This window comes from Shouchella shacheensis (genome assembly GCF_001484965.1).
GTDB lineage: Bacteria > Bacillota > Bacilli > Bacillales > Bacillaceae_D > Shouchella > Shouchella shacheensis.
In genome coordinates, this window is the sequence record NZ_KQ947397.1 from 1 (window position 1) to 55,971 (window position 55,971).

Annotated in this window: 62 protein-coding genes (1 of these 62 only partly in view); 40 read left to right on the forward strand and 22 right to left on the reverse strand. The window is 45.2% G+C overall.

Going from position 1 to position 55,971, the window contains the following annotated elements:
- Positions 1 to 195 precede the first annotated feature (195 nt).
- Complete coding sequence (locus AVZ68_RS04830; protein ID WP_059103408.1) at positions 196 to 690, reverse strand: hypothetical protein; 495 nt, start codon at positions 688 to 690, stop codon at positions 196 to 198.
- A 379-nt stretch (positions 691 to 1,069) separates the two neighbouring features.
- Here AVZ68_RS04830 and AVZ68_RS04835 point away from each other — a divergent pair, with 379 nt between their 5' ends.
- Positions 1,070 to 2,269 carry an MFS transporter gene (locus tag AVZ68_RS04835; protein WP_059103409.1) on the forward strand — a complete coding sequence of 400 codons (1,200 nt, stop codon included), beginning with the start codon at positions 1,070 to 1,072 and terminating at the stop codon, positions 2,267 to 2,269.
- A 160-nt stretch (positions 2,270 to 2,429) separates the two neighbouring features.
- Entirely contained in the window at positions 2,430 to 2,801 is a 372-nt protein-coding gene (locus tag AVZ68_RS04840) for a hypothetical protein (RefSeq protein ID WP_059103410.1), read from the forward strand.
- Positions 2,802 to 3,159: 358 nt separating this feature from the next.
- On the opposite strand, the gene AVZ68_RS20825 is transcribed toward AVZ68_RS04840, so the two are convergent.
- From AVZ68_RS20825 to AVZ68_RS20465, 3 genes are all read right to left on the reverse strand, one after another.
- Positions 3,160 to 3,357, reverse strand: a complete 198-nt coding sequence (locus tag AVZ68_RS20825; RefSeq protein ID WP_059103411.1) for a YvrJ family protein — start codon at positions 3,355 to 3,357, stop codon at positions 3,160 to 3,162.
- A gap of 103 nt (positions 3,358 to 3,460) precedes the next feature.
- Positions 3,461 to 3,685 (reverse strand): DUF2922 domain-containing protein, encoded by a 225-nt coding sequence (locus AVZ68_RS04850; protein ID WP_059103412.1) that lies wholly within the window; start codon positions 3,683 to 3,685, stop codon positions 3,461 to 3,463.
- A gap of 38 nt (positions 3,686 to 3,723) precedes the next feature.
- Positions 3,724 to 3,939: a DUF1659 domain-containing protein gene (locus AVZ68_RS20465; RefSeq protein ID WP_059103413.1), complete on the reverse strand. Its 216-nt coding sequence runs from the start codon at positions 3,937 to 3,939 to the stop codon at positions 3,724 to 3,726.
- Positions 3,940 to 5,542: 1,603 nt separating this feature from the next.
- Here AVZ68_RS20465 and AVZ68_RS04860 point away from each other — a divergent pair.
- Positions 5,543 to 6,085, forward strand: a complete 543-nt coding sequence (locus tag AVZ68_RS04860; RefSeq protein ID WP_059103414.1) for a tubby C-terminal domain-like protein — start codon at positions 5,543 to 5,545, stop codon at positions 6,083 to 6,085.
- A 511-nt stretch (positions 6,086 to 6,596) separates the two neighbouring features.
- On the opposite strand, the gene AVZ68_RS04865 is transcribed toward AVZ68_RS04860, so the two are convergent.
- From AVZ68_RS04865 to AVZ68_RS04895, 7 genes are all read right to left on the reverse strand, one after another.
- Positions 6,597 to 7,226: a BRO-N domain-containing protein gene (locus tag AVZ68_RS04865; RefSeq protein ID WP_059103415.1), complete on the reverse strand. Its 630-nt coding sequence runs from the start codon at positions 7,224 to 7,226 to the stop codon at positions 6,597 to 6,599.
- 22 nt (positions 7,227 to 7,248) lie between these two features.
- Positions 7,249 to 7,545, reverse strand: coding sequence for a hypothetical protein (locus AVZ68_RS20470; RefSeq protein WP_059103416.1), 297 nt, complete (start codon positions 7,543 to 7,545; stop codon positions 7,249 to 7,251).
- Positions 7,508 to 7,828 carry a hypothetical protein gene (locus AVZ68_RS04875; RefSeq protein WP_059103417.1) on the reverse strand — a complete coding sequence of 107 codons (321 nt, stop codon included), beginning with the start codon at positions 7,826 to 7,828 and terminating at the stop codon, positions 7,508 to 7,510. Before AVZ68_RS04875 ends, AVZ68_RS20470 begins: the two co-directional genes overlap by 38 nt.
- Positions 7,825 to 8,511, reverse strand: coding sequence for an N-acetylmuramoyl-L-alanine amidase family protein (locus AVZ68_RS04880; RefSeq protein WP_059103418.1), 687 nt, complete (start codon positions 8,509 to 8,511; stop codon positions 7,825 to 7,827). Before AVZ68_RS04880 ends, AVZ68_RS04875 begins: the two co-directional genes overlap by 4 nt.
- Positions 8,512 to 8,535: 24 nt before the next feature.
- Positions 8,536 to 9,345, reverse strand: a complete 810-nt coding sequence (locus AVZ68_RS04885) for an ATP-binding protein (RefSeq protein ID WP_245628057.1) — start codon at positions 9,343 to 9,345, stop codon at positions 8,536 to 8,538.
- Positions 9,299 to 10,228: a DnaD domain protein gene (locus AVZ68_RS04890; protein ID WP_059103419.1), complete on the reverse strand. Its 930-nt coding sequence runs from the start codon at positions 10,226 to 10,228 to the stop codon at positions 9,299 to 9,301. The genes AVZ68_RS04885 and AVZ68_RS04890 overlap by 47 nt, the downstream gene beginning before the upstream one ends.
- A 93-nt stretch (positions 10,229 to 10,321) precedes the next feature.
- Positions 10,322 to 10,585 (reverse strand): helix-turn-helix domain-containing protein, encoded by a 264-nt coding sequence (locus tag AVZ68_RS04895; RefSeq protein ID WP_059103420.1) that lies wholly within the window; start codon positions 10,583 to 10,585, stop codon positions 10,322 to 10,324.
- A gap of 497 nt (positions 10,586 to 11,082) precedes the next feature.
- Between AVZ68_RS04895 and AVZ68_RS20130 the strand changes: the two genes are divergently transcribed.
- From AVZ68_RS20130 to AVZ68_RS04925, 4 genes are all read left to right on the forward strand, one after another.
- A complete protein-coding gene (locus AVZ68_RS20130; protein ID WP_157404581.1) occupies positions 11,083 to 11,220 on the forward strand; it encodes a hypothetical protein in 138 nt (45 codons plus the stop codon).
- 840 nt (positions 11,221 to 12,060) lie between these two features.
- Positions 12,061 to 12,261, forward strand: a complete 201-nt coding sequence (locus AVZ68_RS04905) for a hypothetical protein (RefSeq protein WP_059103422.1) — start codon at positions 12,061 to 12,063, stop codon at positions 12,259 to 12,261.
- 1,121 nt (positions 12,262 to 13,382) lie between these two features.
- Positions 13,383 to 13,685 carry a hypothetical protein gene (locus AVZ68_RS04920; protein ID WP_059103425.1) on the forward strand — a complete coding sequence of 101 codons (303 nt, stop codon included), beginning with the start codon at positions 13,383 to 13,385 and terminating at the stop codon, positions 13,683 to 13,685.
- Positions 13,686 to 13,739: 54 nt separating this feature from the next.
- Positions 13,740 to 14,012, forward strand: a complete 273-nt coding sequence (locus AVZ68_RS04925; protein WP_059103426.1) for a hypothetical protein — start codon at positions 13,740 to 13,742, stop codon at positions 14,010 to 14,012.
- 444 nt (positions 14,013 to 14,456) lie between these two features.
- Here the strand turns inward: AVZ68_RS04925 and AVZ68_RS04935 are convergent, their stop codons facing one another.
- Positions 14,457 to 14,891, reverse strand: coding sequence for a hypothetical protein (locus tag AVZ68_RS04935; protein WP_059103428.1), 435 nt, complete (start codon positions 14,889 to 14,891; stop codon positions 14,457 to 14,459).
- 1,240 nt (positions 14,892 to 16,131) lie between these two features.
- Between AVZ68_RS04935 and AVZ68_RS04940 the strand changes: the two genes are divergently transcribed.
- Positions 16,132 to 16,602 carry a CBO0543 family protein gene (locus AVZ68_RS04940; protein WP_059103429.1) on the forward strand — a complete coding sequence of 157 codons (471 nt, stop codon included), beginning with the start codon at positions 16,132 to 16,134 and terminating at the stop codon, positions 16,600 to 16,602.
- A gap of 12 nt (positions 16,603 to 16,614) precedes the next feature.
- Positions 16,615 to 17,160, forward strand: a complete 546-nt coding sequence (locus AVZ68_RS04945) for a CBO0543 family protein (protein ID WP_059103430.1) — start codon at positions 16,615 to 16,617, stop codon at positions 17,158 to 17,160.
- Positions 17,161 to 17,489: 329 nt separating this feature from the next.
- On the opposite strand, the gene AVZ68_RS04955 is transcribed toward AVZ68_RS04945, so the two are convergent.
- Positions 17,490 to 17,768 carry a hypothetical protein gene (locus AVZ68_RS04955; RefSeq protein ID WP_059103432.1) on the reverse strand — a complete coding sequence of 93 codons (279 nt, stop codon included), beginning with the start codon at positions 17,766 to 17,768 and terminating at the stop codon, positions 17,490 to 17,492.
- Positions 17,769 to 17,995: 227 nt separating this feature from the next.
- Between AVZ68_RS04955 and AVZ68_RS04960 the strand changes: the two genes are divergently transcribed.
- From AVZ68_RS04960 to AVZ68_RS04975, 4 genes are all read left to right on the forward strand, one after another.
- On the forward strand, positions 17,996 to 18,292 hold the full coding sequence (locus AVZ68_RS04960; RefSeq protein WP_059103433.1) for a hypothetical protein: 297 nt from the start codon (positions 17,996 to 17,998) through the stop codon (positions 18,290 to 18,292).
- 425 nt (positions 18,293 to 18,717) lie between these two features.
- Positions 18,718 to 19,560: a TraB/GumN family protein gene (locus tag AVZ68_RS04965; RefSeq protein WP_059103434.1), complete on the forward strand. Its 843-nt coding sequence runs from the start codon at positions 18,718 to 18,720 to the stop codon at positions 19,558 to 19,560.
- 289 nt (positions 19,561 to 19,849) lie between these two features.
- A complete protein-coding gene (locus tag AVZ68_RS04970; RefSeq protein WP_059103435.1) occupies positions 19,850 to 20,371 on the forward strand; it encodes a DinB family protein in 522 nt (173 codons plus the stop codon).
- Positions 20,372 to 20,610: 239 nt separating this feature from the next.
- On the forward strand, positions 20,611 to 21,795 hold the full coding sequence (locus AVZ68_RS04975; protein WP_059103436.1) for an alpha/beta hydrolase family protein: 1,185 nt from the start codon (positions 20,611 to 20,613) through the stop codon (positions 21,793 to 21,795).
- 196 nt (positions 21,796 to 21,991) lie between these two features.
- Here the strand turns inward: AVZ68_RS04975 and AVZ68_RS04980 are convergent, their stop codons facing one another.
- On the reverse strand, positions 21,992 to 23,209 hold the full coding sequence (locus AVZ68_RS04980; protein ID WP_059103437.1) for an MFS transporter: 1,218 nt from the start codon (positions 23,207 to 23,209) through the stop codon (positions 21,992 to 21,994).
- 156 nt (positions 23,210 to 23,365) lie between these two features.
- Between AVZ68_RS04980 and AVZ68_RS04985 the strand changes: the two genes are divergently transcribed.
- Positions 23,366 to 24,115, forward strand: coding sequence for a MerR family transcriptional regulator (locus tag AVZ68_RS04985; protein WP_059103438.1), 750 nt, complete (start codon positions 23,366 to 23,368; stop codon positions 24,113 to 24,115).
- A 583-nt stretch (positions 24,116 to 24,698) separates the two neighbouring features.
- On the forward strand, positions 24,699 to 24,929 hold the full coding sequence (locus tag AVZ68_RS04990; protein ID WP_218970832.1) for a hypothetical protein: 231 nt from the start codon (positions 24,699 to 24,701) through the stop codon (positions 24,927 to 24,929).
- Positions 24,930 to 26,851: 1,922 nt separating this feature from the next.
- On the opposite strand, the gene lexA is transcribed toward AVZ68_RS04990, so the two are convergent.
- Positions 26,852 to 27,478, reverse strand: coding sequence for a transcriptional repressor LexA (gene lexA, locus AVZ68_RS05000; protein ID WP_059103441.1), 627 nt, complete (start codon positions 27,476 to 27,478; stop codon positions 26,852 to 26,854).
- A 149-nt stretch (positions 27,479 to 27,627) separates the two neighbouring features.
- On the opposite strand from lexA, the gene AVZ68_RS05005 reads away from it, so the two are divergent.
- The 6 genes from AVZ68_RS05005 (at position 27,628) to AVZ68_RS05030 (ending at position 32,161) form a co-directional block, all read left to right on the forward strand.
- Complete coding sequence (locus AVZ68_RS05005) at positions 27,628 to 27,816, forward strand: hypothetical protein (RefSeq protein WP_059103442.1); 189 nt, start codon at positions 27,628 to 27,630, stop codon at positions 27,814 to 27,816.
- Between the two features lie 36 nt (positions 27,817 to 27,852).
- Positions 27,853 to 28,503 carry a YneB family resolvase-like protein gene (locus tag AVZ68_RS05010; RefSeq protein ID WP_059103443.1) on the forward strand — a complete coding sequence of 217 codons (651 nt, stop codon included), beginning with the start codon at positions 27,853 to 27,855 and terminating at the stop codon, positions 28,501 to 28,503.
- 73 nt (positions 28,504 to 28,576) lie between these two features.
- Positions 28,577 to 28,819 (forward strand): DUF896 domain-containing protein, encoded by a 243-nt coding sequence (locus AVZ68_RS05015; RefSeq protein WP_059103444.1) that lies wholly within the window; start codon positions 28,577 to 28,579, stop codon positions 28,817 to 28,819.
- Between the two features lie 346 nt (positions 28,820 to 29,165).
- Positions 29,166 to 31,163, forward strand: coding sequence for a transketolase (tkt, locus tag AVZ68_RS05020; protein WP_059103445.1), 1,998 nt, complete (start codon positions 29,166 to 29,168; stop codon positions 31,161 to 31,163).
- A gap of 226 nt (positions 31,164 to 31,389) precedes the next feature.
- Complete coding sequence (sirA, locus tag AVZ68_RS05025; RefSeq protein WP_059103446.1) at positions 31,390 to 31,827, forward strand: sporulation inhibitor of replication protein SirA; 438 nt, start codon at positions 31,390 to 31,392, stop codon at positions 31,825 to 31,827.
- A gap of 112 nt (positions 31,828 to 31,939) precedes the next feature.
- A complete protein-coding gene (locus tag AVZ68_RS05030) occupies positions 31,940 to 32,161 on the forward strand; it encodes a YneF family protein (protein WP_059103447.1) in 222 nt (73 codons plus the stop codon).
- A 260-nt stretch (positions 32,162 to 32,421) separates the two neighbouring features.
- Here the strand turns inward: AVZ68_RS05030 and AVZ68_RS05035 are convergent, their stop codons facing one another.
- Positions 32,422 to 32,856: a DUF2621 family protein gene (locus AVZ68_RS05035; RefSeq protein ID WP_157404582.1), complete on the reverse strand. Its 435-nt coding sequence runs from the start codon at positions 32,854 to 32,856 to the stop codon at positions 32,422 to 32,424.
- A gap of 216 nt (positions 32,857 to 33,072) precedes the next feature.
- Here AVZ68_RS05035 and ykzS point away from each other — a divergent pair, with 216 nt between their 5' ends.
- Complete coding sequence (gene ykzS / locus AVZ68_RS05040) at positions 33,073 to 33,267, forward strand: protein YkzS (protein WP_059103448.1); 195 nt, start codon at positions 33,073 to 33,075, stop codon at positions 33,265 to 33,267.
- A 51-nt stretch (positions 33,268 to 33,318) separates the two neighbouring features.
- On the opposite strand, the gene AVZ68_RS19700 is transcribed toward ykzS, so the two are convergent.
- On the reverse strand, positions 33,319 to 33,399 hold the full coding sequence (locus tag AVZ68_RS19700; RefSeq protein WP_157404585.1) for a YjcZ family sporulation protein: 81 nt from the start codon (positions 33,397 to 33,399) through the stop codon (positions 33,319 to 33,321).
- An 82-nt stretch (positions 33,400 to 33,481) separates the two neighbouring features.
- Complete coding sequence (locus tag AVZ68_RS05045) at positions 33,482 to 33,619, reverse strand: small acid-soluble spore protein P (RefSeq protein WP_059103449.1); 138 nt, start codon at positions 33,617 to 33,619, stop codon at positions 33,482 to 33,484.
- Between the two features lie 259 nt (positions 33,620 to 33,878).
- On the opposite strand from AVZ68_RS05045, the gene acnA reads away from it, so the two are divergent.
- Entirely contained in the window at positions 33,879 to 36,602 is a 2,724-nt protein-coding gene (gene acnA / locus AVZ68_RS05050; protein WP_059103450.1) for an aconitate hydratase AcnA, read from the forward strand.
- 381 nt (positions 36,603 to 36,983) lie between these two features.
- A complete protein-coding gene (locus AVZ68_RS05055; protein ID WP_059103451.1) occupies positions 36,984 to 40,325 on the forward strand; it encodes an efflux RND transporter permease subunit in 3,342 nt (1,113 codons plus the stop codon).
- Between the two features lie 86 nt (positions 40,326 to 40,411).
- Here AVZ68_RS05055 and AVZ68_RS20830 read toward each other — a convergent pair whose 3' ends face one another.
- Positions 40,412 to 40,540 (reverse strand): hypothetical protein, encoded by a 129-nt coding sequence (locus AVZ68_RS20830; protein ID WP_281176581.1) that lies wholly within the window; start codon positions 40,538 to 40,540, stop codon positions 40,412 to 40,414.
- Positions 40,541 to 40,686: 146 nt separating this feature from the next.
- Between AVZ68_RS20830 and AVZ68_RS05060 the strand changes: the two genes are divergently transcribed.
- The 5 genes from AVZ68_RS05060 (at position 40,687) to AVZ68_RS05075 (ending at position 46,019) form a co-directional block, all read left to right on the forward strand.
- Positions 40,687 to 41,388: a DUF421 domain-containing protein gene (locus AVZ68_RS05060; RefSeq protein WP_059103452.1), complete on the forward strand. Its 702-nt coding sequence runs from the start codon at positions 40,687 to 40,689 to the stop codon at positions 41,386 to 41,388.
- 59 nt (positions 41,389 to 41,447) lie between these two features.
- Positions 41,448 to 41,576, forward strand: a complete 129-nt coding sequence (locus AVZ68_RS19705; RefSeq protein WP_082676313.1) for an FbpB family small basic protein — start codon at positions 41,448 to 41,450, stop codon at positions 41,574 to 41,576.
- 88 nt (positions 41,577 to 41,664) lie between these two features.
- Positions 41,665 to 41,802, forward strand: coding sequence for an acid-soluble spore protein N (locus AVZ68_RS05065; RefSeq protein WP_059103453.1), 138 nt, complete (start codon positions 41,665 to 41,667; stop codon positions 41,800 to 41,802).
- Positions 41,803 to 42,084: 282 nt separating this feature from the next.
- On the forward strand, positions 42,085 to 43,713 hold the full coding sequence (locus tag AVZ68_RS05070; protein ID WP_059103454.1) for a CopD family protein: 1,629 nt from the start codon (positions 42,085 to 42,087) through the stop codon (positions 43,711 to 43,713).
- Positions 43,714 to 43,733: 20 nt separating this feature from the next.
- The gene (locus AVZ68_RS05075; RefSeq protein WP_059103455.1) at positions 43,734 to 46,019 is read left to right on the forward strand and encodes an AAA family ATPase; all 2,286 of its coding nucleotides are present in this window, start codon (positions 43,734 to 43,736) and stop codon (positions 46,017 to 46,019) included.
- Between the two features lie 151 nt (positions 46,020 to 46,170).
- Here AVZ68_RS05075 and AVZ68_RS05080 read toward each other — a convergent pair whose 3' ends face one another.
- Positions 46,171 to 46,419, reverse strand: a complete 249-nt coding sequence (locus AVZ68_RS05080) for a hypothetical protein (RefSeq protein WP_059103456.1) — start codon at positions 46,417 to 46,419, stop codon at positions 46,171 to 46,173.
- Positions 46,420 to 46,636: 217 nt separating this feature from the next.
- Between AVZ68_RS05080 and AVZ68_RS05085 the strand changes: the two genes are divergently transcribed.
- The 8 genes from AVZ68_RS05085 (at position 46,637) to AVZ68_RS05120 (ending at position 52,711) form a co-directional block, all read left to right on the forward strand.
- Positions 46,637 to 47,071, forward strand: a complete 435-nt coding sequence (locus AVZ68_RS05085; RefSeq protein WP_082676314.1) for an acyl-CoA thioesterase — start codon at positions 46,637 to 46,639, stop codon at positions 47,069 to 47,071.
- Positions 47,071 to 47,418, forward strand: coding sequence for a hypothetical protein (locus AVZ68_RS05090; RefSeq protein WP_059103457.1), 348 nt, complete (start codon positions 47,071 to 47,073; stop codon positions 47,416 to 47,418). Before AVZ68_RS05085 ends, AVZ68_RS05090 begins: the two co-directional genes overlap by 1 nt.
- Positions 47,415 to 48,245: an NAD(+) synthase gene (nadE, locus tag AVZ68_RS05095; protein WP_059103458.1), complete on the forward strand. Its 831-nt coding sequence runs from the start codon at positions 47,415 to 47,417 to the stop codon at positions 48,243 to 48,245. The genes AVZ68_RS05090 and nadE overlap by 4 nt, the downstream gene beginning before the upstream one ends.
- Positions 48,246 to 48,322: 77 nt before the next feature.
- Positions 48,323 to 48,820, forward strand: coding sequence for a DUF4352 domain-containing protein (locus AVZ68_RS05100; RefSeq protein WP_059103459.1), 498 nt, complete (start codon positions 48,323 to 48,325; stop codon positions 48,818 to 48,820).
- A gap of 195 nt (positions 48,821 to 49,015) precedes the next feature.
- Positions 49,016 to 49,945: a homoserine O-acetyltransferase MetA gene (metA, locus tag AVZ68_RS05105; RefSeq protein WP_059103460.1), complete on the forward strand. Its 930-nt coding sequence runs from the start codon at positions 49,016 to 49,018 to the stop codon at positions 49,943 to 49,945.
- A gap of 239 nt (positions 49,946 to 50,184) precedes the next feature.
- Entirely contained in the window at positions 50,185 to 51,024 is an 840-nt protein-coding gene (locus AVZ68_RS05110; RefSeq protein ID WP_059103461.1) for an alpha/beta fold hydrolase, read from the forward strand.
- Between the two features lie 87 nt (positions 51,025 to 51,111).
- A complete protein-coding gene (locus tag AVZ68_RS05115) occupies positions 51,112 to 52,332 on the forward strand; it encodes an EAL-associated domain-containing protein (RefSeq protein WP_367576327.1) in 1,221 nt (406 codons plus the stop codon).
- Positions 52,333 to 52,396: 64 nt separating this feature from the next.
- On the forward strand, positions 52,397 to 52,711 hold the full coding sequence (locus AVZ68_RS05120) for an iron-sulfur cluster biosynthesis family protein (RefSeq protein ID WP_082676316.1): 315 nt from the start codon (positions 52,397 to 52,399) through the stop codon (positions 52,709 to 52,711).
- Positions 52,712 to 52,813: 102 nt separating this feature from the next.
- On the opposite strand, the gene AVZ68_RS05125 is transcribed toward AVZ68_RS05120, so the two are convergent.
- On the reverse strand, positions 52,814 to 53,143 hold the full coding sequence (locus AVZ68_RS05125) for a YppG family protein (RefSeq protein WP_059103462.1): 330 nt from the start codon (positions 53,141 to 53,143) through the stop codon (positions 52,814 to 52,816).
- A 12-nt stretch (positions 53,144 to 53,155) separates the two neighbouring features.
- Positions 53,156 to 53,575, reverse strand: a complete 420-nt coding sequence (locus tag AVZ68_RS05130) for an Hsp20/alpha crystallin family protein (protein WP_059103463.1) — start codon at positions 53,573 to 53,575, stop codon at positions 53,156 to 53,158.
- A gap of 81 nt (positions 53,576 to 53,656) precedes the next feature.
- Here AVZ68_RS05130 and AVZ68_RS05135 point away from each other — a divergent pair, with 81 nt between their 5' ends.
- The 3 genes from AVZ68_RS05135 to AVZ68_RS05145 form a co-directional block, all read left to right on the forward strand.
- Positions 53,657 to 54,595 carry a dipeptidase gene (locus AVZ68_RS05135; protein ID WP_059103464.1) on the forward strand — a complete coding sequence of 313 codons (939 nt, stop codon included), beginning with the start codon at positions 53,657 to 53,659 and terminating at the stop codon, positions 54,593 to 54,595.
- Between the two features lie 60 nt (positions 54,596 to 54,655).
- Positions 54,656 to 55,375 (forward strand): SurA N-terminal domain-containing protein, encoded by a 720-nt coding sequence (locus tag AVZ68_RS05140; RefSeq protein WP_059103465.1) that lies wholly within the window; start codon positions 54,656 to 54,658, stop codon positions 55,373 to 55,375.
- A gap of 357 nt (positions 55,376 to 55,732) precedes the next feature.
- On the forward strand, positions 55,733 to 55,971 hold the start of the coding sequence (locus AVZ68_RS05145; protein WP_059103466.1) for a chemotaxis protein CheV. It continues 667 nt past the right edge of the window; the window shows 239 of its 906 coding nt (coding positions 1–239); it begins with the start codon at positions 55,733 to 55,735; its stop codon lies beyond the right edge, outside the window.

Genomic DNA, 55,971 nt, shown 5'->3' on the forward strand with positions numbered 1-55,971 from the left:
TTAATGAAGGAAACAGTCGTTTTCGTGCTTCTATAAGAGTTCATAGACTTATCGTATCATTTTATTGAATGAATTGAAACAGATATTTTCAGATACGGAGTGTATGAACGCCATACACTCCGTATCTGGCCTCACTCTCATCCCACACCTAAAGGAATGGGCTTTCCCGTTCGGATAAGTCTGTAATAGTCGTCCTCATGAGAGGGGGCGAAACGCTGCATCGATGTCATCGACAACCAGTCGATCTGCCTCGACCACGGCCTCTTCATCGGTCATGTACTCCTCAATATCATACTCTACATAAACTTTATCCCCTCCATGCATATCTTCCACCGATACCGATTCTTCTTCTATATTGACAATATCTAACGCCTCAGCCCGTTCGACGTGAAGGGTATACAACGCGTCATTCACTGCATCAGCTCCTTGTTCTTCAATCATATAGGTTGCTCGTGCTTCTGAAATATTCAAGGTGATACGATCCTCATCAGCCCCCAAAAAGTACGTCAGGATGGGGTCTTCCAATGGAATCGCCTCGTCATTTCTGTCCTCTCCGTCAGAGGAACTGCCCTCTGTTTCATCAGGCGGAGCTATGTCTGGAGCCTCTGGCGTCCCACAAGCAACTGTACCCAGAAGCAATGGGCAAACGGACATTAGCAACAGACGGTGGCGGGAACGTTTCTGTGGCATGTGAAGCCTCCTTTAAGGTTTGGTGGTTTTCGGGTAAACCCTTGTGTCAATGTAAGCGCTATTGGTTATTTTTATTTTAAGGGAGATTCTGCTAGTTTTCATGTCTTATGCTCAAGTATCAGATTGAGATGATGAAGTTCTAAACGGTGACGGAGGCAATGAGGATAATGGAGAGGTACAGTTAGGAAGCGCTTCTTTGTTTTAGGACATAGACCAGACTCATCAGGAGGATTTATCTCCATGCCCCATCCCCATAATCTCCTTTGTTGCCAAAAGTACTACTTTAATTTTATCCGAAAATCACCTAGACATCGACCCATCAAAGGAGTAACATAGCCATTCGTGATTAAAAAAGCTAAGGGAAAGGGGCGTGCCTACAATGCGCTTAAACTTCTCAAGAAACATGATCCTAACCGTATTTATGCTTGGAACATTTGCCATTGGGATGACAGAATACGTCGTGACAGGTTTACTGACACAGTTTGCTGCAGATTTAAACGTGGATGTGGCAACGACAGGATTGTTACTAAGTGTCTACGCCATTAGCGTAGCCATCTTTGGGCCACTCCTTCGTATGATAACGATCAAGTTTTCACCCAAGCCACTTCTCCTAGCGCTTATGGGTGTATTTATCATCAGCAATGTCATTGCTGCAACCGCACCAAACTTTGAGGTCTTACTACTATCCCGATTATTATCAGCAGCCATGCATGCACCATTTTTCGGTCTCTGTATGTCCTTGGCCGTTTACATTTCTGCACCTGAAAAGCGTACGGGTGCGATTGCTGCCGTTCAAGGTGGTCTCACGATCGCCGTCATGATAGGTGTTCCTTTCGGATCATTTCTGGGTGGAGCGCTTGACTGGAGGCTCGTCTTCTGGTTGATAGCTATCCTCGGGGTTTTGACGTTCATTGGCCTTTCGTTCGTTACCCCGAATGCCAAGCCAACGGAAGCTCCGCAATTGAAAAAAGAACTTGTTGGGGTCTTTAAAAATAAAAATGTCCTCATGGTGATGGCGGTGATTGTGTTTGGTTTTTCTGGGGTTTTCACCGCATATACGTTCAAAGAACCGATGCTTCGGGAATTTGCTGGTTTTGAGGTCATTGGCGTCACTGCCGGGTTATTTTTCTTCGGACTTGGTGGTGTCGTTGGAAACCTTGCTTCCGGCAAAATTCAACCGCTTCGCCTAACAGAATGGCTTATGGCATCCTTAGGCATGTTTGCCGTCGTACTTGCGCTGTTTACGTTCTTACTCCCATTCGCTCCCATGGCATTCGTGATGTGCTTCTTGTTTGGCGCAGGGACGTTTGGTGTCGTACCCATCTTGAATTCCAAGATTATTATAGGTGCGTCCGAAGCACCTTTCTTATCAGGCACTATTGCAGCCTCCGTCTTTAACTTGGCCAATGCCATCGGTGCAACTCTGGGAACCACTTTACTAAACGCCGGGTTGACGTATACCATGATCACCTTTGTAGCCGCAGGTATGATAATGTTTGGGATGTTCCTCACGGTTGTCACTCATAGCGTTGAAGACAAATCGTTATTTCAGGACACAGGAGATGCCGGGCCTTCTTGAGGCTCGGTTTTTATTTTCCTATGTCTTAGTGATCTCTTGGTTTAAGTTGTTCCTCTTTTAACCGCCACCTCGATGGGTTTCACATAGCGAAACAAATCCGGTGTTTTTTGAAACTCCTTCTACAATCATCTAAGGTGACCATGAAAAGAGAGGTGATGATTTGGCTGCTCTTATTGGAGCGTTCGCTGGAGGTTATGCCCGCAATGTGATCCCGTTTTGGCAACTATTTTTGTACTTCGCTATTTTTCTGGCCATCACCGTTTCGTTTCTTAAAATCATAGGAAAGAAATGGAGACAGGCAAAGGGGATCGACGAAGAAGCACTGAAGCCAAACATACGGGCAGAGCGCTTCTTGTTCAATTCCATCCTTGGTGCTACTCTTATTTTGTTTATAGTTGCCCTTGTTGTCAATCTACTGGCTGCTTCTTTTAACTGGGCGTGGATGGGGGTTCATTTGTTTGTGGTTTTCGTTGCCTTTGTCACGCGTGGCATCCATCTTAGGCGACTCTATCAACAGCAGGATGGCCGCTGACCTCTCAATTTGGACGTCAAAGATCCCTTAGCGGCTCACTAAGGGATGGGGGACAATACAGATCCTATTTATTTCACAATCTCTAACGAGTAAACCCGACTAACCGCAACATTCTGTAACTCAACTTACGGATCCCTATGAAACCTCGGTATAAGCCGATTTTACTATCTGAAAAATTCATGGGACCTGCGGTTAACATCGGTAAAATAAATGGATATCCCTGTGACTTGTTGGTTGTAGGGGACTTTAAGGATTGTCGCATATCCTGTCGGAAAGATCGCTCTTCTTGTCGGAGTGAAGCTCTATTTTGCCGAGATAGCTGCACTTTTTATATGCGGCTGAACCTCTCACCCCACCGCTAAGATTCCCGCTCCCCCTTCCCTAACACCTGCATTACTTGCCGCTGGGTGACTTCATTCTGCTTGGAAATCACGACGGTCAGGCCGGAGATGGAGCGCTGCAAATCTTTAATCACGGGTTCCAGTCGGACGAGCAAGTACGATGCGACAGCGATGGGAAAGCCTACGTTGGAAATCAGTTTGATCCATTCTTCCATGTTCATCACCTTTTCTTTGTGAAATTTTTAGAGGAGGAGGCGGATGGATGACTCATGCCCGCCTCCGGTTGGTGCGAGGAAACGTGCGGGGATAGTGCTAGGCCTAGGCGTCGAGTGTGATGGTTTCCACTTCGCGCGAGACGATGCGTGCGTCCATTTTGCTTTGGATGATCGCGGCGGTGCCGCTAAAGATGCGGTTGGCGATGAGCGTGTCCATGGCTTCGGCGATCTCTGCGCTCGTCAGTTCTGGCTTTGGGGACGGGATGCGGATGGTGACGATGGCGTTGTCTTCGTTGCGAAAGCGCAGTTCGAGTGTTTGCTCTTGCATAAAGGCTCCTCCTTTCTGCAGGGGTCATGACAATGGGGTTAGGCCATCAGGTAGCTGTTTTCGGAGAGGGTGACATCGGTGACGGGCAGGGAGCAAAGCGAGCGGAAGACGTCGGCAACGGCGAGGAGCTGTTCGAGGTCGGCGTCGGACTGGACAGCATAGCTGGAACGTCTCACAATCGGGTTGTCCTGTTCGTCAAAGCCTGCTTGCATCACGAGGCCAAGTCGAGTGGAAATCGGAAGTTTGCTTGTCATGGTCGTGCCTCCTTTCTGTAAAGGTAGGTAAGAAGGGGTGGCGCGAGCGCATTCACGGCCGGTGATGGGCGCTCGCTGCCTATGAAGTTGAAAAAAGCCCGTGGGTCCCCCACCGGCTATCTTTAGTATACCGCCGGGGGAAGAGAAAAGCAAGTTATTTCTCAATATTCCCAAAAAATATTTTACTATTCTTCTGAGCAGTGTACTGGATCTCATCAAAATTGGCGCACGCAATCACTTGCGCTCGATCGTGTGCGCTGACCATGCCTTCCTGAGCCAGAAGCACGTTCATTTCGCAAGCGGCCATGCTTTTATAGGAAACAAGACCTGGACGCTTCGGCAGCCGTTCCCCGTAGACCGAGCGCGGTGCGGGAGAGGGACGCGCTCCTCTCGTCGCTTCACATCCCTATTGAGAGGAAGAATGTTCACTCCTCTCAATAGGGATGGGTAATGGCGGTGCTGCTGATTTCGCTTCCTTATTGGGGCCTGGACTGATCCCGGCAATGTCTATAATCTTGGTTCCATTGTAAGCGCCGCATGAAATTAAACTAATTTCATGCGGTTTATTTCATTACTATAGAGTTATCTCCCAGCCCCTATGAGATTTATAATTTAAACAGACAATCAAGTAAAGGAACAGTGGAGCTGTGAGAAAAAAGCCACTCCAATAACGGATTATCATCAGATCGTCTTGATTTTTCGATCGCAGTGGCAATAAGTGTTGCGCCCATAAATATAATTAACACGATATAAAGAACAATGAGTCCAGGGCTATGCTTTGTTTTTTTTGACAAATGATTTAACCTCCAAGTTGATCAAACTTTCCTAAAGGAAATGTTAACACTTGTACTCATACAATTCTACTTATCTGTGAACACAATAATGAAAGCTTACGCAGGATGAGTTGAGCAGATGTCCTTCATCTAACAATGGGCAGCGTGTCTTAAAAAATCTACTTGCTTGATTCTAAATTAATAGGATACTTTCTAGCTGACTTAACTGCGCTAAAAATTGAGTAAACGTAAATCAGTGGCATTAAAACAATACCGATAACTATAGAGGCTAAAGCCCAAGAGACAATATAAATAGCGATGTGTACAAAACCTGCTAACCATTCCCTAACATAAATTTGTCCTAAACCTGATATTATTCAAGCAATATCATTAATGTAGGATGTAGCAAGAACACTTTAATACTATTTAAATATTGTAAGAGAGAAGACCTGTACTTCTTTTATTTAAAAAGATTTGTACCATCCTTTGACGTAGATATTTTGTACATGTGATAATATTGACGTGTTATTTTTATATTATACTATTGCCTCAATCCATGGATTCTTTGAATTCTATGCACTATCATCAGTTATCTCACTAGGTCTTACTGTAATTTTGTTGGTTATGCAATCAATAAGATACAGACAGATCGAGAAGATATTAAGTAATATTCCGCAAGCATTTAAAGAATTTATTTTAAAAAGAAGTCCTAAGATAATTATATTTCTCCTTATTGGAGCCATTCTTGAAGTTTACGTCTCTAACAGACTTTTTCTTTTGCTGGTAAACTAGAATTATGAATGAAGCATTTTACTCGGGAGGTATACCTAGTGGTTAAATACGATTTTAAAGAACACATGAGTGATTTTAAAGAGAACGAATTAACTGTTAACGATGAAAACGGTTTAGAGGCAATGAAATTGTCGCTATTCTATAAGAGTAAACTTGAGGAAATAGGGACTCGTTACTTTGGCGTCTTGACACGAGGATTAAGTAGAAAATTTAATATAAAAGCTGAAACGCCAGATGTCGAGTTCCTTTTTTGCCAACAACCTATAAGAAAAAACCTAGTTCACACAAAATGGGACATTTATAAAGACCAAAAACAAATTGGTGTCCTTTCGACTGTCATGGAGATTAAAAACCAAATCAAAATGCATGTAATCTTGTCAGATGAGGAACAAATGACATTTCAAAAAGCACGCTATTCTAAAGAAACAACCGGATGGGTTGATGGTCAGAATGTGTTCCGTGCAAATTCAAGTTTGTTTAATCTGGCTCAGGAGCATACAGTTGAACTGCAGCCAGATCAAGACCCGGTCTTTGCAATTGGGGCATTTCACGTATTGCAAACGTTCCTTTCCACTCGATAATAGTAAAATCCTGCAGATGAGCATAACATGCACGTTTGCGGGATTATTGACTACAGAGTTATGCAAAGTTTTGCGCATAAAGTAGGTGGTCGTTTAGAAACTGCCCTCTCCGAGCACGACTAAACCAAGCACCGGGAGCGCAAGCCCTGCTGCAAGCAAAGCTATAGTCTAGAATACGTGCTGGGTGAAGGGCACTCCAGACAGGAGCGAGGTCGGCGTCGGACTGGACAGCATAGCTGGAACGTCTCACAATCGGGTTGTCCTATTCTTCAAAGCCCGCTTGCATCACGAGGCCAAGTCGAGTGGAAATCGGAAGTTTGTTTGCTATAGTGGAGCCTCCTTTCTATAAAATTGGGTAAGAGGGGTGGCGCGAGCGCATTCACGGCCGGTGATGGGCGCTCGCTGCCTATGAAGTTGAAAAAAGCCCGTGGGTCCCCCACCGGCTATCTTTAGTATACCGCCGGGAAAGATAAAAGCAAGTTATTTCTCAATATTACCAAATGATAATTTACTATTCTTCTAAGCCCTCGAATTGTTCCCGGAAAAAGGCCCAGCCGTCCGGTGTCCAGTCGATCACGTAGACAGTCTCTTGTTCGGCGTCGGAATCGAAAAGGGCGATGGCTTCTACGGACGTGTACTGGATCTCATCAAAATTGGCGCACGCAATGACTTGCGCTCGATCGTGTGCGTTGACCATGCCTTCCTGAGCCAGAAGCACGTTCATTTCGCAAGCGGCCATGCTTTTATAGGAAACAGGACTTGGACGCATCGGCAGTCGTTCCCCGTAGACCGAGCGCGGGGCGGGAGAGGGACTCGCTCCTTTCGTCGCTTCAGCTTCACATCCCTGAACCGTGAACGACGTCACCGTAGCCGTCAGAAAGTCGCTAAACGCCTCAGCCAGTGCTTTCTCCGCCCGAAAAAGGAGCTTGTACGCACCGGCGGCATTCACAATATGGACGCGCTCGCCTCCGTAGTCATATGCGGCTTTCTGCATAAGGTCGAGCCGGCGCAGCGCGCTACGCACATGAATGATTTGCAGGGCGTCACAAAGATCTTTCGCAACAAACCAGACGTCACTGCCACACCGGACAACGCGAATCTCCATGTCCTCATAGTTTACGGATACCTCTATTGCTCGCATGGCTGTTCCCCCTCCATTTTGATTAAAAATGAAATTCACGGTCAATCGTTTCGTCGTCGCCGAGTTCTTCCTCGCCGAACGTAATCCCTTCCTCGACACGCTCCCGCTTTCGCATGTGTTTCGCAAATAAATCGAGCTGTAGGGACTCCATCGACACACGCACGGTTTCATCTGGACGAAAGCGTCGGAGGGTGATGAGGTTGTCGTTGTTGAGTTCAATGTCCGACAGCACAATTTGAACCGATTGGTACCACTGTTCTTTGCGCGTTTTGTTGAGGATCTCAATTTTCTTGATGCTGGCATGCAGGGTGGATTCCATAAATATCCTCCTCTCGTTGGCAGCAAGAACCGGCTTTCCTTGCTCGATAGACAGCGACTCGCAGGCCATCGACCCGTTCCATGCCTTCTTGTAAATGGACGGTGGCATCCCTCATCGCTTCGTGGAGGTAGCCGCGCCACTGGTCCAGCCCCGCCTCGTCGAGTTCGTCGATGGAGCGATGGATGAGCTCAGCCATGCGCAGATCGAGGGAGGCGAGATACAGATGATCCACAAGCTCAATGAATTCTTCCTGGACAGCGTCGCAAGTGGCCGTTGTCATCATCCCCTCGTCACCTCAATCCTTTTCGCCGTGCCGAGATGGGCCTCGACGTTTTTTAACACATTGGCTCCTTGCTTGAAGGCTCCAACTTGCGTGCCGTCAATGCGTAGCCGGTAAAGACTGGAGGGGGAGGAGGTCTGGGTTTTTGGCTTCAGCTTGAAATGCGCGATGAGTCCGTCGACGTGCCCCTGGGAAATGGCGTTGATCGTGCTTGTTGATTTCAAGAGACGAGCGTCCTGGGCGTGGTCGATAAACAGGTTTTCCGTGAGAACCGCCGACATCTTCGTTTCTCGGAGCACCGCGAAATTGGCGGTTTTTCGGCCGCGGTCGCGGACGTTTGCAAGCTGCCCGACAATTCCCCGATGCATCGCGGACTGAAAGCGAATCGTGGCTTGCGGCGTGACGGGGTGAATGAACGTCTCAACGCCTGTCCCCCCGCCAGCATTGACGTGAATAGACACAAAGACATTCGCGCCCCAGCTATTGGCGATCCGGGCCCGCTCGGAGAGGGCGACGAAGATGTCTGTGCTTCGCGTCATGCGCGTGTCGCATTCATAGTTGGTGAGTCGTTTCTCCACTTCTTTGGCGATGGCAAGGACAAGGTCTTTTTCCCTCAGTCCGTGGCCAACTGCTCCTGGATCTCTTCCGCCATGGCCGGCGTCAAGAATGATTTTCGGTCGTGTCATGGTCATTCGCTCCTTTTTTAAAAGTTAAAGTAAGTGGCGTATACGGCGGTCCGTGCCTGTCACTTTTAGCGACTTCGTGTTGTACATCAGTCGGGAAAAGTTGCGTTCGCCGACTCTCATGCGCAAGCTCCCCCCGTCAAGGTTGGTGGTGTAAATCGTAGGCTTGCCAATGCGCATGTCGATGATTTGAAAGATGACCGACGTGGCCCAGCTTCCACCCTCGCTGCCTCTGTGCTCCGCGCCTAAGTCGTCAAGCGCTAAGATTTCGGTTTGGATGAGCGCCTCTAACACCTCGTCCTCGGAGGCGTCCGCGTCTTTTTTGTAGGTCGCTTTCAATTTCGTTAAGAGGGCGGGCACAGAGACGAAAATGCCCGAGTGCCCCGCCGAGATCAGCTGGTGAAGAACAGAAAGAGCCAGATGAGATTTCCCCAAGCCGTACGAGCCCGAAAGAAGGAGGTTCTGAGGCTTGTCCTTGGTGAAATTGTTGGCATAGTCCATCGCGACAAGCTTGGCTTCCTGCTGCGATTGGTTCTCGGGAACATAGGTGTCAAAGGTGGCCGTTGTCTGACTCTCATTCAGTGTGCTGTGATGCTGGAACCATTCCTCCTGCTTCAGCTGAATGCGCCGCGTGCGTCTCCCTTTGATTTGGGCGGCGATAGCAAGATCCTCGCATTTGCAGCCGTAGGGGAGGTCTTTTTCCATGCCTTTGTCTCTGCCGCCAATAATTTTCGTACGCCGGATCGTAACGGTCTCGAGGCAACCGTCACACGTGTAGCGCGAGACGATGCTAGAATCCGAGTTTTGAGTCTGGAATAAGAAAAGCAGTTCCTGCAATGTGTTCACCTCCTTTCAGGCGCGGTCTGGAAAAGGAACCCCTGGCAGGATCAAGGGCGTGGACATCCGCCAACTGCCGTGCCCCTTTCTCGCGCCAGTCCCACAGCAAGGAGGACGCATAGCGCCAGCGAGGGGCGCCGTTTTCCACACTGCGGTGAATGGCTTCCATGACGACTTCTTTCGGCGAATCAAACGCCCGGCCGCTGCACCACTCCTCAATGGCTCGCTGCGAGCGAGAGGAGAGCGGTTCGAAAGCTTGTTCCTCACAATAGCGTAGCACCTCACTTACACCAGCGGCGGCTGCTTTTGTAGGGTTTGGTGTTGTATGGTTTTGTTTAACTAATGGTTGCACACCCTGGTGCAGATCCTGTTTCACATCCTGTTGCATACCTTGTTCCTTACCTTGTTGCGTATCCTGTTGCACATCTATGTACGCAACCTCTTGTGAATCCTCAAGCGAAAAGTCATTCAGTTCTTCGTGCGAGCGATCTGACAGTGGCTGGTGTGATGATCGGTCTAGGTGAGGGGTATCTGGTCGTTCAATCGGCTTATGTGGTGGATACTCTAAGGAGTGATCTTGATATGACTTCGCGGACTCGTAAGCAACAAGCAAGGATTGCATTTGGTAAACGGCCGCTTTGCCTGGGCGATGGGCAACTTCGATATACCCTTTATGGATTAACTCTTTACGAGCTCTGAATAGCTGACTTTTTGAAAGGCCCGTCTTCCCCAATAGGATGGAGGAGGATACGGTAAATGAGGGTTTCCAACCTGTTCGGTTACACACGTTCATTAACGAATGCCAGAGCGCAGTCGCGCCGGTGCTGCACGGATTGGTTTCTTGCCAAATGTAGTAAGCATTTATCTCAGCAATATAGTTCATAATGATCCTCCCTTACCTGTGTAGAAAGCGTTTTCATTAAATGGATAATTGAACGGCGGCGAGCGAGTCCTTCGAGCCATGGCGAAAAGGCCTCTAGTTCTTCATTCGGGGCGGGCGCTTCCCACCTCTTCTCGGTACGCCATCAATGTCATCGGGTCGGGGGTCGGGCCACAAGTTGCGACAGTTTCCGCCTACGACTTTCGTAATCGATCGCTGCGTCTGAAGAGACGGACGTTTCTTGCCGTTTTCAACTTTGGAGTAAAACCCTTGGGACAAATTTGCTTCAAGCGCCACGTCAATTTGCTTCTTGTTCTTAGCCTCGCGAAGTTCAATTAACAGTACGTTTTTCCCGGACATATCATCCCGACCTTTCCCATTATTTAATTTTAAAGGTGATTCTTAAAACCTATTTTACAGTTAGAATATAGGCTTGGCAAGTAGTATTTTAAATATTCCCAATAAAAGTTCAATATTCCCAATAGAGCCTGAGACGATCGAAAAGAGAGGGGGCTCTTTCCTCTTTTATCGCACGGGGAGGCGGGTGATTTTAGGGCTTGGGGCGGATTTTCGATAGGTTGGAGGTTGGGAAATATGGAGTGTACGTTTTTGAGACCATTAGTCAGTAAAAAGAGGCGAGCGTCTACCAATGGGTAGTGCTTGCCTTTTTCCTTTTATCAACATGTGGATGGATTTCATGCTCAGTCATGGCGGTGGGGGGATGGAGTGATACGCAAGCGATGTTGCCGGATGCAAATGCCGAGGCAGCGAACAGAAGCTGGGGAAAAGCTCCTCTTTTATGTTTATAAGATTAAAAAAGCAGGTATAGTCCTACAACTTTTGAAAGAGGTCATTTCATGTTTACCGAGCCGTCTCCCGTGATGAAGTACGTGAAGGTCGTTGCCATTGTGGTCTCAGTAATCACCTTGATACTTTCGATTACTGCAGCTGTTTCCCCTATGTTTCTGGCGGGATCGTTGCTGTTTGTCTACTAACGGTGATCGTGACTAGGATGTCACTACAGGTAAGAAATAGGTGAGTAATCGGGATTAAGGATGCGTAATTTTATGGGTTATGTCCTCAAAAACTCAAAGGAACCCCAAAAGCAGCCACCACAATCATAGGGTAAACAGCCGCTGCGATCCTTGCGAAAACCGGATAATGAAAGTCATCGGCATGATGGTGTGTTGTCACGTATGGAGGCCACAAAACCAGTGCACCAAGCACCGATACAAACACATTTAAAAGCACCAATCCAGTACTGAAAAGAACGATCCCCGAACCGATCAACCCATAATAGCTAGGGCTATGAAAAGGAACCTTCTTTGCTATCCACTCACGTTTGTTGGAAATGGGGACCACATCCTTTAAGTAGTCTGTTCAAGGCGATTGCCTTTAAACAAAAAATACAAAATCAGGGTAATAAAACTTAGCTTTTAATCTTGCTCAGGAGCATACAATTGAAATTCAGCCAGATCAAGACCCGGTCTTTGCGATTGGAGCGTTCCATGTGCTGCAAACGTTTCTTTCCAGATGATGGCAGAAAAATCCCGACAATAAGCATAAAATTCACGTTTGCGGGATCTTATAAGGATTGCTCCCACGTTTAATGGGGTTATTTTTCTCTCAACAAAACGGAAAAAGCTCCGGCAGAGAACGTGAGAGCAATGATCTTGCGTGCATCTTCTAGTTGTTTTTTTAAGGCCTGGCCTTCTTTTATAGATAGACTTTAAAAAAGAAAGTGAATCAAATGGAAATTACCGTGTACACTCAAACGGGTTGCGGCTTTTGTAAGTTTTTTAAAATCTGGCTCAGAAACAACAGGAGGTTATCCAATGAAAAAAAAAGAAAAGAAGTCCTTAAAAATATTATTATTGAATGGTCTAGTTTTACTAACCGGTATACTATTTTTAGTTACTCTAGTTTATAACCTACTAATGGAAGGATTCAACTGGGCTCTAACTATATTTATGGGTTTAGTTTTTATATGGGTTAGTTTTTGGCGCTTAATAAGAAAGAGAAAAGAAGCCCAATAATTTGATCCCTTAGACAATAAGAATAAACATTGATCTTCTCCCTGCCCAATGGATTGGAGTTCCTCTTAGAAACTTAGAAAAAGAGCATAATGAAAAATAACTCTAAATTTAAGGAGAGATATTATGCGTTTCCCCACATTTCTTTTATACTCAATAATTATCTTTACTGGCCTCTATTTTTTATTTAATTACATAATCAGGTATGAAATCAGTTTAGCATTAGTAATTATCGTTTTTATAGGAACGTTGATTTTATATCCAGTGATACATTCAAAAACCTGGCGGAAACAACAATGTTTCTCCTAAGACTTAACGCCCCAATCCTTGCTCCCGACCCTGCGTCCGCTAACACTGGTGCGTTTCTTTCTTCATCCTAACCGCCGCAACAACCCCCATGCGTACCCGATGCCACTGAAAAAGCCTTGAGAAAGAAGAACGGATACAAAAAACAAACGGGAGCCCGTTCTTCTTTTTGATATACTAGAAAGAACAAAGCATGGTTTAACGTCAACAGTAGCTTCAACTTTCAAAAAACATTTATCTGAAATGATTGTTTTGTTTTGACGCTCTTTAATCGTGTCAATTGTCTGATCCAATTCAGCAAAGCGGTTTTTATACGTCTTTGATCGCTCCCGTTCTGCCACCACTCGTTGGTGACGCGCTCATAGCGTTCACCCAGATCCGCATGAACTTGCCTTTTGAAACACCTATTCTAGCAAGTTTCACTAATAACCCTTAGGGTATCATACGAACAACAGCTTTTATCAAAAAGCCAGAAAGTCGGTGAGAGCAATGCCTAGGCGAAGCTGTAATCACTGTGGTGAAAACATTCATTTTATGACATTCTTTGCACGCTTGCATTGGTGGAGCCCTGTGAAGTGCAATCACTGTGGGCATCTCCATGCGATTTGGCGAAAGGGTCTTTGGGTACAAATCCCAACTTTTCTGGCTTGGATTTTGTCACTGCAACTCCTTACCAGGTGGGAAACAGACTTCCCTTGGGAAATTGTCGGGTTCGTGCTGGTTATTCCCACATTGGTCGTAATAGCAGTATTCTACCGGGTCGAGCCGGAATATGATGGACGAAAGAGGTCTAATCTTGCTGAGGGGAGAGGGTGAACATGTCAGACGATACGCTGGGCGTGTTAATTGGAGGAGCTTTGGTGCTTTTCGTGTACGGTGGGCTACACTGGTTTCTTAAAGGGAAGTACGGGAGGGCTGGTTTTCACCCGGACTGGATCACACCCGTCGCTCTCGTGGTCCTTCCGTTTGTTCTGGCGTTCTTTGCCGGTGCGATTCTTGAAAATCCTATGCTTATGATGCTTCCCATTCTTCTTAGTTTTGGGGTCGTGCCTCTGTGTGCGTTTTTAACTCTGGCAAAATGGATCGTTTTGGCTTTGAGAAAGAAAAACGCAGATGCATAAGGAGGCAAAGGGTTGTGTGAAAAGTCAGCTAAATTGTAAGGGGGGTTGATTGAGATGATCACTGCTGTTGCCTTTGTTCTTTTGATTGCCAGTTGGGGGTTGCTTATCTTTAGCATCATTAACCAAGATTCAACATCCGCGTTTAAAGTTAGTGGGATAGCCTTGCTGTCTTCTACCGTTTATTTTGGAGGCGGGATGTTGTATGCCGCGTATAATGGAAGTCAAGGGACAGCTTATGGGGTCGTAATTTTGTCTTTTGTGATCATTCTTAATGGATTCATTTTGCTTATCGTTGCTTCTATTCTTAAAGCGAAGAGTGGAATGTAACCAATTGTTCTGGAGTTTTTTTAATTCATTATGCGATTCTGAGCACTTAGACTGATAAAGGGATGTTAAGAGAAACGTCATTTTCTTTGCGACGGCTTGCACTGAACACTCCGGTCAGAAGTCTGGAACAGCCCCCTTAAGTGTTCGGAAGCTATGAAAATTTTATCATACTTTTTTACTGGAGGTCGTTTGCTTGAACCTTGATAAAATTGGAGGGATCTATTATGAGGATTTTTCTCAATCCAGTTTTGCCTATAATTGCTGTAGCACTATTTTTGATCGCTCTTGTGACGAACTCCATTCCTTTTTTAACTGCTGCGGTCATCTTAATGGTTGTGCTTTTAACACGTAACGTTAGAGACAGACTAAGAAAAGGAGAAGTGTTTAGAGCTATATTGTCAGTGATTATAGTCGTAGTAGCAGTGGTTGCTGTGTTTCCATTGATCAATCGTTAGTCAAGGCCAGCAAGAAGTCAATAGAATCGATAAGTTTATTTTGGCCGTTCACTTCATAATATTTACCACCCATCCCTATTTCACTTTCAGCAATGAAAAAAACTTGGCGAGTCTGCGAATCCTTTCTAAAGACGACTACACTATATATCCAATCAATAGGTGGATCAGATACATGTTTCAAGTTCATATCTGAAGAAGCATCAAGGAAATGATCAATTTCGTTTTGTTCATCTAATATTACACTTTCCTCATTGACTTGATTTCCGCTATGCTCATAAATGATAAGTTCACTGATTTCTCCGAACTCATGATTCAGATCTGAAATTGCCTCTTCAAAAGTCGTGGACTTCATGGAGTTAATGGTAAGAAATATACCAACTCCAATAATAATGACCGAGATTAAAATTATCATCCACTTTTTCATAAATGGGCTGTGCCCCCTTCATGGTATATTCTTTCATCAGTAAATTTAGGATATTCTTATGCTAACATTGATTTCCAAGCCAAAAAAGAGTGTGACAAAAAGGGGGATAGGGAAATAAGCCATGGCTGCTTAAAGGCTAAAAATCCTGTCCCTCGTCGAAACAAAACAAAATTTAATACTAACGGTTAGGTTAGACCGTGCATCCTGTACATCCTGGACGCGTTCCTTTTCGAAGGGGAGAGGGTACCGATGGATCAGTCGTTCGGAGATCCCCATGAGCAGATTTTGTACGCCGTTTTGGAGTGCGTGCGGAAGCGGATTGTGAATAAGGATTAATGGTTGTTTTAGAGGAAAACTAGGTTTCACAGGTGATTCGGCAAGATTGATGGTCACATACCATTGATTGCTTTTTATACAACAACAGTTGTTTTAATAAGATACTAGTTGAGGTTATTGAAGTTATTGATTGATAAATCTGCGCACAAGGGAGTAAATAATAATGTGGAGAAAAACATATGATTATATAATTCTAGTGTCAGCAGTAATTATATTAATTGCACAAATCTCATCAGGTGACAGTAAGTGGTGGATAATAAGTCTAACAACAATCATAATCACTGTGACTATCTTCCGAATGATGTTAAAGAAAAATAAAACCGGAGCCACTTAGCTTGGGTTTTATCAGTAACTGCAGCAGTGCTTAAAAGGGGATATGCTTCTCTTGACTTAATCGTAGGAACCTTTTTCTTTCTAATAGGGGGTGCTGAACTCGCGTTTGGCCTTTCATACTTGCAAAACATGCCAACCAGTTAAATGAAGGAGCGTCCAAACAGGTAAGAAATCTCTCGTGGATCTTGGTCCCGGTTTTAGCAGTCCCTTTTTTCGGCTACGCTTTTTCCATTACCCATTCGGGTATTCACGTAGGACCTACCATTGCTATCATCGTCATTGTTGCAAGCTGGCTGTTCACGTTAAAAAAAGTGAGATCCGTCTTGCATTGAACTGTGCGACAGACCCTTCGGTGCCATTGTGCCGAAGGGTCTTTACGTGTGGTGATCACCCCTCCAAATCCAGCCACCCCGTATAATCCAAGCACAGAAGTACAAACTACTCCTAAAATCTTTGCACCTGCGTGTTTGGGCACAAGATAGAACAATGGGTGTCACATACAAGGTGACGAGATAGGGCTTCTATCGCCGGCATGCCCCACACTTTCTTGAGTGAAAGAAGGGAACATTCGATGCTCACTGCAACCGCCACGTTTATGATCAGCTGGACGGCTTTTTTGTTCGTCGCTGCTAAGGAGAAGTTTCCCCTGTATGTGCTCACGGGCTACGTAGGGATCATTTTTGCGCTGATTACGGATCTATTGATGTTTGTTTACCCTTTATGGGACTATCCAGGAACAAAGGCGGAAACCTTTAGCATTCAACTAATGAACGCGTTTGGGGTCTATTTTATCGTGATTTATTTCTTTCTCCAGTCATTGCCTAAAAGACGAACGATACGGTCGGTGGCCCTCCATATTTTTTGTTGGACGCTATTCGCTATTACCCTTGAACTATTTTATTTGTATATTGGCTTCATTGAACATGGTTTATGGTGGAACTTAGGCTTCTCCTATGCCGCTGATTGGATGTTGTTCCTGGTTTTCTACTTCCATCACAAGTGGGCATCGGTTCATTCATTACTATATGGGAAACATCCTTAGGAGCGTACACAGATGCAACCTACTTGGCAAGACGTTACCCGGTTCACACAGCAATTTAGAGATGCAAAAATGGAGTATTGGTTAAATGAGAATGTATGTAGCTTTAGTTGGTGGCTTCTTTTAGGTACAACGATTGGTAGTGTTGTTGTGTGGTTGATCATTTTAGACAAGAAACGAATCGTCGAGATTGTGATGTACGGATTTTTTATCGCAACGACAGCGATAATGGCCGATGTAGTCGGGGTGTGGTTGGGGCTTTGGCATTACCCAACGACGTTAACACCTGTTGCTTTAACGGTTGAAATCCATAAGGTGCAAATGCCGATTATTTATATGATGATTTACCAATATTTCAGGACGTGGAAAGCATTTATTCTTGCTTCTACTGTGAATGCGGTTGTTTTCTCGTTTCTGTTGGAGCCTTTATTAATAAGGCTACAGATCTACGAAACGTATCATTGGAAGCATCTCTATTCCTTCTTTCCTTATATCTTGATCGCCGTTGCTTTCAAGTACATCCTGCATCGACTCAAGCAACTGGACAAGCATTATGACTAGGGAGTTCTAGAAAAGTGTAGACTGTCCTAACGAATGTGAAGCTCCTCTTTAAACGTTCCAATGGTTCCATCCGCATGGAACTGGGGAAGGTCATTAGCTAAACTAAGCGTTACAAGAGGAGTTAGCGCAGACGGAGGAGCTTCAGTCCGACAAGAGGAAGGCTCGTACGATAAGAGGGATGTCAATCCGGAAGAGGGCATACCGACAGGGGCCGTGACCACTCCCGGCTTCACCCCTACCAATAAGCAAGACAAGTTCCATTCGTCCACTCATGAGGGTCTTGCTCATTCTTTTGTACGGTAAACGAAGGATGGAGGGGAGGATTTCCATTAGTTTAAAAATAGAGATACGACTCCTGGAATAAGAAACAACGCAGCTAGAAAAGACATTCCAATAAAACCTGCTGCCCCTACCGTTCCTTCGGGAGTCTTGTACTCGTCTAAGCCGAATAAAAAGATTGAAAGGCCAGCTGATAAGTTATATCCAATCTCGAGCCACTCATTTCTCCTATCCCCATATTCAAGCGTAATGCTCTGGTAAAAGGCCAGTATTATAAAAACGATTGTCATTCCCAAAAAGGCAAACATAGTCATCCTCAGTTTGCTCATGTGCATCCTCCCCTTATGCAAAAACCTATACCCTTCTCCACATAATAGAAACATCTCAAGGATACATTTGTTTCAGCATTGAAACAAATGGGAACAGTCAAACCAAGGAGAAGTGTTGTGACTAATGGTGCGCACATACTGATCGAAGCCAATCTGTAGTATTAGAGAGGACCTTCTACAAACCTAGTCGCCGATCACAGGTAAGCGCATTTCAAGGGGTGTGTCATATGAAAGAGCGTAGACGCTGCAATTTCTGCGGGGAAGTGATCTCTCTATGGGGAGTCGCACGTTCTAACTGGAATCGTGTGAAATGTCCAAAGTGTAAAGAGGAAAATAAAATAACTGCAAAAACGCAGAGAGTTTCTTGGATACTTGTTGTTTTTTACTTTATTAGCATTATTTTCATCAACGTATTTACAGAAAGTATTCCAGAAGGTCTTGGTTATCTTGCACCGTTGCTAGCATTATTTGCAGTGCTTTACGTGGCAAACTTTGAAGTAGAAGACAAGAGGGAGGGGGATTAGCCTCTCGTTTATGTAAAATAGTGGTTTTGATAGGTAGAAAGCGGGAATAGGATGAAAGGAGGTAGTGGTACCATTGGGTTTTATGATGTATATCAAAATGGAGATGTGGAGGAATCAGAACAAGATAGAAACTGATTTTTTAGATTGAGTCTTTGAAAGGAAGAAAGTTGCTGACTATATCAGTCGGGCGGATCTAGTGTGGGTGGTCATATCGTTGGTTGACATCAAAACCAACGAGCTTGCCACCGGCGCGCACTTCGCAACAACACCGCGACAGTGCTCGTGTTTTACGCGACTGGAAGTATCGTCAGTGATCCAGCGACTTCGTGAAACCATAAGCAAATGTACCAAAAGCTTTTTAAAAATGATTAAATAATATGAGGTAATTTAATTATAAAAGACTACTAATAAAGGATGGTTACTAAATGGCGACTAATTATGAGGGAAATGGTGGATTACTATGGAAGGTTGTTAATGGTGAAACAACCCTGTATGTGCAAGGCATCATTCATTTGGGTCATGAAAATTTTTACCCGCTTGCAACTGAAATTGAGGAGGCTTATGCTAGTGCCGATGTAATTCTTCCAGAGATTAATGTGATGAAACCTGAAGTAAATGAAGAAGAAATTAATAAATTGGCGTTATTTGGTAAGGGTACGACATTGGATCAAGTTTTATCAGAGGCGTATATAAAGAAACTTTCAGATATATTCGAAATACAAGGGTTATCTTTAGTGAAATTTAATAAATACCAACCATGGTATATAGAGAGTTTATTAGGAGCATTCATTAGGGGGAAAAGCGATTTAGCACCAGAGCATGGGGTTGACTTATATTTCCTTAAACGAGCTTTAGAAGATGGTAAAGAAATTATTGAATTAGAAACGGTCGAAGAGCAATATAACGTTTTTAGTGGCTATAGTATGGATACACAAGTTCAGATGCTAGAAAATATGATACAGACATATGAACAGCAAGCTGATTGGATAAATCAATTAGGATATAACTGGGTACACAGCAACAGTGATAGCGGTAGAGAAACACTAATCAATATTGTGTCGAATGACCTTGAACGTGTTAATGGTGAGTACCAAAAAGAGATGAATGACACTCGTAATATTAATATGGCAAACAAACTTGATGACATATTAAAAAATGATAGTGGACAGACCTACTTTGTAATAGTTGGTTCTGGACATACTGTGATCGATCCGAGTGTTCCAAGTGAGCTCAAGGGAAAAGGATACGAAATTGAACACATCTACTAATAAGAAAAAGGAGCGCGATGTACTAAAGTGGGGGCTTTAATTTTAAGGCAACCCTTTAGTTGTGTCAGCTCGTCATAAAAGGATTGATTGAGATATGTCTACATTATAAAGCACTACATTATTCTTTATTACTTATGGTCGTGCTCATCATTTCCTGTCTAGGAATTGCCTTTTGATCTTCAACTAAAGGGCCCATTGTGGAAAAAATTGAGCCGGTCTAAAAGTCTATTTTACATACATCTAATTAGATGATAATTTAATTAATGTTATAAAGAGGAGAGTGCTTAGCATGAAAGTGGAATCCCTAATAGATAATATTAAGTTTCAGTTTAGTATTTCAAAACAGCTTCTTGATTACCACCTTACATCATTAGAACAAGAGGAATATATGTGGAAGTCACCTAAAAGCGGTCTGTTCCTTAAGGAATTTGAAGGTGAATGGTTTGCAGATTTACCGGAAACAGAGTCCTATGATTTAGGTACACCTAGTGTTGCTTGGACACTATGGCATATTACCTTTTGGTGGGAAATGGTTTTTGATAATGCTTTTGGAGAAGGAAAAGTTAAAAAAGAAGATATTAAAGTTACTACTGATGTAGCAGAAATAAAGAGGCAAATAAATTCATTAGCTGAAAGGTGGGAATCCAAGCTGAACCAATTAACATCAGAAGATTATCAAAGTAAAAAATACAGTAAATTTCCTTTCAATAATGAAGTCGAGTTTCATAAATTAGCTTCGTGGCTTAACCTTGAATTAATAAAGAACGCTTCTGAAGTAGGCTATGCTCGTTTTGATTACGCAAAAAGATAAAAAGAAACATTTTATCTTTTTATCACAGGTCGTCAGAGATTTTAAATAGGGGCTTTAGCTCAATGTAGTTTATGATCACTACTCCATTAAAGGGCGCAGTTGTTGAATAAACATTGCTCCTGAATCGGGCCAAATTATGGAATTACTTTTGTGTAACAAGAAACATTTTGTCTTTTGGATTCGTAAGTCAAATGATGGTACTGATGAACCATTCTGAAGAAACAGAAGGAGGAGAAGCAATGAACTTAGACGGTTATTGGGAAGGGAAAATCGTGGTTTCAAACCAGCAACTCCCTATTATTGTGGAATTTGAAGAAGAGGATGGTAAGTTGAGTATTCCTATTCAGGGATTGAATGATTACCCGTTAAGCCTTGTGAAAGTTGACGATTCTAGCGTATTTTTTGAAATGGACATTCAAGGAGATATTGTCACTTTTGAGGGTCAATTTGAAGAGGAAAAAATAACAGGAACCTTTACTCAGCAAGCACAATCCTTTCCGTTTAAGTTGATGAAAGGGAACTTAGACAATGCATCCGAACTTGTAGACAAAGATCTGACGGAAATAGAAGTTTCAGATGGTGTGATGAAAGGAAAAGTTGAGACTCCTGAAGGACAAGGACCTTTTCCGGTTGCGATCATCATTGCGGGTTCTGGGCCAACTGATAAAGACGGTAACTCTAAAGCATTGCCGGGAGAAAATAACAGTTTAAAAATGATCGCTGAAGGTTTGACCTCAGAAGGGATTGCAAGCATTCGTTATGACAAACGGGGAGTTGGAGATAACATGATTCTAGGAGGAAATGAAGAGGATCTACGCTTTGATGATTATATAGACGATGCTGTAGCATGGATGACATATGCTGAAAACAGTGATTTGTTTTCCAGTGTGAGCGTGATTGGTCACAGTGAAGGATCATTAATTGGTATGGTGGCGTCTTATCAAGAGGATGCAAATACATTTGTGTCGTTGGCGGGAGCAGGGAGGCAAGCCGATGATGTTCTTCATGAGCAATTAGAAACTCAGCTTTCCGGTGACCTGTTGAAGGAAGCCAAAGAGATTTTGGATAACCTTAAACGTGGCGAAACCGTTAAAAATATCAGCTCGGAATTACAAAGCATCTTTCGTCCTTCCGTTCAGCCATATATGATGTCCTGGATGGAATATGATCCAAGGCAGGAGATGGCCAAATTAGATTCCCCAATCCTGATTGTCAATGGAACAAGGGATTTGCAAGTTCCAGTTTCTGAAGCAGAGATCCTTTACAACGCTAAACCGAATTCCGAGTTTCTTATTATAGAGGGTATGAACCATGTATTGAAAGAAGCACCTGCCGAGCAGAAGGGAAATTTAGCTACTTATTTTAATCCGGATATTCCTTTAGCAAAAGGTTTGATGAATTCAATTATTGATTTCCTGAAATAGAACAGTAATCGTTAATTGTTCAATCAACGAGCGCATTTCTGGAACAATGAATCTGCGCCCAATATTGAAGAAAAGGGCCAGATTGCGGAGTAAGTCGCTATCATTATATAGACGTTACCTTTCTTAAATTTTATCAGCCTACTATGGGTAGAAAAAAAGATCACTCCTCTTCGTGAAGAGTGATCATTCTTATGACTTAATAATCGGAGGTGTAATTTCTGAATGTCTTTCCCTTCCATAGAGTGACCAATGCTATGATTAATCCAATAAGGGAAAAAGACAGGATGACAAGTTGAATATCAAATCCTCGGGATACAAAGAGGGTAACCCCTGCATAGGCAATTGGATCAAATCCATTCATGGCAAGAAAGATAATACTCATGACTCTTCCCATGATCTTAGGGTCTGTATCTTCCTGTGCAGTACTGAAGAAAGGAATGAAAACAAAGGTCATCGTGAAGCCAAGCAAGAATGCTAATGCTGTAAGAATATATAAATTCGGGATTTGGCTGAACGCCACGGCAACGATTAAGGCGGCAATCAAACCGAGCATTGAAGTCAATCCACGACGGCGGATTTTTACTGTGCCGATAATCGCAGTGCTGATAATCATCCCGATGCCTATCGCTGCTTCGATATAACTTAAGTTAATCGGCGATCCCCCGTGGGTTTCCACTAGAATAGGAATGGCAATGGTGATTGATCCAAAAGCAAAGAAGTTGAGCGTGATTAAGAGCAGAATGCCTGTGACGAGAAATCTACTTGCTTTTACGTAAGAAAATCCTTCGATCAGATCTTTAAGTGGTGTTTGTTTGACGGTGTTTTCAACTGGCCCTTCTTTCAATAAGGGAGGAAACATAAAGAAAGCAGACAACATGACAATAGTTGCTGTTGTAAAATAACTGGTTGTTACACCTCCGATTTCCATGACACTTCCAGCAATCATTGGACCCACAACAAACCCGATCTGACCTAATCCTTGGATGAGGGCATTTGCTTGCTTGATTTGGTTTTTTGCTACCAATTTAGGAATGAGCGATGTTCCTGCTGGCCCAGAAAAGGCATCCAATGCTCCAAAAATAAGACCGAGGATAAGAAGGTAGCTAAAGGTTAATTGATTTGCATTGCTGAGTAAAAAAATGGCGAACATAAGAAAGCCTTGGATGGCGCTTGTACTGAACATAATTGTCGTTTTCTTGAATTTATCAGAAAGGACGCCACCAAAGGCCATCAGTAGTATACGGGGGACAGTTATGGCGATCAAAATCAATCCTAACGAGCCAGCTGAACCTAAATCAGAGATGACAAACCATGTTGTGGTCATAAAAAACATGCTGAACCCAATAATCGCTAAAAAACTTGCGAGAAACAGAAATACAAAAGAACGATTTTTAAATAATAATTGTTGTTCCATAACATAACCTTCCTCTCAAATTGACGATACATTCATATTAGCCTGTGACGTAATGTCGTAAGCAACCTCATTTGATTAGTGAAATATTCCATTTAAGAAGAGGATTTGATTGTGACGTTACGTAACAGAATATAATGAATGAAAGGGGGCCTCACGATGGAAGTTACAATTGGTCAATTTGCAAAGTTTGTGGATACAACAATCAGGACACTGAGGTATTACGATAAAATGGGGTTGCTTAGTCCGAGGAAATTCAATAAAAGCGGTCAGAAATTATATACACGATTAGAATGGGAACGTTATCAACAAATCACTATCTATAAACTTCTTGGCTTATCATTAAAAGAGATAAAGGAACAAATGACAAATCAACCATTCACAAACCGAGAGTTACTGCTCGTTCAAAAACAGTTAATTGAGAAAAAACAAGAAGAGTTAAACGAAACGTTAGAAGTTATAAAGAGAATGGAGAGGTTATATAAAGCTGAAGGAGTTTCAGAGGATGAATTAGATGAATTTGCCTTTATTATGCTTGATGTATTCCGACGTGAAAAAAGACAGATCCAAGTTTTCGAAGATTATTTTGAGTCCGACAGTCACCTTAAAAAACAGCTTCAATTGATTCATGACCCAGATTTTCAAGAGAGAATGGACAGGGATTTATGGTACTTGCTTCAAGCCATTCGAAAGGCGGTACGCTCCAATGACGCTGCAGAACGAGATGACATCCAGGATATTTTAAAAGAAATGCACAGTTTATTTCCAATCAATCAACAGTTTTTTTATATTGTTGAAAACCAAGATTTCCTCACCAAACATAATAAAGATTTTAACAATTATTTTCCCGAGAATATTGCCAATTACTTGTATAAAGAAATGAAGTCCTATTATGATGACAAGTATTAGCAAAGATCGTCACTTATAAGCGGACTTTTAATTCTAGTTGTGCCCTTATTAGGGAAGTGATGACTTTGGTGGGAAAGTACGGTCTTCCACAAACGAAGCGCGATTGGTGAGGAATGGAATTGACATGTTACTTTTTAAAAGTAACAAAAAAGTAACGAAAAAGGCGTTCCTTGATGAAAATATAGGAATGTAGGTTCTCTTATATCGCGACCGAATATATAAACAAGTAGGGCTAGATTAACTTTGTGATGTAGATGAATAAGGTTGATAAGGGCGGCATGATGTAACCTGGGCTTATAAAGTCCCTATATAGAAGGGTTCGCTCCTGTCTAAAAGCGTCAAAAGGTCACTTGTGACTACATTTTGTAACAGAAGTTTATAAGCTTCTCAATAAGTTCACTGAACTTCTGGGAAGTTTTTTCTTCCTATTTGAAGGCATGTGCGCATATTGGAAAGTGAAAATGACAAGACCGATTGCGGCCACGTTCATTGATGTAGGATGAGGTGTAGTAGGGCTATGGTTTATAAATGGTGCTCCATCGTTTATAATGAATATAAATAAGATGTCAGGTAGGTGATGAATGTGAAACCTGTAAGAGTCGACCACTTAGACATAAAAAAGGCAATTCAATCTGGAAACTCATATATTCAAGTCGGAGAGAGAAAGTTTTTATTGATGGAAGTTGAAGATGCGAAGAATAACGATTGTTACGAGGTAACGGATGCTGAGGAAGAGAACGAATTGTTGCGTGCATTAAATGATGATAATCCTGTTTTATCCGAAGAAGAAATTAATAGGATGTTAGGGCTTTAGGGAATGAAAATTCAATGGAGAAAGTCAGCAATTCAGTCATTGTTAGATTTAGATCAGTGGAGGGAAACGTTTGAGTTGCGGCCGATCTCTGTTTATCTAAAAAACACTATACACGCGTATTTTGAACGTCAGGATTTATCAGTCTTTATACCTGGTCATCAGGTTCTTATTAGGCAGATGCCTGTTGACCTTAGGATGGTACTGATATCTGCTGGAAAGTCCGATCCGTACAAAGTGTTTTACCGTATTACTGGCAACCATATTGAGATATTTTTAATTCGACATCCTCATCAGAAACCATTATAAAATTTTAGTACTGGAAGGTAACCTTGTTGATAATATGCTAGGAGAATTATGATATAAACATGATCGATAAATGGCCTCAGCAAGGTGGACGACCAACACTCGCTTATAAAGTATCCGACGGAACGAAAAATTATTTCTTAAAGGTTTCTGAAAAGCACAGAGCACACATCACGAAGGTGACGGCGCTAATCGATCAATATCCTGTTTTTTGCCAATGAGGTGTTGACCAAATTACGACCAAAATTATTTGAAAAACCTTGATGCACTTCGATAAACGTATTTTAGNAGCGCTAATCGATCAATATCCTATTTTTTGCCAATGAGGTGTTGACCAAATTACGACCAAAATCTGACCAAAATTATTTGAAAAACCTTGATGCACTTCGATAAACGTATTTTAGGAAACCCCGATATTACAGGGTTTCCATAGTGGGTTGAAAAGGCTTGACAGCGTAAAGCATGTTCCGCACAAGTGTGCACGCCTGGGAAATTGACGCGTATCAAGCGAAATTCTAAGAGAAAAGCGAAAGCGCACAGAGCCCGAGGCTTTGTGCGTTTTTTCGATTTTGGGTGTATGGATAACGATACATATGTGTGTTCGAGTTGCATGCCTTTGACCGCTGTTACTGGGAAAATATTCAACCAATGGAGTCGAGCGCTAGTTTGATACCAATGAACCATTTTTCAGGTACAATAGGAAGGTCGATGGGCCTTGAATGCGGCGTCTCAAGCATCCAAGGCCCATTAGTGCTGAAAAAGGAGCTATTCCTGTTAGAAGGTTTTCGGGGGGTTGAAACAAAAAGAGCCCCTTGGTAGGATGCGGAGTGTCAATGCATTGACCTCGAACTTAGATACCAAGGAGACTCGCCATGAATTCTACACAAAACCAAAAATTAATCAAGTGACCCGATGACAACTCGCAAACGAAAACCGATGCGAAAGACGCGCGAGTGATTGNGCAAGTTCACCCGTGGGAACGCGAACAGTTCATGCAGAATTATTAAGAGCGGGAACCCTTGACACTGTTGGTGTCGGGGGTTTTTTTGGCAGGAGCGAGAAAGAAGGTAGTAAGGCTGAGTGGTACTCGCAGTGGGCCGATCCTGGAGTCGATACGTCTGCAACCTGACTAAAAAGAGCCCGAATGTAGCTAACGTTTGCCAGAGTGAGCATCGCACAAAAGAAAGCCTCCCCACGGGCAAGAGTGAGCAGGCAGTTGAATCGGCTAATTTTTTGCTGAGCGAGTCTATTTGTTTAGCGCCACATTGTTGCATTGGCAGCTACGGTGGCGCTTTTTCCTTGTGGAGGGCACGCTTTAGGTATTGTGACAAATAGGGCCCAAAGCAAAGCGACCGTGATGTTTCTCTGCGGCATCTGCGGTCGCCACAATCTTATCAGCTCGTTATTAGAAAAAGATCCCATGGCATGCCCGCACACAGCCTTATCATTGGATGGTTACATTCTATGCGAGAAAAGGGGGACTGCTTGGTCATAAAGAGGAGTCCATTCGCACAGTTTACTAGGTTAAGACGAAGTCAGTGAGCGAAAAGGCAGTACAGGGAGGCGAAAAAGCCTGAGAGCAATTTGCCGACCTCAGGCTCGTCTGGCGGAATTCAAGCTTAGTGAATCATCCGAAAAACGCCAACAACCTTTCCAAGAATGGTGCAATTCTTTAAACGAATTGGTTCCATGGAGGAATTTTCAGGTTGAAGACGGATATAGTCATCCTCGCGGAAAAAGCGCTTTACTGTCGCTTCATCTTCCTCCGTCATTGCCACAATGATATCGCCATTATCTGCGGTTTGCTGCTGACGAACAATCACTTGGTCGCCGTCGTAGATGCCGGCCTCGATCATACTTTCTCCCTGAATCACAAGCGCATACGTATTTTCCTGTGTAGCCAGGTGCTCTGGAAGCGGCAAATAGTCCTCGACGTTTTCAACGGCTGTGATCGGTATACCAGCCGTAACCTTCCCGATCACTGGAATAAAGCTTGCGGTCTCTCGTTTGGAAAAAATGTCGCTTTCTTCCTCAAGTGAAAGCACTTCAATTGCTCGTGGCTTTGTTGGGTCCCGACGTATATAACCCTTTTTCTCCAGTCTGGCTAAATGCCCGTGAACAGTAGAGCTGGAGGCTAGCCCCACCGCTTCTCCAATCTCGCGAACAGAGGGCGGATACCCCTTCGCCTTAACCTCGTCTTTAATATACGTGAGAATTTGTTCCTGGCGTTTTGATAGTTTCGACATTCAGGCACCTCTTTTCTAATTCATTTCTTATAAGAATCATAGCATATCGAACGTATGTAATGCAAACGTAGGTTCTAAGAATATTGACACGAACTATTGTTCTAAATTATGATAGAGGAACAAACATTCTTATGGAGGCGTGATTCGTTATGAAGAGACAGGATTTGAGTATTATTGTCATGGGCGTGTTGACGGTCGTTTTAATGGTGTCTAGTTTACTCATCCCTAACCACGGAGACAGAGAAGATGGTTCCATCATGAGTGAGTCGGAGAGTGAGCTTGTGAAAGAAGAGGACATTCCTTATCTTTTTGAGGAAGGAAAAGTTTCGCTGGAGTAAGTGGAATCAATTTTAACGAAGAAGGAATGAGAAAAAATGATAGAGGCTGCTTATATTTACTGCAGAGTCAGCACAGAGAAAGAGAGCCAGCAGAGCTCTCTTGAACGGCAGGAAGAAGAGTTAATGGCGCTTGCTCAGGAAAAGACTTTAACGGTTGTTGGGGTGAAAAGGGAGTGTGAGAGCGGCTATAGCTTGGAACGAGAGGGTCTCCTTGAGGTGATGGATCTTGCCAAAGAGGGAGAATTTCAGACGCTGCTAATTCAAGACGATACAAGGCTTGGAAGAGGAAAGGCGAAGATTGCTCTTTTGTATCAACTGCAAAAATATGGGATTACGATTCGTACAATTTCCGACAAAGGCGAGCTGCAGTTATCGGAAGCGGATGCCATGGTATTGGAAATGGTCGCTCTTGTAGAAGAATACCAACGGAAACTGCATAATTTGAAAATCAAGCGTGGGATGAAGAGTGCCGTATCTGCGGGCTACCGGCCAGAGAAAAATTTGCCGAAGCATCGATCGGGCGGGCGGAGCCAGCTCGATATTCCTATGGGTGAGATTGTTCGGCTAAGGGAGAAGGGCTTGACGTTTGAGGACATCGCTGTAACGTTGCGTGGGCTTGGATTTGAGGCTTCCAAAGCAACCGTGCATCGCCGCTATCAAGTGTATCAAGAAAATGAGAATGGGTAAGCCAGGTGCGTTGCTTGAACGCCTTTGGACGTGCTATCATGGAAACCAATGATGGACACAGGTAGGTGATTGGATGCTATCAAAAGAAAAGTTGGAACGAATCAACGAGCTCTCGCGTCTGGCAAAGTCAAGCGGGTTAACGAAAGACCAGTCGAATGAACAACAAGAGCTGCGCAAAGAATACCTTGCCACGTTTCGCCAATCGTTCTCCAACCAGCTTCATAATGTGAAAGTTGTCGATGAGGAAGGAAAAGATGTGACACCTTTAAAACTAAAAGAAAGTAAGAACCGCTCTCAAAGAGGTTCGCTTCATTAATCATATGCGACCGTCAAAGACAACCTGGCAAGCTCTCGTTTGTACAGGTTGTTTTCTCTAGAATTGCGGGGCAAAATTCTAGATATCACACCAACAACAACATCAAAGTTTCAGTCACGTAGAAGATGGTGTTCTCGACAGTTAACTGTGGCGGGCAAGCTCAAAATTTTCCAGCCCCTGCCCAGAAATCCAAGCTTGGGATTTCTGGAGCGGCCCTTCCAACATTTTTGCTTTTGAGCGACCCGCCGCTTGTCGAGTTTTCGTCAAGCGATGACAACTTGTGTATTTTAATTAGAAAGTATATGATGGACTGTGAATGGTGTGGATAGAAAGAAAGGGTGGTTAGATGAACAATCATATCGAAGAACTAGCAGTAAATACGATTCGCACATTATCCATTGATAGTATTGAAAAAGCGAACTCTGGACATCCAGGATTGCCGATGGGGGCAGCTCCGATGGCTTTTAGCCTTTGGACGAAATACATGAACCACAACGCGGCAAACCCAAGTTGGTCGAACCGAGATCGGTTTGTGTTATCTGCGGGCCACGGGTCCATGCTTTTGTATAGCTTGCTTCACTTAACAGGCTATGATGTGACGCTAGAGGACTTGCAGTCATTTCGCCAACTAGGCAGCCGTACACCCGGACATCCGGAGTATGGTCATACACCGGGTGTGGAAGCGACGACAGGCCCTCTTGGTCAGGGTGTGGCTATGGCCGTCGGTATGGCAATGGCAGAGCGTCACCTGGCTCATACATACAATACCAAAGATCACGAGATTGTCGATCATTACACGTATGCAATTTGCAGTGATGGTGATTTAATGGAAGGCGTTTCCGCTGAAGCGGCTTCACTTGCCGGCCATTTGAAATTAGGCCGCCTTGTTATGCTTTATGATTCCAATGACATCTCTTTGGATGGTGAGTTGCATCAGGCTTTCTCAGAGAGTGTAGAGGATCGTTTTAACGCTTACGGCTGGCACGTGATTCGCGTGGAAGATGGGACAAGTGTGGCCGAAATCAGTCAAGCGATTGAAGCAGCAAAGGCAGACGACCGTCCGACACTCATTGAAGTCAAGACGGTGATCGGCTATGGTTCTCCAAATAAATCAGCAAAAAGTGCTTCCCACGGAGCACCGCTTGGTACAGACGAAGTGCTTTTGACAAAAGAAGCGTATAAGTGGAGTTACGAAGAACTGTTTCACATTCCAAAAGAAGTACGAGAATTCTATGAATCCGTCAAAGAGGAAGGCTCGAAAAAAGAACAGGAGTGGAATGAGTTATTTGCCGCTTACAAAAAAGAAAACCCAGAGCTTGCCGCACAGTATGAGCGCGCGTATGCTGGAGAGCTTCCAGAAGGCTATGACGCGAACCTTCCTGTCTATGAAGCTGGCTCAAGCCTTGCCTCGCGTGCTTCCTCAGGGGAAGGGCTCAATGCACTTGCCACAGAGATTCCAGAACTTTTTGGAGGCTCTGCCGACCTGGCTGGCTCCAACAAGACCACTCTTAAGGGCATGGAAGATTTTAGCCGCGATAACTATGGCGGACGCAATATCTGGTTTGGCGTGAGGGAGTTTGCCATGGGCTGTGCTTTAAACGGAATGGCCCTTCACGGAGGCCTAAAAGTGTTCGGTGGAACGTTCTTTGTGTTCTCTGATTATCTTCGTCCGGCCATCCGTCTTTCTGCCCTAATGGGTCTTCCGGTAACGTATGTATTAACCCATGATAGTGTCGCTGTGGGCGAAGATGGCCCTACCCATGAACCTGTTGAACAGCTTGCTGCGTTTCGGGCCATGCCGGGGCTCTCTCTTATCCGTCCAGGAGATGGGAATGAGGCAGTAGCAGCATGGAAGGTCGCTCTTGAATCGACTGACCGTCCAACGGCTCTTGTCCTCAGCCGCCAAAACCTTGATACTGTGGAAGGAACGGATGCAAAAGCGTATGACGGAGTCAAAAAAGGTGCATACGTGATCTCAGAAGCGAAAGACAAACCAGAGCTCGTTCTGCTCGCGACTGGGTCAGAGGTACCTCTCGCTGTTAAAGCAAAAGAACAGTTGCAAAGCGAAGGCATTGATACTTCGGTTGTCAGCATGCCGAGCTGGGACCGCTTTGATGCTCAACCAAACGAGTACAAGGACGCTGTGATACCTAAAGACGTAAAAGCGCGCCTCGCGATTGAAATGGGTACTTCTCTAGGATGGGCGAAGTATGTTGGAGAACAGGGCGATATGCTCTCGATCGACACCTTTGGTGCTTCTGGGGAAGGAAGTGCTGTGGTCGCTGAGTATGGTTTTACGGTCGATAACGTTGTCACTCGTGCTAAAAAGCTCTTGAATAAATAAAGCAAATCAAAGCTAGAGAAAAGCCAGGTCGCGGGTTAACAGTGAGGCCTGGCTTTTTCTTTTTGAATAGTGCTAGATGTTAGAGGCAGCTATCGTTGACCGCTCGTCAATGATGGCAACATTCGACAAAAACAGTGCAAACTTGCGCCATATTCAGACATGTTTTTTTAATGAAATCGGGTATACTGGATGTAGTTCAATATTCAATTATTTGGAGGGATGTGTGATGCGGCGCTACCAGCTCTATCTACTTGATGATCAAGTAGCCACATCGTACTTTGGCCGTGAAAGCAAACTATTCCAGTTATTCGAAGAACATGCCCAAGCAAAAGACGGGCCACGCTCCTTGTTGGACAAGCAAGTGGATTATATCACGAAGCCGTTGCCGACACGCACATTAAAATATGCTTTTCGTCGTTATCAAGAGCCACGGCAAGAAACCTGTGAAGACACCTACGTGATTCAGTGCCCCCAGGAGCAATCCGGTTCTTGCAAGGTCCAACTGGATGCAAAGTTTGTTCAGCTTTGGGCTTCTGGAGATATCGATTCCGAAACGGCGATTTTCGATCTGTTAAAGGGTGTCGACCCACACTTCTTTGCTGTCAATGTGGAAGATCGAAGGTTCGGTTGGCTGCAACCGTTTGATAAACACCGCGTGCTCTAAAGCACGCTTTTTTCGTACTTTATCTTTAAATTGTGCGCGCCATGCGGTATAATAGATAAGGTTGAAAACGATACTGTAAATGAAGATGGTTTGAAGGAGGACGTTTACAAAAATGAGTTGGGGTTGGCATATCCTAGGATATACGATTGCCGTTCTTGCGGGGCTAGCTATCGGTTTTTTCGTTGCTCGCAAGACGATGATGTCTTATTTAAAGAAAAACCCGCCGATTAATGAGCAAATGCTGCGTGTGATGATGATGCAAATGGGGCAAAATCCATCACAGAAAAAGATTAATCAAATGATGAAGGCGATGCAAAAACAACAGTCGAAATAGTGGACAAGACACCTCATCCTGGATGAGGTGTCTTGCTATAGGTAGGCCTCTTTAGCGCCCCGGTTTGCTATTTGGTAGACGACTAAAGTAAAAGAGGAGAGCGTCCTGAATAAAAAAGGCAGACCGCGTGTTGTGTGTCGGTCTGCCTTTGTCTAGCTCCGGTGGGGAGAAGTGTCGAGATTTTCAGTCCTACCCTGAAATCCAAGACCAGGATGGCGAGCGAGTAGCGCCTTTGAGCGACCCGCCTGTGCTTTTCGTATTTAAGAAGTACGATCAAGAAGGTGCTCATATGGGTCGAGGTCAATTTCTTTTTCCGTGAGTTTTTTAATCAGGAATTTATGATCGCGCTTTGGTGTGGCGATAATATAGCCGCGGATGATCGTATCAAGCGTTAGCACGTTCGCTTTTTCTCTTAAAGCAATCTCGCTAATTTTACCGGCGATTTTTTCCTTCGCTACGTCACGAAAAAGCTGGGGAACGGGTTCGACCAATTCATTCAAAAGAGCCCTTTGTTCTTCCTGCCACAAAGGAAGCGTTTCCTGAATGTAGTAATCCTGCCAGTCCAGTGTTGATTTTCCATCTTCCTTTGGCAGGCGCTTTAGAAATTTGCGAAACATGAAGAACCCGCCCGTTAACATCAGTCCAAGCAAAACAAATGTCCAAATGATAATAATGGTAATGAACCAATCCGACACGAGTATTCTCCTTTCGCTTGTCTATTTTCTTAACAATATCATAAAATAAGGGATGGTGCTATGGGAGGCGGAGCCTTTGATGAAAATCATCATGTACAGTGTCTGTTTCCATTTTTGTTACGAGGTGAGTTGCTGGGTCCAACGCAGCATGGATGTTGAGCGGTAGCATTATGGCAATGTTATTTTAACGCGTACTATACGAGGGGGTAGATGGTTATGAATGAAGAACAAGCAGTAGAGATGTTGGCATCGCTTCGCTTTGGAAAATTGGAGAGTGTTGAAGTGACGAAAGCAGATTTTAGTACCTTTCGGAAGGTTCTTGCAAAGCAGGAGGACATGACAGATTTTAGAGGAAATGCCAGGCATTATGGGGCTGTGCTTTATACGTATGAACCAGGATGGACGAAATAAGGATAAAAAACAGGGCAGAATGTGCCCCGCTATATTGCGTGTTTCGTTGATTTAGAACCAAGAGGCGCCAACGATGATAAGCAGTATAAACAAGACGACAATTAACGCAAAACCTCCGCCATATCCGCTCACTTTAGGACCTCCTTTAGATAAGGTATGGTCCAGTGTATGCCATTTAAGCAGAATTGGTTTGGGTTTCTGGCGAATTAGGGCATTAGCCCTCGCCGTCTGTTTGGCTCACTTGCTTGGCTTTTTTCCGTTTATGCGAACCGCTTAGTGGTTCAGGTTGACCGCTGTGTGTGGCCTTCGCTTGATTGCGACGCTGACTTTTAAACGTGTTGCGTTCAGTCATATTCATCCCCTCCTTGCTTTAGTATGAGACAACAGAAGGATTTTATTCAGTGTCTCACGGTTCCGTCTCTTTCGTTTCTTTATGTTGTCGCTTCTGCAAATTGCGCATGAAAATTTACAGGTTTGTCGAAAAAAAGATTTAAACTTTACATAAGTTTTGCTATTCTAGGGAAGGGAGTCATACTATACCCTCTGTAAAAGCGCTTTTTTAGACAAGTCACAGAGAGTACGGTATGATAAAGTTGATAGGAGGGTCTTAGATGTCTAAAAACCAAGATGTATTCAACGCCCGTTCTTCGTTTGATGTAAACGGGAAAACGTATTCGTACTATTCATTAGACGCTCTCGAAAAAGCAGGACTTGGAGAAGTCAGCAAGCTGCCTTATTCCGTAAAAGTTCTCCTTGAATCCGTCTTACGTCAGTACGACGACTATGTTATTAAAAAAGAGCATGTAGAAAACCTGTCGAAGTGGGGAACCAAAGACGTCAAGCAAATTGATGTTCCATTTAAACCATCTCGTGTCATTTTGCAAGATTTTACAGGCGTTCCTGCGGTTGTGGACTTGGCTTCACTTCGTAAGGCGATGGCAGATTTGGGTGGAAACCCAGACGAAATCAACCCTGAAATTCCAGTTGATCTCGTTATTGACCACTCGGTGCAAGTCGATAAATTCGGCACGGACGACTCGCTACTCTTCAATATGAATCGCGAGTTTGAGAGAAACGGCGAGCGCTATGAATTCTTAAGCTGGGCGAAAAAAGCCTTTGACAATTACAATGCGGTGCCACCAGCGACTGGGATTGTTCATCAGGTCAACTTAGAGTACATTGCAAACGTTGTCCATGCGGTAGAACAGGATGGCGAAACTGTAGCGTTCCCCGATTCTCTCGTTGGAACAGATTCCCATACAACAATGATTAACGGCCTTGGCGTTCTCGGCTGGGGTGTTGGTGGGATAGAAGCGGAAGCAGGCATGCTTGGTCAACCTTCGTACTTCCCGGTTCCTGAAGTGGTTGGTCTGAAGTTCACAGGTTCTCTTCCGAGCGGAACAACAGCGACAGACGTTGCCTTAAAAGTGACGCAAGTGCTTCGTGAAAAAAGCGTCGTTGGTAAATTTGTGGAGTACTTCGGCCCAGGTCTTGCGGACATGCCGCTTGCAGATCGCGCAACCATTTCCAACATGGCTCCGGAATACGGTGCTACATGCGGGTTCTTCCCAGTCGATGAGGAAGCACTTAGCTACCTTCGTCTTACTGGACGTTCGGAAGAGCAAATCGAGCTTGTGCGTGAGTACTGCAAAGCGAACGGCATGTTCTACGTACCGGGTGAAACACCGGACCCAGCGTACACAGACGTGGTTGAAGTTGATCTTTCAGAAATCCACGCCAACCTTGCTGGTCCAAAGCGTCCGCAAGACTTAATTGAACTTCCGGACATGCGGAAGTCTTTCCAAAAAGCAGTCGTTGGCCCTGAGGGCAACCACGGGTTCGGGCTTTTTAAAGAGGAGTTTAAGAAATCCGTCGATGTCAAATACAACGACGGACGTGAAACCAAAATGAAAACTGGGTCTCTTGCGATCGCGGCAATCACAAGCTGCACGAACACATCCAATCCGTATGTGCTTGTAGCGGCAGGTCTTGTTGCGAAAAAAGCAACAGAGCTAGGATTGGATGTTCCTGAGTATGTTAAAACATCGCTCGCTCCTGGTTCGAAGGTTGTAACGGGGTATTTAAATAATTCTGGTCTTATGCCACACCTTGAGCAGCTTGGATTTAACCTTGTCGGCTACGGATGTACAACATGTATTGGAAATTCCGGTCCCCTTGAAGAAGAAGTTGAAAAGGCGATTGCGGACAATGATCTACTCGTCTCATCGGTTCTTTCCGGAAACCGTAACTTTGAAGGGCGTATTCATCCACTAGTTAAAGCCAACTACTTGGCTTCACCACCGCTTGTTGTGGCTTATGCACTTGCTGGTACCGTGGATATTGACTTGCAGAACGATGCCATTGGCACAAGCAAAGACGGCAAGCCGGTGTACTTCAAGGACATTTGGCCAACCAAGGATGAGATTAGCACGATCGTGGACAAGACGGTGACGCCAGAGTTGTTCCGCGAAGAGTACTCGGATGTGTTTACGAGCAATGAGCGCTGGAATCAAATTGACACAACAGACGAGGCGCTGTATGAGTGGAATGACGATTCAACCTACATTGCGAATCCACCATTCTTTGAAAACCTTTCTGCTGACCCAGAACCAGTCAAGCCACTTTCTAACTTACGCGTGATTGGAAAGTTCGGTGACTCCGTGACAACGGATCATATCTCACCAGCAGGGGCGATTGGTAAGGCAACCCCTGCCGGTCAATACTTGATTTCGCAAGGTGTAGAACCACGCGATTTCAACTCCTATGGTTCTCGTCGTGGAAACCATGAAGTGATGATGCGTGGGACGTTTGCAAACATTCGCATTCGTAACCAAATCGCTCCTGGTACGGAGGGCGGCTTTACGACCTACTGGCCAACTGACGAAGTCATGCCGATTTATGATGCAGCGATGAAGTACAAGGGAGACAATACAAGCCTTGCAGTCATTGCTGGTCAGGACTACGGCATGGGCTCCTCACGTGACTGGGCGGCAAAGGGTACGAACCTCCTTGGGATCAAGATGGTGATTGCCGAAAGTTTCGAGCGAATCCACCGTTCCAACCTTGTACTGATGGGCGTTCTCCCGCTACAGTTTAAAGAGGGGGAGAATGCGGAGTCTCTCGGGTTAACAGGGAACGAAAGTCTCTCTGTTGACATTAGTGATGAGGTTAAGCCAAGAGAGATCGTTAAAGTGACAGCGGTGGACGCCGACGGAACCAAAAAAGAATTCGACGCACGTGTTCGTTTTGATAGCGATGTCGACGTTGATTACTATCGCCACGGTGGCATCCTGCAAATGGTTCTACGTGATAAGCTGCAAACCGTTCGTGGCTAATAAGAAAAAATAAAAAAACTCTACTCGTCATATGAAAAAACGAGTAGAGTTTTTTTGCTTCGGTGGGGCAAAGCTCGAGATTTTTTAGTCCTGCCCCGAAATCTAAACTCAGGATTTCTGGTGAAAGCCTTACTTCCGCCGTCCGCTTCTGGCTTTTATTGTCATAAATAGTTCATAAATGAAAAACCCTAAGCGCGACACGTATGTCATAATGTAAGGAAAAGGCATGGGGGGGGTTTCGGTTATTTAGTTTAGAGGTCTAATCCATTTTGCTTGCATCTATTATAAGAAAGCATGTAAAGTGTGTTGTGATAGAATTGAATACATGAATCTCCAGGTAAATAAAAGAAATCAAGCAAGTAAAGAAGATGGGGGAACTGTATGACGAATTTTTCAATCCGGAGACCAATATTCACGATTGTGGGGATGATCTTTTTTATTATCCTAGGAATTGTCTCCGTCACACGTATACCGCTGCAATTGTTACCAGAAATTGACCCACCCGTTGCTGCGGTAGCAACAAGCTATACGGATGTTAACCCACAGGAAGTGGAACAGATGGTGACGGTTCCGATAGAGAACACGCTCTCCACCATCTCCGGCCTGGAGAGTATCACTTCCAATACGCAGGAAGGTTCATCCATTGTTGTTCTCGAATTTGACTGGTCGAGCTCTATTGAGGATGTCGAGCTAGATATTAATAACGCGCTTAGACAGCTCGACCTACCGGACGGCGCGGGGGAACCAAGCTTTTTAAAGTTTGACCCGTCGATGATGCCGATGATGCAGCTGGCGGTGACATCTGGCGATCAAGTAATTGATTTCCAGGATGAGGTGATGGATCTCGAACAAGAAATCCAAAAGATCCCTGGTGTTGCGAGTGTTGATGAATCTGGAACGTTAACCGAGGAAGTTCAAATCAATCTGGATCGAGAGGCACTTGCCGATGCCAATGTCAACCAGGAAACGATTATTGGTGCATTGCAAGCGAATAATGTATCGCTTCCAGGCGGTCTCGTTGAACGAGATGACCTCAGTTTGACGACGCGGGTGCTGAGCGAGGTTACTTCTCTTGAGGAAATTCGTGACTTGGTGGTAGGGACGGACCCCGAAATAGGCGATGAAATTACCATTAATGATGTAGCAACTGTCGAGATTACGACTGCTGACGAAGAAACATTAACACGCGCCAACCAAGAGCCTGCGATCAACCTTTCTGTCATGCAGGAATCAGAAGCGAATACGACCCAAACGTCAAACGCTGTAAATGAACGGCTAGATGAACTCCTGGGTGATAGCGACTATGAAGACTTAGATGTTGTGACGCTTTATGACGAAGGAGATTTCATTAACCAGTCGCTTGCCAGCGTATCTAGTTCGCTCGTGGCTGGTGGGGTTCTAGCAATGCTCGTTCTATTCTTCTTTTTGCGTAACTTTAAAACGCCATTGATTATCGGTCTTGCCATTCCTTTCTCGATTGTTGTCACCTTTGCGTTCATGTTCTTTGCGAACATTGGGATTAACATTATGACGCTTGGTGGCTTGGCACTTGGAGTGGGCCTTGTCATCGATAACGCCATTGTCGTGATTGAAAACATCTATAGGCATTTATCCAAAGGAAAAACGCCAAAGCTTGCAGCGTTAGACGGGACGAAGGAAGTGCTGGGTGCGATCACTGCTTCTACGCTAACAACGATTTCGGTTTTCTTGCCGATTGTGTTCATAAGCGGGATCGTAGGGAATTTGTTCCAAGAGCTTGCCTTAACAGTGTCATTCAGCTTGTTGTCCTCGCTCTTTGTAGCGATCACCGTTGTACCGATGATTGCGAGTCGGGTGCTGAAGGAGCCGAGGGAAGATCGAGAAAGCAAACGACGCGAATCAAAATCGATGCTTGGACTTAAGAAACTTACCGAGTGGTCTTTGGGTCATCGTAAAACGGTCATCGGGCTGGTTGTCGTGATGCTAGGACTCGGCGGGCTGGGGTTGACAACTGTTGGCACAGAGCTCATCCCTGACAGTGACCAGGGCTCCTTCACCGTCGATATTGAAATGGAAACCGGAACAAGTTTGACGCGCACGACTGAAACAGTAGATGCGGTGGAAAACGTGCTTGATGATCACCAGGAAGTTAGCGACTATGTCAGCATCGTTGGCTCGGCCGGGATGATGGCCGGAGGTTCTGAAGGAAGTCATACAGCGCAAATGATGGTGTCGATGACGGGTCTTGAAGACCGCTCCATATCGACCGCAGAGTTTATTGAATCGATCAGTCGCGATCTAGAGAGAGCCGATACAGATGCAGAGATTACAGCATCGACGCAAACGGCGGCGATGGGTTCAGAAGCGAATACTGTGCCGTTTACGTTGAGTTACACCGATCGTGAAGAGTTGTATGATACGGCCTATGAGCTTGAAGAAGAGCTCCTAGATGACTCGCTCATTACTGACGTCGAACTGAGCATAGAAGATCAAGCTCCGGAAATTTTAATTGAAGTGGACGAAGAGGCTGCTCGTGAAAATAACCTCACACCGGCTGACATTGGCGGGCAAGTCGGTGAAGCAACAAGAGGGCAGCAGGCAGCCACGGTTCAAATAAGCGGGGATGATGAAGAAAGCACTCAAACATACGATGTAATGGTGCAGCTCGATGCCTCCTTTACGGAATCAGTGGAAGAACTGGAAGATCTCTTACTCTCCGCAGGGGATGAAGGAGAAACGGTCACTTTGTCTGAGGTAGCTGAAATTACAGAGGGCGAAAGTCCGGCAAGCATTCAACGCTCTGACCAGGAAGAGGCGGTTGAATTTACGGTCAGTTTCTCGACAAATTCTACGCTCAGCGATGTAACAGCGGTCATTAACGAAACCACTGATGATGTTGAGCTTCCAGACGGAATGACATTCTCGTATGGTGGCGAACAAGAAATTCTTGAGGATGCCATTGGCAGTATGGTGACGGCACTTATACTCGCGATCGTTTTCATCTACCTCATTATGGCTGCTCAGTTTGAGTCATTTAGGCTGCCGTTCATCATGATGCTTACTGTGCCGCTCGTGGTGATTGGCGTTGCTCTGGCGTTAACACTTACGCAAACGCCAATTGGAGTCACAACGTTTATAGGGATCATCATTCTTGTTGGAATTGTTGTGAACAATGGAATTGTCCTGCTTGATTTTGTGAATCAGCAAAAAGAAAAAGGCATGGGAACGTATGACGCCCTCGTGGAGTCCGTTCAGCTTCGGACACGTCCGATTCTCATGACGACAGTGACGACGGTTCTTGGAATGATTCCCCTTTCACTTGGTATCGGTGAAGGTGCCGAGCTCCAACAGCCGATGGCGATTGCTGTGATCGGCGGGTTAATTAGCGGTACGATCTTAACACTTGTCGTTATTCCTGTAATATACAGCTTGATTGATAAAGAAACACGCTCTAAGCACCCGCGCTATGTTACGGTAGACGGTGAGTTTTATGAAGTAGACGATCGTAGGCTTCCGAAAGAGCAGGAGAAGCTCAGTGACGCTCCGGAGAAAGTGGGGGAAGAGGAGGCTATGTCTTATCAAGAAGCGCCTTCCCAGGAAGAGGGCACGAACGCGGAGGAAGAGGAACCGCGTACAGGTGACTCTCCTAAAGCCGAAGAGTTGTCTAAAGAGGATATTCTCAAACTGCTCGAATCCATTGTCACATCTTCAAAAAAGGACGATAATGACAACAAAAAAGAATAACAAGACGGAACCGACGGACCTGAAGAGGGTCGTCGGTTTTTCGTCATCATGGCGGTGGGAAGACCGCTTAACAGAGAAGTTACCACTCATTTGGGAGAAGGCTCTTGGCATCGCGCGCTCCATTGGAGCAGTGCTTTCTCTTTTTTTGTTAACCTGCGTTTGAGTTTGGTTTCCAACTCAAGAACTAAACGTTTGGCAAGATTGTTGTTTTTCATCTCATTCCTCCTCAGTCGTTTGGTCAAGCGTATGAGGGTGGCTCGGTTGTTAGAACTCCCTGTCTAAAAGAGGAATGATCTGTCGTATAAAAGCATGAGCCTTGAACACACTACAAAGAGCGCATGAGGGGTAGGAGTGATTATAGGTGTTTGATTTTTGGACAGGATCGGATTCACTTCCGATCTATGGCTTTGTCATTCGTGCTTTTGTTGTTTATCTGTATATCTTTCTCATTGTGCGAGTGCTCGGGCAGCGGACGATGAGTTCCATTGATGCCCTTGATTTTATTTTCGGTGTTGTTATCGGGGATATTCTAGGAGAGCCGCTAACAGATGGGGAATTACCTCTTGCTGGCCCCGTTAGTGCCGCCGCTCTCGTTGCTATTCTTCACCTTGGATTAGCGTTTTTCTCATTAAAATCGACGAGACTTAGACGAGTTGTGGAAGCAGCACCTGTGGTTCTTATGCGGGATGGACAGCTCTTACCGAAGCAATTAAAACGAATGAAAATCACGCTCGACTCATTTGTCATGGATTTGCGTTTAAATAATATCGGTGATTTGAACGAAGTCGATTATGCGATTCTTGAAATGAACGGAAGGATCAGTGTAATCAAAAAAACTGAATATGAGAGCCTAACGCTGGAAGACATGAATCTATCTAAAGCGCGGAAAGGGTACCCAACCGTGGTAATTGAAGATGGAGTTGTACTGGAAGAGAACCTAAAAACAGTTGGAAATGAGCAATGGCTTGCGGATCAACTGACAAAAAGAGGTTACAAAAGTCCAGGAGATATCTTTTTTATGACCATTGACGAGTCGGGCTCTATGTTTGTTTCTCCTCGTTAAAAAAGGTTTAAAGATTCTCATAACGTGAAATACTGCTCATAGAAAGTAGGTGAGCAAACGTGCGTAAACTCAGAAAATTGTCCTATGCTGAGCTTATACGGCAAAACCGCGAGCGTCTCATGCAAGACGAACGAGAATTGGAGCGATTAGAAGATCGTTTTGAGCGTCGTCACTCGTTGCCCAAATAAAGTGCCAATGACTGGGATCCTTTAGCATTTTCATACATGCATGAGGGTTTCTTTTAGTGGAGACTATAAGTGCATGGGGGGATGAGGAATGAGTCATAAAAATGGCTACATGCAGTATCGACCGGATCATTTAGGCACCCAGCCGCGTAAATTCACGCGTAACAACGGGAAAAAAGTAGCGAACAAGTCAAATGAACAACCGGATTATGTCCCGCCAAAAGGGTAGTCCCGTTAAACCGTCAGAGTCCTGGCGGTTTTTTTGTTAGCTCGAGCGGAACAGCCTGCAGCGAGATTCAATAGGAACTTCCGATGCAAGCGATCGGATCTAGGAACGTACTATTGCTACCCACCCTTTTGCCCGGCTAAGTGTAGTGCTTGTGTGTAGACCGGCTTTTGTCTTTCGTTTTTTGACATTCTTTCTACATTCAAGCACTTTCATTCACTAGCGGTGTGTTTACTGCTATGATAGGGGCACGATCTTTATTATTGTTCAATAGGGGAATGTTCAATGCTTGAATCAGCTGTAAATATTTGTTTATATTTAGTTTTTGCCTGTTTAGCTGGCTACTTCATCTTAAATGTCTTGCCAAAAGACCGGAGGATGCCCCTAACCATAGGGAGTAAGGTAGTGCTTGGTCTCATCCTAGCCACTCCACTTCTCCTCTTTGTGGAAGTTGTGCGTCTATCTGTCATCTATGCTTCTTTTCTGTCCATCCCGTTACAAGAGTCCTTTCTTAATACAGTGAGTGACAGCGCGATCGGGCTTTCACTGCTCTTGACCTCAGGGATAACGATCGTGATGCTCATCGTATGGACATTTTTGCGAGACAAAGTGCCCATGTTCGCACATATCTTGCTGTTAGCTGGCGTTGTAGCGATGATCGGGAGTGTCAGTCTTTCCAGTCACGGGGCGTCTGTGGCGGGAACACAAGGATTTCTCGCCAATGTCATTCATTTATTTTCGGTCTCCTTTTGGATCGGTCCGCTGTTTTTGCTCGGTTTTTTCACGACGTCTATCAGTAGCCAAAGGAAGCTACACCAGTGGTTTTCTACCCTTAGCGTTTTTGCTGTTCTTTTGCTTATTATTAGCGGCTTCGTTCTCATGGGCGAGATGCAGCCAGATTATATGAATGGCTGGCTATTAACCTATGGACAGCTTCTTTTGATTAAGCATCTGCTGTTTGTGCCATTGCTTGTGTATGGATTTAGGCATTTTCTTGTGCTCAGTGGGAAAGGCAGGGAGCTATCTGGGAACGAACTAAAGCGTTCGTTTCGCTCAGAATCGTCATTGGCTTTTCTTATACTTGCAGTGACGGCGTTTATGACCCAACACCCCCCGCCTCATGAGGTCCTTCGAACGTTGCAGGTTGAGCCGATGAACAGTTTCACGACAGCATTCTTAAGTGAACCGCTTTTGGACAATCAGCTGCTTGGGTTCTCGCCAGGCCTCATCTCAATTCTACTGCTTGTCCTCGCCGCCTGTGCGCTCTTAGCTGCACTTTTCTTCGCTTGGTGGAAAAAGGAGACGATTTATACGACGATTCCAGTCGCAGTTTTCTTTATTAGTGCTTATTTTGGTTTGATGACGGGCATTACGCCAGGGGAGATTCCTGTGAACTTAACGGTCCACGAGACAGTGGAAGAAGCCATTGGCGTTGAATTTGAAGAATCCGATGAATTTGAGCTTCTGGAAACGTTTGATTATGGTGAATCATCTATTGTGGCCATGTACAAAGTAAATGAACGAGACCTTGTGGCAGAACGTCTTCAGTTAGAAGAAGAAGGGTATCGAAAATATTTAGATGCAACCGTAACGATTGAGGACGGGTTCCTCAGAGACAATCAACAGTTTATGGAAACCTTTATGTATTTAAGCAATGACTGGGTCGATGAAGAATTGGCCACAACCTATGTATCGATTGGCTATGTGGCCGAGCCAGATGGGGTTGAGGCAGCAGAGATTGCTTTTTCAGAAGAAACGTATCCTGCCTTCGTAAAAGGCGATTTCATCCTTTCCGTTGTGAGTGAGAATGTGACGTATGAGGAAGAGCATCTGTTTCGCTTTATAGACGAAGGAGGCAATCTTCTAAATGAAGAGCACAAGCGCAGCATGATCCATCAGGGGCATGCTCACTAACACCAGTCAAGGAGTGGACGATGAAAGAAATAGAGAAAGGTGAAAACAAAACGCAGCAGGAAGCAGCCTTATGGCGCAGCTTGCACCATTGGACGGAAGAAGCAAAGCAACAGAAGAAAGAAGAGTATGCGTCTCATTTGATCGAGCTGGCCTCTCTGCGCTTTGAGCGCCGTCAAGAGGTGGACGTCTTCCTCAACGATTGGTTGCGGGAGGCAGGTGAAATTTTGCCAGAAGACGATTGCTTGCAGCAGCTACGATTTGAGGACGCTCTCGTGCAGCTGCGCGAGGAAGCACTTATTCCTAGAAGCTGGCCTCTTTTGCGTGAAACGGACCAGCCAAAAATGAAAAAGCAGGTGGTTAACCAACTGAACGAGCAGGCACATGCTTTTTTGCAAGAATACAACCGCGTGATCATGTTATTTCCAAAAGAAGTTTTCAAGTCGCAGGAGTCTTTAAATGGTCGCATGAAGCAAGCCTATTCGCTGAAAAGACAGTTTGAAGACTTCAAAGAGCTTCACGAAGAGCTTGCCCACGTTACCGATGAACTGTTGCAGTCCTTTCAAGGGATCCACTTCGCCCGTTCGTATTTCGTGCGGCTGCGCGCTTTGCTTGGCAAAGCGGAAGAGAAGACAGAGCTTTGGTATCAAACGGTTGAGTCGTTACTCGGAGAAACTGAAGCGCCTACGGCGTTACAACAACTCGGTGAGATGATTGGTCTTCATACGGTGAAACAACGTGTGAGAGACATGTATTCGTTCCTCGCGTATCAACAGGCGCGAAGAGAAAAAGGGCTTCAAACCAAGTCTCTTCTCAATCTGAACATGATTTTAACTGGCAATCCAGGGACAGGGAAAACGACGCTTGCTCGCTTAATCGCAACCATTTATTACGAGCTAGGTCTCCTTAAAAAGCCAGAAGTTTGGGAGGTCGATCGTTCACAGCTTGTGGCTGGCTATGTCGGTCAAACCGAGGAACAAACCATCGCTGCCATTGAGAGAGCTTCGGGAGGGGTGCTGTTCATAGATGAAGCGTATAGCTTGAAGCGTGAAGGCCAAGCGGGAAATGACTACGGACAGGCAGCGATTGATACGTTGGTGGCTGCCATGACAAGTGGGGCATATGCGGGGAATTTTGCGGTTGTACTTGCGGGGTATCCAAAAGAGATGCGCGCCTTCTTGCGTTCGAATCCAGGTCTCAGAAGCCGGTTTCCTGAACAAAACCAGTTGCATTTGCCCAATTACAATACGAAGGAGCTTTTGCAGATCGCGGAAAAGCTGGCGGTTGAAAATGATTTTGTGTTTACTCAGGAGGCACTGCCTGCAATTGAGGCACGTATTGAAAAAGCACAGGTCGATGATACATTTGGAAATGCACGAACGGTCCACAGTATTGTCACGGATGCGATTTTTGACAAAGGAGCCCGTGGAAAAAACTCGGACGAGGAAAACTTGATACTCCTGAGGGCAGACCATGTAAAGAATGAGACGGGTGAACAGAAAAGAAAGGCTCTACTTGAGCTAGATGAGCTGATTGGATTGGAAACGGTGAAAACAGAACTCAAGAAACTAACGGCTTTTGCGGAAGTGAAGGAGCGCCGCCGTCGTCTTGGGGAAAAGATGCTGCCGATGCCCTTGCACACCGTATTTACAGGCCCTCCAGGAACAGGAAAAACGACCGTTGCAAAGCTTTATGCTAGAGCGTTGCATGAGATTGGTCTTCTTAAGCGTGGGCATCTTGTCACAGCAACAAGAGTTGATCTTGTCTCCGGCTACATGGGTCAAACCGCGATCAAGACCGAGCAGGTGATTCAAGACGCGTTAGGTGGGGTGCTTTTTATCGATGAAGCATACTCGCTCGCACAAGGCGGTGCGAATGATTTTGGAGACGAGTCGTTAACTGCCCTTATCTCTGCCATGACCGCCCACGAGGAAAATCTTGTCGTAATTTTTGCCGGCTACCAGAAGGAAATGAACGCTCTTCTTGCCAAGAATCGAGGACTCTCCTCCCGGGTGCGCAAAGAGATCGTTTTTCCAAGCTATAGCGCGGGTGAGCTGTTTGCGATGCTTGAGGCAAGGACGAAGAGGTTTGGATATACGTGGACAAAAGAGGGGTTGAAGGCGGCCAAAAAAGCGATACCTCCTCAAGGGCATAGTGGAAATGGGCGTTTTGTTTCCCTTTTTATGGAGATGCTGGCCGTTGAACAGGCGGTTCGAGTTCGGGAAAACGATATCCCGGGAGAAGAATTTCTTCAGCTCAACGAAGAAGACGTCAAGCAAGCACGACAAGCCGTAGAAAAGCAAGGATAGCCTCCGGTTGTCCTTGCTTTTCGGTATTATCTAGCTTCGGCGGGTAGAAGCTCGGGATTTTTCAGTCCTGCCCTGAAATCCAAGGACGAGATTTCAAGTGCAGGCCTTCCAAAATCCTCGCTCCGGACCGACTCACCTGCACTTTCTGGTTTTAATGGCTAGCCTTTTCGATATAGCCGTTTTCTTGCAAATTGTCGAGAGCCGCCTGAAGTTCCTCACCGCTCAGTGGAGTTCCCTTAAGTCGCTCGTATTCAAACTCAGTTTCGTTCGTCGAGTAGAGGAAGAGCAACAGTCCAAGAGCCTCGGGGGAAAGAGCTGGATCTGTGAAAATGTCGGTTGGGATCGAAATGCTGTTTTGCTCGTTCAGTGTGTCGACTTTTACTTTTAGTTGAATTAACATAGAAATGCTCCTCAAAAGTTAGTTTTCTACAAGTATATCACTCCAGGCAAACACGTCTAATCTCTTTATAGATAACTTTGGGGACGCTAACTTCAATGAGGTTTTCCTTACATAATAAAGTCAGAATGTGTTATAATTTGCATATTAATCACTAGAAGAGAGCCGGCGTTTACGAGGAAGAAACAAAGGGAAACAGAGAAGAGAGGTGCCACGGTCGTTGGTTTATAAAGTCGCGAGAACTATTGAACTGCACTACGCTGATACAGATATGATGGGAGTCATTTATCACGCTAACTATTTGAAATTTTTTGAAATGGGGCGAACGGCCTTCATTAAAGACGTCGGCTATAGCTACATGGAAATGGAAGAAGCGGGTTACTACGCTCCCGTCTATGATGTTCAAGCAACCTATAAAAAGGCTCTTCGTTACGGCGAAGAAGCGAAAGTGGAAACATGGATCTCGCTTAACGACGGTGTGAAGACGGTTTATAGCTATAACATTCTAAACGGTGAGGGCGATCTTTGTGTGACAGGTTATACGACCCATATCATTGTGAAAAAGGACACATTTCGTCCGGTCCGTTTCAAAAAAGCATTCCCGGAATGGTATCAAACGTATGAAAAATTAAAAGCAAGTAGGAGAGAACACTGATGGCATTTGGCATCACTAGAGGAGAGCTGGACGAATGGAAAGAGCGGGCAAACCGAGGCGAAATCGCCCTCCTCACTCATCTATGGTATGACAAGCGCTTCCCAGAGCATCGAACCGTGACGAAAGCAGCGTGCGCAGATAGGAATAAATTGATTGCCTGGGGTCAGAGCTATGGGCTGAAGCCAGAGTGGCTTCACCATCGTGAAACCTTCTCACACTTTGATCTTTTGGGGGCGCATCAACAAGAAATCCTCCATGCAGAGGGAAAGCTTGGACAGCTTGAGCGTTTTTCGGATGGAGCAAGCCTTGAACGGACGAGAGTAAGATCAAGGAGGCGTTTTAAATGACGGAGAAACAAAAAGAAATCATGGAAGCTCTACATACTCAGCCGAAAATGAATCCGACCGCAGAAATCAAGCGGCGCATTGACTTCCTGAAATTATATGTGAAGAAAGCAGGCGCCAAAGGATTCGTGCTCGGAATTTCAGGTGGACAGGATTCCTCCCTTGCAGCTAAGCTCGCCCAAATGGCAGTGAAGCAATTAAACGAGGAGACCCAGGAGGGGGGATATCAGTTTCACGCGATTCGTCTTCCTTACGGGGAGCAGCATGATGAAGACGATGCAAAGGTCGCGCTTTCATTTATCGGTACAGACCATGTGCATACGGTCAATATTAAGCCCGCTGTGGATGCCTCTAATCAAGCATTTCAGGAGGCTGTCGAGGATTCTCTGTCCAACTTTCTCAAAGGAAACACAAAAGCAAGAGAAAGAATGAAAGTCCAGTTTGACATTGCTGCTCACTTTGGTTGTCTCGTTATTGGCACCGACCATGCGGCTGAAGCTGTCACAGGTTTTTTCACGAAATTTGGCGACGGTGCTTGCGACATTGTCCCGTTATTTGGTCTCAATAAACGACAGGGACGGGCGCTTTTAAAAGAATTAGGTGCGCCAAAGGAGCTGTACACGAAAGTACCTACGGCTGATTTGGAGGACGATAAGCCCGGATTGCCGGATGAAGAGGCGCTCGGAATGACGTATGAACAAATTGACGATTATCTTGAAGGAAAAGAAATCGACGCGGAAATCGCAAAGAAGTTGGAAGAGCGTTACGATAAAACCGAACACAAGCGTCAGCAGCCGCCATCCCTTTACGACGTGTGGTGGAAAAGCTAAGCTACCTGTCATGAATAACCCGCTTGGTTCATAACCTAGAGTGTACATGTTAAGGATTTATGAGGAGAGGAAGAACCATGAAAGAAAAACTGCTTGTGCTTCTCGGGCTTTCTGTTTGTTTAATACTGATTATCGGTTTCACGACAGGGAATTTTTCAAATGAAGGTTCTACCACCTCTACGAGCAGTGAATCTTCTGAGGAAAAGGATGCGACAGAGCTTGGGGAGACTCAAGAAATAAGTGGCATGGAGTTGACGGTGAACTCCGCTCGTACAGAGGAAAGCAACGTGGACGAGCAGCAAGTGGTCCTGGTGGATGTAACAATTGAGAACACCACCGATTCATCCGTTAATTTTTCGCTTTACAATCTAACGTTGATGGATGAAGAGAACTACGCTTATGAGCACACCACTGATGTGGAAACCAAAGGAATTCTTGGTGGGCAAATCTCTGCGGGACGCGCCGTTAGCGGGGAAGTGGCATACGACGTTCCAAAAGGGACAAACTATGAACTGGTGTATACCGATCATTTTCGAAATGGGCAACTATTCTTCCCGGTTGAAATTGAGGAGTAAGGTAATTCTGGCAAAAGCCCCCCATCTTGCATGGTGGGGTTCTTTCTTTAATGAAAGGGCCCTTTTATAAAGGACATCCTTTTCTGTGTTTTTTAGGCCATGCTCTCTAAAACGGTCTATTTGCTTCACTTCCCATTTTATGATAAATTAAAAGAATATTCAAAGACAGATGGAGCGGAGAACGGGAGAGGGACTATGCCAATTAAAATTCCGGATCATTTGCCGGCAAAAGAGATTTTAACGAAAGAGAATATATTTGTGATGAATGAGAGTCGAGCGTATACACAAGATATTCGCCCGCTTAAAATTGTTATTCTTAACTTAATGCCTACGAAGGAACAAACAGAGACGCAGCTGATTCGCATGCTTGGCAACACGCCTTTGCAAATTGATGTCTCACTGCTGCATCCGAGTACGCATGAATCTAAGAATACTCCAAGGGCTCATTTGAACATGTTCTACAAGACGATCGAGGAAGTGCAGCAGCAACGTTTTGATGGCATGATTATTACCGGAGCTCCCATTGAAACGCTGCCATTTGCCGATGTCAACTACTGGAGTGAGCTACAGTCGATTCTGGATTGGACGACAACGAACGTCACTTCTACGCTACATATTTGCTGGGGAGCACAGGCGGGACTGTACCATCATTACGGGATCAACAAGCAGCCGTTAACAGAAAAACTGTTTGGGGTATACCCTCACACTGTAGAAGTACCGAATGTGAACTTGCTTCGGGGGTTTGATGACGTATTTTTGGCTCCGCATTCGCGCTTGACAACGGTGGCCCGAGTGGATATTGAGCAAGTGGAAGAGCTTGACATTCTAAGTGCTTCAAGGGAAGCTGGCGTCTACATCGCTGGTTCCAAAAACGGTAAGCGTATCTTTGTCATGGGGCATTCCGAGTACGACGCTCATACGCTGAAACAAGAATACGAGCGTGATCTCGCAAAAGGAGTAGAAGTGGCGCTGCCGCATAATTATTTTCCGAATGGGAATGCGACATCCCTTCCCCCCTTGCAATGGCGGGCTCACTCCAATTTACTTTTTTCCAACTGGCTCAACTATTATGTTTATCAGGAGACTCCGTATGATTTTACGGACGTTACGGATTACTCAATCTAAACACAAAGCATAGGCAGGCTTCAACCCGCCGGAGCTAGACAATACCAAAAAGCGCAGGCGGGTTGCCCAGAAGCGCGGATTTTGGAAGGCCTGAACTAGAAATCCCGGGTTTGGATTTCAGGGCAGGACTGAAAAATCCCGAGCTTCTAGCCGCCGGAGCTAGACAAAAAACCGGCCAAAAGGTCGGTTTTTATTGTTGTTTTTCGCACAAACTAGTTGCAATAAGGGAGGGTGGGCCTATGCGAGGTGTTGGTTCCGCCTCTTTTTTCTACATTCATAACGCCAGCGTCTATGTGGAGCAACACGCATGCAAAAGAGGGAAAGCGGCGGGGGTGGTTGTACTTATTCATGGATTTATTGCGTCCAGCCATTCGTACCACCGCCTGATCCCGTATTTGACGAAAACACATCAGGTAGTTGTGTTTGACCTGCCTGGATTTGGGCGGAGCAGTAAGCATAGAGGGGCTGCTTACTCGTTTAGTGATTACGCAACGCTAACGGAAGAATTATTGGAGCGGTTGGGAGCATCCAGAGTCATACTCGTCGGGCACTCTATGGGCGGGCAGGTCGCGCTCTGCGTAGCCAAGCGAAACAAAGCGCTCGTGCGCTCGCTCATTCTGCTTGCAAGCTCCGGCTATCTAAGGCGGGTAAAGCCCGGCTACATCCTAGCGACGTTTGCCCCTTACTCAGCCCATCTGCTGCAAAAATGGACAAAGCAGCAAAGTGTACGCGAGATGCTCGAGCAAGTGGTCTATTCGAAGCGCTGCATTACGAAAGAAATGATTGATTGCTACCGTCGCCCGCTCGAAGATCCTTCCTTTTATGAGGCGCTTCTTTATCTGGCACGGCAACGAGAAGGGGATCTTAGCCAAGAGGATCTGCAAACCATCGAGACCCCCACACTGGTGATCGGTGCAAAGCAAGACCGATTGATCCCGGTAGAGACAAGTGCAAGACTTGCCACGGACTTACCGAACGCCACTCACACCGTTTTTGAGCGCTGCGGGCATCTGATCGCGGAGGAGTATCCCAAAAAGACCGCTAAGAGGATTCTCTCCTTTGCAGCGAAAAACGTGTAGCGATGTCCTGTAGTTAAGGCCCTTTTCGCCGTCTGCGTGAGTCCATATGCTATACTAAAAAGGAGTTGACGCGCAAACGAGGTGATAATGGTGGATCCGCTTGATGTCATGATGAATAAGGAGTGCGTCGTCCCTTATTTTTTGCCGATTTTAAGTGCTGACAAACAACTTGTGATTGGGTATGAAGTAGTCGCCAGGTGGCAGGAAGGGAAGCGAATGTCAAAGCTGGGATGGTTCTTTGAAGACCGCTCTATCCCTGGAGAATATCGATTGGAAGTGGAGGACTACTTACAGGAAGTAGCGCTCGCCCGTTATATAGAAAGCAGGCAGCAGGGGGTTCTCTATTTTAATTATGATGCCAAGCTGTTAACAAAAGATGGAGGCGAAACCCTCATAGAGCGACTCCGTCTTTGTGAAGCAGAAGGTGTTTCTTTGCGTCGACTGATCATCGGGATAAAGGGCGGAGATATGAGTGAGGAGGTTGGCTCCCTGAAGCATACAGTGATGTATCTTCAAAGCCTAGGCGTACAAATAGCTGTAGATGTGGACAGTCCTTCCACCAGTCAGCTGGACAACTTGGCAATCCTGAAGCCAAACGTGATTCGCGTCAATGTCTCCTTTCTTGAGGAGACCTCTCTCCCGGCGTTGTATCGAGATGTCCACCAACCGATGTCCATGCTCGCACGGAAAATTGGGGCAACGCTTTTGTTTGACGGGTTGGAAACGTTCACGCAGCTAAACTACGCCTGGCGAAGCGGCGGTCGTTATTATCAGGGGCCTTATTTGCAGAAGGCGGGTCCAGCTTTTGTTGAACGAGAGCTGTGCAAGCCGAAACTGCAAAAAGACATGCATCACTTCATCCACTATGAACGGCAAAAAGTAGCGGCACAGCTTGTGCTTTCCAATGACTTAACGCAAAAACTGAGACAAGCGCTCAAAACAATCGACGCTGAAGACACATACGATCAAATGATTGTAAACATCGCCCGAACGCTCGATGCGTATACCTTTCGAGTGTATATTTGCAACGAGGACGGGTTTCAGCAATCGTCCAACGCTGAAAAAGGGAGGGACGGCACATGGGAATTATATCAAGAAGGACGCTACAAAAACTGGAGCTGGCGGCCGTATTTTCTTGAGAACATTGCACGAATGAACGTAGAAAAGAAAGGAATTCTGTCCGATTTATATTCCGATATTGAGCGCGATGAACATATTCGCACGTATTCCTATCCACTAACCGATACGCTTTATGTCTTCATTGATATTCCTTATGAGTATTTGTTTGAACAAAATGGGCTTCTGTAAACGTTTTTCGCACGACGGTTAAGGGAAAAAGGATTCATAGTAGCGACGAAAGGAGACGGTCCTTATGAAAATTACACTTACAGATGCAGCCCTTCATTATTTGAATGAACGTAACTACGCTGTCATTCGCATTGCCGCCCGTGACACATATGAGTGTAGCACGATGGTTGAATATTACTTACAAGAAGGCGAAGTGAACGAGAAGGACAACGAAGTCACGGTGGAAGGCATCAAGGTTCTTTACGATGAGAAAGCACTAGAGGAAATGGGTAGTGAAGTGAAAGTCGATTTCATTCCTTCTCAGGGACTTAAGTTGATGAACCCCGGCGGAACGCTTGCCTACGGACAAAACGTGCGCCCACTTGAAGCGAAAGATTAGTTGGAAAGCCCTGTGCCTCTCTTGAAGTACGGGGTTTCGCTTTTTGCCAAAAGAAAGAGAGCTGTTTCATTTATAGAAATAGACTTACTCCAAAGAGTAAGTCTACCTAATAAAAAAGCTGCCTGCTTTTTTTACATAGGGGGATACTTGCTGAAACGTCTTCATAAATTTATCAACAGACGTGGTCGTGCGCCCAATATCAAATTTGCCTTCTTCGTTAGTGAACGGAACAGCCCATACTTTTCGTTCCTTTGGCCCCGGCGCTTGCTGTCCGTGGTGATGAAACGGAAGATGTTGATGTGAGAGCGGGCGTCCGTGAAAATGCTGCGGACGTCTGCCAAATAGCGGCTCCCTTGGACGCTGCTGAGGGGGTGGATGAAATGGTCTGTGTGACCATGGATCAAAACCATGTCGCGGCGGCTGATGAAACATGGCAATTCCTCCTTACGTAATTGAGATCTTTTTGCGTGTGCCAGCGATTGTTACTGTAAGCAGTCCATTGGAATATTTGGTCTTGACGTCGCTTTCTTCAAAAACAAAAGGCACAGAGATGCTGCGTTCGCGAATTTGCTGAGAGCTTTCCTTGGAAATCGCGTGCGTATCTTCATCTAAGGTGGTGATTTCATTTTGGGCATGAACACGGATGACAAGCGTCTGTCGAATAATTTCAAGTTCGATTTGTTCCTTTTTTGTACCAGCAAGATCGGCCTCAACAATAAAGGCCTCCGGTTCTTCAGAGACGCGAATAGGAATGGGCTGCGGAAACAGTTGATGGGGAAAGCGTTTAAAGGTCGATTGAAAAAAATGATCAATGGACGACATTAGGTCATGAGTATTCCGCTGACTTGGACGTTCTTCGGACATGTTGATCCCTCCATACATGATTGCTTCTATAGCGTATGTTGTGCTTGTAAAAAAGGTGAGCCCTTAAGGAGGAAGAGAAAGATGACAAAAGGCATCATTGATACACATTGCGATGCCCTTCTCAAGCTATGGGAAGACTCGAAACGTTCCTTTCAAAACGACCCGGCGATTGAAACAAATGCCGATCGGCTGCAAAAGGGAGGAGTAGGACTTCAGCTATTTGCGTTGTTTGTTCCGCCAACGATCCCTCAGGAGGAAAAATTTCAGGTGATCATGGAACAGGTCGAGGCTTTTCAACAAAAAGTCGCTCCTGCCAGAGGGATGAAGCCACTCCGTACGTTCCAAGAGATACCGAAGCTACAACCTGGAGAGACAGGAGCGATTTTGACACTAGAGGGAATGGATGCCCTCGGCACCGACAAGAACAAACTAGAGTGGCTTTATCACCACGGCGTTCTTTCGCTCGGATTGACATGGAATGAGGCCAATCTCTGCGCGGATGGCATTGGCGAAGTGCGAGGAGCCGGTTTGACTTCCTTTGGCACCGAAGTGATTCAAATGAACAACGAACGTGGCATTTTAACAGATCTCTCCCACCTAAGCCTGAAGGGATTTTGGGAGGCGATCGCCCTTGCCGAAAAGCCGATTGCCAGCCATTCCAACGCCTATGCGCTATGCTCGCATCGTCGCAATCTAAGAAATGACCAGCTGGAGGCGCTTTTTACACAAAAAGGCTATGTCGGCGTTGTCTTTCATCCTGAATTTCTAACAGGGAAAGAAACGGCGACCATTGCAGACATCGTTCGCCACATTGACTATATGTGTCAGCGTGGAGGCGTGCACTTGATTGGCTTTGGATCGGACTTTGACGGTATTCCAGTCCACGTTCAGGGCCTAGAGGACGCTAGTTGTTATGCAAACTTAGTGGAAGAGTTAGAGAGGCATTTCTCGGCTGAGCAAGTTAAAGGGTTCAGTGGAGAGAATTTTAAGCGAATGGTGCTTGATTCTCATAATTTGTGACAATCGTTTCGATGAAGGAAGGAATATGCTAAACTGATGCCAGATAGAGGAGGCATCAAAATGAAATTGTTTACGCAAGGAACCATTGCCGCTCTGCTCGTAGTGTCGCTGCTAGGAGCGTGCTCCAATAATGGAGAAGAGGAAGAATCTGCACCTGAGCCGATGTTTTCCTCCACAGACCCGGAAGACTGGCCAGACGTGGTTGCGACAGTTAACGGAACGGATATTACTAAAGAAAGTTTCCAGCAAGAAGTGGAACAAAACCGTACCGATTACGAGAGCGCGGCTTCAGAGGAGACGGACCCAGAGCGCAATGAGCAACTGGACCAGCTACATATGGAGCAGGCGTTAAATCGACAAATCGATGCTATGCTTTTAAACGAGGCCGCGCTTGAGGAAGGCTATACGGTGAGTGAAGAAGAACTTCGCGAGGCGCTGGATGAAATCAAAGAAACCCAGGGGATTGAATCCGATGAAGAGTATGAGCACTTGTTATACATTCAGGGCTATACGAAAGAAAACTATGAAGAAGAAGTAGAGAACCAACTCTTAAATTTTAAATATATTGATGGAACGTTTGGGGAACCAGAGATTACCGAGGAGGACGTAAGGGCCTATTACGAAGAAGCGGCAAGTGGAGAGGACGATATGCCAGCGTATGAAGAAGTGAAAGATCAGCTACAGCGAAACCTAGAGTCTGAACAACGCTTTCATCACGCGAACGAACTTTTGGAGACCCTCCGTGAAGAGGCGGAGCTTGACGTATCTATCTATCAGTGAGGAGAAGGGGGGGCTCCTTCTTTTTTTGTTTAGCTCTGGCGCCCACTCGCTCGAGGTTTCTTCACGCCGCCAGATCAAGCCAAAACCGGGCTAGATACAGCCGTCGTTCCAGACCTTGTCGCTCGTGACAGGGAACCTCTGCCTTTCGGTATTGTTTTGCTACGGTGGGGAGAAGCTTCGGAATTTTTCAGTCCTGATACCGAAATCCAAGGTCGGGGTTTCTTATATCAGGTCTTCTAACACTCTCGCTTTTGGGCAACCCGTTTGCGCTTTTTGGTTTTTCAACAGTGATCCTTAAGAAGAAGTGGATTGGAGCCGATAGTAAAAAGAGCAAGCAATGAAATAGGAGGGGTTGACGTGAATATTCATTCGTGGGGCACCACACAAGAGCTGGATCTGGAGCTCGTATTATTTTACCTAGACGATTCACTATATGCGTTGAATGTGTTAAAAGTACGTGAGGTCATTCGGCCCATTCCGGTGACATCATCGCCCAATCGCCACACGATCGTAGAGGGGGTTGTACGGGTTCGAGATGAAGTGATGCCGCTTTTAAATATGTTTGAGCTTCTGGAGGTTGGCGGAGGGAGCCATGA

Excerpts from the sequence above, each read along its gene's own strand:
- AVZ68_RS05055 (WP_059103451.1), top strand. The coding sequence starts at position 36,984 with ATGACGAATTTTTCAATCCGGAGACCAATATTCACGATTGTGGGGATG.
- AVZ68_RS05015 (WP_059103444.1), top strand. The coding sequence starts at position 28,577 with ATGCTATCAAAAGAAAAGTTGGAACGAATCAACGAGCTCTCGCGTCTG.
- AVZ68_RS04895 (WP_059103420.1), bottom strand. The coding sequence starts at position 10,585 with ATGTCCGGGAAAAACGTACTGTTAATTGAACTTCGCGAGGCTAAGAAC.
- metA (WP_059103460.1), top strand. The coding sequence starts at position 49,016 with ATGCCAATTAAAATTCCGGATCATTTGCCGGCAAAAGAGATTTTAACG.
- AVZ68_RS05120 (WP_082676316.1), top strand. The coding sequence starts at position 52,397 with ATGAAAATTACACTTACAGATGCAGCCCTTCATTATTTGAATGAACGT.
- AVZ68_RS05140 (WP_059103465.1), top strand. The coding sequence starts at position 54,656 with ATGAAATTGTTTACGCAAGGAACCATTGCCGCTCTGCTCGTAGTGTCG.
- AVZ68_RS05130 (WP_059103463.1), bottom strand. The coding sequence starts at position 53,575 with ATGTCCGAAGAACGTCCAAGTCAGCGGAATACTCATGACCTAATGTCG.
- acnA (WP_059103450.1), top strand. The coding sequence starts at position 33,879 with ATGTCTAAAAACCAAGATGTATTCAACGCCCGTTCTTCGTTTGATGTA.
- nadE (WP_059103458.1), top strand. The coding sequence starts at position 47,415 with ATGACGGAGAAACAAAAAGAAATCATGGAAGCTCTACATACTCAGCCG.
- AVZ68_RS04965 (WP_059103434.1), top strand. The coding sequence starts at position 18,718 with ATGGCGACTAATTATGAGGGAAATGGTGGATTACTATGGAAGGTTGTT.
- AVZ68_RS05090 (WP_059103457.1), top strand. The coding sequence starts at position 47,071 with ATGGCATTTGGCATCACTAGAGGAGAGCTGGACGAATGGAAAGAGCGG.
- AVZ68_RS04830 (WP_059103408.1), bottom strand. The coding sequence starts at position 690 with ATGCCACAGAAACGTTCCCGCCACCGTCTGTTGCTAATGTCCGTTTGC.
- AVZ68_RS05065 (WP_059103453.1), top strand. The coding sequence starts at position 41,665 with ATGAGTCATAAAAATGGCTACATGCAGTATCGACCGGATCATTTAGGC.
- AVZ68_RS04935 (WP_059103428.1), bottom strand. The coding sequence starts at position 14,891 with ATGAAAAAGTGGATGATAATTTTAATCTCGGTCATTATTATTGGAGTT.
- AVZ68_RS04905 (WP_059103422.1), top strand. The coding sequence starts at position 12,061 with ATGAAAAAAAAAGAAAAGAAGTCCTTAAAAATATTATTATTGAATGGT.
- AVZ68_RS04875 (WP_059103417.1), bottom strand. The coding sequence starts at position 7,828 with ATGATGACAACGGCCACTTGCGACGCTGTCCAGGAAGAATTCATTGAG.
- tkt (WP_059103445.1), top strand. The coding sequence starts at position 29,166 with ATGAACAATCATATCGAAGAACTAGCAGTAAATACGATTCGCACATTA.
- AVZ68_RS04835 (WP_059103409.1), top strand. The coding sequence starts at position 1,070 with ATGCGCTTAAACTTCTCAAGAAACATGATCCTAACCGTATTTATGCTT.
- AVZ68_RS04880 (WP_059103418.1), bottom strand. The coding sequence starts at position 8,511 with ATGACACGACCGAAAATCATTCTTGACGCCGGCCATGGCGGAAGAGAT.
- AVZ68_RS04960 (WP_059103433.1), top strand. The coding sequence starts at position 17,996 with ATGAAAGAGCGTAGACGCTGCAATTTCTGCGGGGAAGTGATCTCTCTA.
- AVZ68_RS04980 (WP_059103437.1), bottom strand. The coding sequence starts at position 23,209 with ATGGAACAACAATTATTATTTAAAAATCGTTCTTTTGTATTTCTGTTT.
- AVZ68_RS05045 (WP_059103449.1), bottom strand. The coding sequence starts at position 33,619 with ATGACTGAACGCAACACGTTTAAAAGTCAGCGTCGCAATCAAGCGAAG.
- AVZ68_RS04940 (WP_059103429.1), top strand. The coding sequence starts at position 16,132 with ATGCTCACTGCAACCGCCACGTTTATGATCAGCTGGACGGCTTTTTTG.
- AVZ68_RS20825 (WP_059103411.1), bottom strand. The coding sequence starts at position 3,357 with ATGGAAGAATGGATCAAACTGATTTCCAACGTAGGCTTTCCCATCGCT.
- AVZ68_RS04925 (WP_059103426.1), top strand. The coding sequence starts at position 13,740 with ATGATCACTGCTGTTGCCTTTGTTCTTTTGATTGCCAGTTGGGGGTTG.
- AVZ68_RS05070 (WP_059103454.1), top strand. The coding sequence starts at position 42,085 with ATGCTTGAATCAGCTGTAAATATTTGTTTATATTTAGTTTTTGCCTGT.
- AVZ68_RS05010 (WP_059103443.1), top strand. The coding sequence starts at position 27,853 with ATGATAGAGGCTGCTTATATTTACTGCAGAGTCAGCACAGAGAAAGAG.
- AVZ68_RS04985 (WP_059103438.1), top strand. The coding sequence starts at position 23,366 with ATGGAAGTTACAATTGGTCAATTTGCAAAGTTTGTGGATACAACAATC.
- AVZ68_RS20465 (WP_059103413.1), bottom strand. The coding sequence starts at position 3,939 with ATGACAAGCAAACTTCCGATTTCCACTCGACTTGGCCTCGTGATGCAA.
- AVZ68_RS04945 (WP_059103430.1), top strand. The coding sequence starts at position 16,615 with ATGCAACCTACTTGGCAAGACGTTACCCGGTTCACACAGCAATTTAGA.
- AVZ68_RS04970 (WP_059103435.1), top strand. The coding sequence starts at position 19,850 with ATGAAAGTGGAATCCCTAATAGATAATATTAAGTTTCAGTTTAGTATT.
- lexA (WP_059103441.1), bottom strand. The coding sequence starts at position 27,478 with ATGTCGAAACTATCAAAACGCCAGGAACAAATTCTCACGTATATTAAA.
- AVZ68_RS05125 (WP_059103462.1), bottom strand. The coding sequence starts at position 53,143 with ATGTTTCATCAGCCGCCGCGACATGGTTTTGATCCATGGTCACACAGA.
- AVZ68_RS04865 (WP_059103415.1), bottom strand. The coding sequence starts at position 7,226 with ATGCGAGCAATAGAGGTATCCGTAAACTATGAGGACATGGAGATTCGC.
- AVZ68_RS05075 (WP_059103455.1), top strand. The coding sequence starts at position 43,734 with ATGAAAGAAATAGAGAAAGGTGAAAACAAAACGCAGCAGGAAGCAGCC.
- AVZ68_RS04920 (WP_059103425.1), top strand. The coding sequence starts at position 13,383 with ATGTCAGACGATACGCTGGGCGTGTTAATTGGAGGAGCTTTGGTGCTT.
- AVZ68_RS05115 (WP_367576327.1), top strand. The coding sequence starts at position 51,112 with ATGGTGGATCCGCTTGATGTCATGATGAATAAGGAGTGCGTCGTCCCT.
- AVZ68_RS05100 (WP_059103459.1), top strand. The coding sequence starts at position 48,323 with ATGAAAGAAAAACTGCTTGTGCTTCTCGGGCTTTCTGTTTGTTTAATA.
- AVZ68_RS05135 (WP_059103464.1), top strand. The coding sequence starts at position 53,657 with ATGACAAAAGGCATCATTGATACACATTGCGATGCCCTTCTCAAGCTA.
- AVZ68_RS04850 (WP_059103412.1), bottom strand. The coding sequence starts at position 3,685 with ATGCAAGAGCAAACACTCGAACTGCGCTTTCGCAACGAAGACAACGCC.
- AVZ68_RS20830 (WP_281176581.1), bottom strand. The coding sequence starts at position 40,540 with ATGAAAAACAACAATCTTGCCAAACGTTTAGTTCTTGAGTTGGAAACC.
- sirA (WP_059103446.1), top strand. The coding sequence starts at position 31,390 with ATGCGGCGCTACCAGCTCTATCTACTTGATGATCAAGTAGCCACATCG.
- AVZ68_RS20470 (WP_059103416.1), bottom strand. The coding sequence starts at position 7,545 with ATGGAATCCACCCTGCATGCCAGCATCAAGAAAATTGAGATCCTCAAC.
- AVZ68_RS05005 (WP_059103442.1), top strand. The coding sequence starts at position 27,628 with ATGAAGAGACAGGATTTGAGTATTATTGTCATGGGCGTGTTGACGGTC.
- AVZ68_RS04955 (WP_059103432.1), bottom strand. The coding sequence starts at position 17,768 with ATGAGCAAACTGAGGATGACTATGTTTGCCTTTTTGGGAATGACAATC.
- AVZ68_RS20130 (WP_157404581.1), top strand. The coding sequence starts at position 11,083 with ATGTTTACCGAGCCGTCTCCCGTGATGAAGTACGTGAAGGTCGTTGCC.
- AVZ68_RS04975 (WP_059103436.1), top strand. The coding sequence starts at position 20,611 with ATGAACTTAGACGGTTATTGGGAAGGGAAAATCGTGGTTTCAAACCAG.
- AVZ68_RS05080 (WP_059103456.1), bottom strand. The coding sequence starts at position 46,419 with ATGTTAATTCAACTAAAAGTAAAAGTCGACACACTGAACGAGCAAAAC.
- AVZ68_RS04890 (WP_059103419.1), bottom strand. The coding sequence starts at position 10,228 with ATGAACTATATTGCTGAGATAAATGCTTACTACATTTGGCAAGAAACC.
- ykzS (WP_059103448.1), top strand. The coding sequence starts at position 33,073 with ATGAATGAAGAACAAGCAGTAGAGATGTTGGCATCGCTTCGCTTTGGA.
- AVZ68_RS05030 (WP_059103447.1), top strand. The coding sequence starts at position 31,940 with ATGAGTTGGGGTTGGCATATCCTAGGATATACGATTGCCGTTCTTGCG.
- AVZ68_RS05110 (WP_059103461.1), top strand. The coding sequence starts at position 50,185 with ATGCGAGGTGTTGGTTCCGCCTCTTTTTTCTACATTCATAACGCCAGC.